This is a genomic window from Streptomyces dengpaensis (assembly GCF_002946835.1).
GTDB classification, from domain to species: domain Bacteria; phylum Actinomycetota; class Actinomycetes; order Streptomycetales; family Streptomycetaceae; genus Streptomyces; species Streptomyces dengpaensis.
Genome location: NZ_CP026652.1, coordinates 1,083,234 through 1,140,904, shown reverse-complemented (window position 1 = coordinate 1,140,904; position 57,671 = coordinate 1,083,234). Strand labels below are relative to the sequence as shown.

Here is a 57,671-nt window from a genome sequence, read left to right as displayed (position 1 = left end):
AAGAAGATCGCCGGACTCGGCAACGGCACCATCGGCTACGCCGACTACAGCGCCCAGAACCAGGGCGGTTGGCACTTCACCGCCGAGCTGTACTCCCAGGGCGGCGACGTCGTCAGCGCCGACGGCAAGAAGGCGACGATCGACACCCCCGTGGGCCGGGCCGTCCTGCAGAACCTGCACGACATGCGCTGGACCGACAACTCCATGGGCAGCAAGCAACTCCTGGTCATCAACGACGTCCAGCAGATGATGGGCTCCGGCAAGCTCGGCATGTACCTCTCCGCCCCCGACAACATCCCGATCCTGGTCAAGGAGAAGGGCGGCAATTACAAGGACCTCGCCCTCGCACCCATGCCCGGCGGCCAGGGCACCCTCATCGGCGGCGACGGCTACATGTTCAACAAGAAGGCGAGTGCCGAGCAGATCCGGGCGGGCCTGAAGTGGCTCGACCACATGTTCCTCACCCCCGGCGACGGCTTCCTCGGCGACTACGTCCGTGCGAAGAAGGCCGACGCACCGGTGGGCCTGCCCGAGCCACGGCTGTTCACCGGCGCCGCCGACGTCAAGGACCAGCAGGTCAAGGAGGCCAACGCCAACGTGCCCGTCGAGAACTACCAGTCCTTTCTCGACGGCAACCAGAACCTCGAGATGAAGATCGAGCCGCCGCACGCCCAGCAGATCTACTCCGTCCTCGACGGGACCGTCTCCGCCGTCCTCACCAAGAAGGACGCCGACATCGACCAGCTCCTGAAGGATGCCTCCGGCAAGATCGACAGCGTTCTGGCCCGGGGCTGACCCCATGACGAAGACCACCGCGCGACCCGTCGAGGCGATCGCGGTACGCCCGGTGCAGGCGCCGCCCCCGGCAGGGGACCGGAGGCGGCGCCGCCTCGCCGACCAGGCCCGCGCCTACGCCTTCCTCCTCGGCGGCCTCGTCTGCTTCGCCCTGTTCTCCTGGTACCCGGCGATCCGCGCCGTCGTGATCGCCTTCCAGAAGTACACGCCCGGCTCGGATCCCGAGTGGGTCGGCGCCGCCAACTTCACCCGCGTCTTCGACGACCCGGAGTTCACGGCGGCCTGGCGCAACACCCTCACCTTCACCCTGCTCGCCCTGCTCATCGGCTTCGCGATCCCCTTCGTGCTGGCGCTCGTCCTCAACGAACTCCGGCACGCGAAGGCCTTCTTCCGCATCGTGGTCTACCTGCCAGTGATGATCCCGCCGGTGGTCACCGCCCTGCTGTGGAAGTGGTTCTACGACCCCGGCGCCGGCCTCGCCAACGAGGCACTGCGCCTCCTGCACCTGCCCACCTCGAACTGGTCCAACGGCGCCGACACCGCACTCGTCTCCCTGGTCATCGTGGCGACCTGGGCCAACATGGGCGGTACCGTCCTGATCTACCTGGCCGCCCTCCAGTCCATCCCCGGCGAGCTGTACGAGGCGGCCGAACTGGACGGCGCGAATCTGCTGCAACGCATCCGCCATGTGACGATCCCGCAGACCAGGTTCGTCATCCTCATGCTGATGCTCCTTCAGGTCATCGCGACGATGCAGGTCTTCACCGAACCGTTCGTGATCACGGGCGGCGGCCCGGAGAACGCCACGGTCACCGTCCTCTACCTCATCTACAAGTACGCCTTCCTCTACAACGACTTCGGCGGCGCCTGCGCGCTCAGCGTGATGCTGCTGGTGTTCCTCGGCATCTTCTCCGCCGTCTATCTGCGGCTCACCCGTACCGAAGGGGAGGACACCGCATGAGTTTCCTGAGTCAACCTCTATGCCGCCAGAGGCTCGTCGGCGGGTGCGTTGATCTTGTCGTTGGCTTGGTGGATGGCGGGGTCGTAGCAGGTTCCGTCGCGCCAGCAGGCCCACATCACGCGCAGCCAGGCACGGGCCAGGATGCGGATGGCGTGGGGGTGTCGCTTCTTGCGGGCTCTGGCGTCGTTGTAGATCTTGGCGGCCCAAGCGCTGCCGTGGCGGCTGTTGTCGACGAAGGTGGTCAGCGCGACGCGGGCCCTGCGGTTGGTCGCGAAGCGGAAGGCGACCGTGCGGGACTTGCCCGAGGCGCGGGTGACGGGGACGACGCCGGCCTCGGCGATGAGCTGTTCGCAGCTCTGGGCGCGTTCCAGGATCGGGCCGATCTCCCCGATGACCTGGCCGAGGCTGACCTTGCCGATGCGCGGCATGGTGGCGAACAATGGCGCGTAGGGATGCGTCCCGGTGGCCTCGGTGATGGCCTTGTCCAGCGTGCGGATGGTCGCGCGTATGCCCTGCACGAGCTGGATTTGGACGCGGACGAGTTGTTCGGCGACGGCATCGCTCAGGCGGGACGCGGCCTTCGGGGCCGAGCGCAGGCGTTCGATGAGGACACTGCCGGGCTTCTTGCCGGAGTAGCCGCGGCGTTTGCACCACGCTTCGAGGCGTCCAGCGGTGAGCTTGGCCGCTTTGGTGGGGGTGGGGTAACGCTCCAGGAAAGCCATGGCGATGTCGCTGTCGAGGTCGGCGAAGACGGCCTTGCCGCCGGGCCAGTGCTCGTCCAGCAGCGAGGCGAGCTGGTTGACAGCGGCGACCTTGGCTTCGATGTGGTCGGCCCGCTGCCGGGTGAGTGCCTGCAGGTCCAAGGTAGCCTGCTCAGTGGGCTCCAGCCGGGGCAGGAGATGCCCGTCGGTGCGCAGGTAGTCGGCGAGTTTCATGCTGTCGCCGGCGTCCGTCTTGGCCTTGGAGGCACCCCAGCGTGCCCGCATCGCGTTGAAGGCGTTGGGGTGGACCGGCACGACGGGGTGGCCGGCGGCGAGCAGTCTGTCGACGGCCAGGCCGCGGCTGGTCTCGATGGCCACGGGCAGATCCGCCGGGGCTCCGTGCTTGCGCAGCCGGGCCAGGGTCTTGGTGAACCCTTCTTCGGTATGGGCGAGTTCCCACCGATCGATGCGCTTGCCGGTGGCGTCCATGACCGTCACGTCATGGGTCTCAGTCGCCCAGTCCCATCCGATGAACACGTGCGTCGTACTCCAAGGCGGTTCGAGGAGCACCTGCCCGGTGGTGAGGTCGTCTGCCGGGAGCTCATTAATCGGCCCTCAGCGGGGCGTGTCCCTGAAGCCGATCAGACGGCCTCGGCCCGGCAGGGCTGGCGGAACTCATGCTGGCCGTCGAACGGCTCGCACACTTGGCCATGCACCCACCGGGACCGAGAGGTCACAACCCTACTCGTGAGGGCTGCAGAAGGGATGGTCCTCTAATGAGCACCCGGACCCTCGTCTCCCCGGCCGCGCTCGCCCGCCCGCGCGGCAAGGCGGTGTACTGGACCGTCTTCACCTCCGTCGTACTCCTCTTCGCACTCGCCTTCCTCTTCCCCGTCTACTGGATGGTGACCGGCGCCGTGAAGTCGCCGGACGAAGTGGCGCGGACCCCACCCACCCTCGTCCCGGAGGGGTGGCACCTCAGCGGCTACACCGACGCCTGGGACCTGATGCAACTGCCGACGCACCTGTGGAACACGGTGGTCCAGGCGGCCGGCGCCTGGCTGTTCCAGCTGGTCCTGTGCACGGCCGCCGCCTACGCGCTGTCCCGGCTGAGGCCGGTCTTCGGCACGGTGATCCTCGGCGGCATCCTCGCCACGCTCATGGTCCCGGCCCAGGCGCTCGTCGTACCGAAGTACCTGACCGTGGCGGACCTGGGCCTGCTCAATGACCCCCTCGCCATCTGGCTCCCGGCGGCCGCCAACGCCTTCAACCTGTATCTACTGAAACGGTTCTTCGACCAGATCCCGCGTGATGTGCTGGAGGCCGCCGAGATCGACGGCGCCGGAAAGCTGCGCATCCTCTGGTCGATCGTCCTGCCGATGTCACGGCCGGTGCTCGGGGTCGTGTCGATCTTCGCGCTGGTCGCGGTCTGGCAGGACTTCCTCTGGCCGCTGATGGTCTTCTCCGACACCGGCAAACAGCCGATCAGCGTGGCACTCGTCCAGCTGTCGCAGAACATCCAGCTGACCGTGCTCATCGCCGCGATGGTGATCGCCAGCATCCCCATGGTCGCGATGTTCCTGATCTTCCAGCGGCACATCATCGCCGGGATCAGCGCGGGCAGCACGAAGGGCTGACACCGCCCCTCTCCGACACAGAAAGGCAGGCACCGTGGGACAGCCCACCCATGCCCTCACGCAGCACGACTGGTGGCGCTCCGCCGTCATCTACCAGGTGTACGTCCGCAGCTTCGCGGACGGCGACGGCGACGGCACCGGCGACCTCGCGGGGGTCCGCGCCAGACTCCCGTACCTCGCCGAACTCGGCGTGGATGCCCTGTGGTTCAGCCCCTGGTACCTGTCGCCGATGAAGGACGGCGGCTACGACGTCGCCGACTACCGCGCCATCGACCCCGCCTTCGGGACGCTCGCCGAGGCGGAGAAACTCATCGCCGAGGCACGGGAGCTGGGCATCCGCACCCTCGTCGACATCGTGCCGAACCACGTCTCCGACCAGCACCCCTGGTTCCGGGCCGCCCTCGCCGGAGGCCCCGAGCGCGAGCTCTTCCACTTCCGTTCCGGACGCGGCGCGCACGGCGAACTCCCGCCCAACGACTGGCCGTCCCAGTTCCTGGGCTCCGCCGAGCCCGTCTGGACCCGGCTTCCCGACGGCGACTGGTACCTCCATCTGTTCACGCCGGAACAGCCCGACCTCAACTGGGCGCATCCGGCCGTCCGCCAGGAGCACGAGGACGTCCTGCGCTTCTGGTTCGAGCGGGGCGTCGCGGGCGTCCGGATCGACTCGGCCGCGCTGCTCGCCAAGGACCCCGCCCTGCCCGACTTCGTCGATGGCCGCGGCCCGCACCCGTACGTCGACCGCGACGAACTCCACGACATCTACCGCTCCTGGCGCGCGGTCGCCGACGCCTACGACGGCATCTTCGTCGGCGAGGTCTGGCTCCCCGACACCGAGCGCTTCGCCCGCTATCTGCGCCCCGACGAACTGCACACCGCCTTCAACTTCTCCTTCCTGTCCTGCCCTTGGGACGCGGCACGGCTGCGTACGTCGATCGACGAGACCCTCGCCGAGCACGCGCCGGTCGGCGCGCCCGCCACCTGGGTGCTCTGCAACCACGACGTGACCCGCACGGTCACCCGCTACGGCCGCGCGGACACCGGATTCGACTTCGCGGCCAAGGCCTTCGGCACCCCTACCGATCTCGCCCTTGGTACCCGCCGGGCCCGGGCCGCCGCCCTGCTGTCGCTGGCCCTGCCCGGCGCCGTCTACCTCTACCAAGGAGAGGAACTCGGCCTGCCCGAGGCCGACATCCCCCTCGACCGCATCGAGGACCCGATGCACTTCCGCTCCGGCGGCACCGACCCGGGCCGCGACGGCTGCCGGGTGCCGCTGCCGTGGGCGGCCGGGGCGCCGTACGCGGGCTTCGGCTCCCGGGACGAACCCTGGCTGCCACAGCCCGCCGACTGGCCCGCCTACGCGGCCGACCGCCAGTCCGAGGACCCCGGCTCGATGCTCCGCCTCTACCGTGCGGCGCTCCGCATCCGCCGCACCACACCGGGCTTCGGCGACGGCCCGCTCAGCTGGCTGCCCGCCCCCGACGGCGTCCTCGCCTTCACGCGCACGGACGGCCTCACCTGCGCCGTCAACCTTTCCGAACGCCCGGTCGACCTCCCGGAACACACCCAACTCCTGCTCAGCAGTGGCCCCTTGGACGACAAGGGCCTGCTCCCGCAGGACACGGCGGTCTGGCTGCACGCCTGAGACCGCCGCGCTCCACCGAGCTATCCCGTACGGCCGGCGGTGTCGCCGGCCCCCCACACGAAGGGATCAGCACATGCACAGCACCAGTCTCAGACCGGTCCGGCGCATTCCGGCCATCGGCGTGGCCGTCGCCCTGGCGGCCGGCACGCTCGTGGCACTCGCCCCCACCGCCCAAGCGGCCGCGGCCGCCGGCGCCGACCTGCCCTTCACCTCGGTGGAAGCCGAGTCCGCCACCTCGACGGGCACGAAGATCGGCCCCGACTACACCCAGGGCACCCTCGCCTCGGAGGCCTCCGGGCGCCAGGCCGTACGCCTCACCTCCGGCCAGCGCGTCGCGTTCACCGTGCCGAGCGCGGCCAACGCGGTGAACGTCTCGTACAGCGTCCCCGACGGCCAGTCGGGCACGCTCGACGTGTATGTCAACGGCACCAAGCTCGCCAAGACCCTCGCCGTCACCTCCAAGTACTCGTACGTGGACACCGGCTGGATCGCGGGCTCCAAGACCCACCATCTCTTCGACAACGCCCGGCTGTTGCTCGGCCAGAACGTCCAGGCGGGCGACAAGGTCGCCTTCCAGTCGACGGGAACCCAGGTCACCGTCGACGTCGCCGATTTCGAACAGGTCGCCGATCCCGTCGGCCAGCCCGCGGGATCGGTGTCCGTCACGTCCAAGGGCGCCGACCCCAGCGGCCAGGGCGACTCCACGCAGGCCTTCCGGGACGCCATCTCCTCGGCCCAGGGCGGAGTCGTCTGGATCCCGCCGGGCGAGTACAAGCTGACGTCCTCCCTCAGCGGCGTCCAGAACGTCACGCTCCAGGGCGCCGGCAGCTGGCACTCCGTGGTGCGCACCTCGCGCTTCATCGACCAGTCCAGCTCCTCGGGCAACGTCCGCATCAGGGACTTCGCGGTCATCGGCGAGGTCACCGAGCGCGTCGACTCCAATCCCGACAACTTCGTCAACGGATCGCTGGGGCCGAACTCCAGCGTCTCCGGCATGTGGCTCCAGCACCTCAAGGTCGGCCTCTGGCTGACGGGCAACAACGACAACCTTATCGTCGAGAACAACCGCTTCCTCGACATGACCGCCGACGGCCTCAACCTCAACGGCAACGCGCGCGGAGTCCGCGTCCGCAACAACTTCCTGCGCAACCAGGGCGACGACGCGCTCGCCATGTGGTCGCTCTACGCGCCCGACACCGACAGCAGCTTCGAGAACAACACCATCACCCAGCCGAACCTCGCCAACGGCATCGCCATCTACGGCGGCACCGACATCGCCGTCAAGAACAACCTGGTCGCCGACACCAACGCCCTCGGCAGCGGTATCGCCATCTCCAACCAGAAGTTCCTCGACCCCTTCCACCCACTCGCCGGAACCATCACCGTCTCCGGGAACACCCTCGTCCGCGCGGGTGCGATGAACCCCAACTGGAACCATCCGATGGGTGCGCTGCGCGTCGACTCGTACGACAGCGCCATCGAGGCGAACGTCAGCATCACCGGCACGACCATCACCGACAGCCCGTACAGCGCCTTCGAGTTCGTGTCGGGCAGCGGGCGCGGCTACGCGACGAAGAACATCACCGTCGACGGCGCCACCGTCGACGAGGCCGGCACCGTCGTCGTCCAGGCCGAATCGCAGGGCGCGGCCACGTTCCGCAACGTCCGGGCGACCGGGGTCGGTGCCGCGGGCATCTACAACTGCCCGTACCCGACAGGCTCCGGCGTGTTCACGCTGACCAACGGCGGCGGCAACTCCGGCTGGGACAGCGTCTGGGCCGACTGCTCCACCTGGCCGCAGCCCGGCTCCGGGATCCCGGACCCTGATCCGAACCGCAACCTCGCCCAGGGCCGCCCGGCGACCGCCACCGGTTCGCAGGACGTCTACACGCCCGGCAAGGCGGTCGACGGCGACGCGAACACCTACTGGGAGTCCGCCAACAATGCCTTCCCGCAGGCCTTGACCGTCGACCTCGGGTCGACCCTGGCCGCCCGCCGCCTCGTCCTGAAGCTGCCGCCCGCCTCCGTCTGGCAGGCGCGCACGCAGACCCTGTCCGTCCTGGGCAGCACCGACGGCTCGTCGTACTCGACGGTCGTCGCGTCGAGGGACTACCGCTTCGACCCGGCGACCGGGAACACGGTGACCGTGTCCCTGCCCAGCGGAACGAACCTGCGCTACCTGCGGCTGCAGGTCACCGCCAACACCGGCTGGCCCGCGGCCCAGTTCAGCGAGGTGGAGGCGTATCTGACTTCGTGACCGGTGTCCCGCGCTTCGCCGCCTGGACCTGCTCGTACACATGGGTCCGCAACTCGGCGAAGCGCGGGGCCACCCGTGTGTGCAACTGGTCGCGCTCGTCAGGGAGATCGACCTTCAACTGTTCCTGGACGACAGTCGGGGAGGCGGAGAGGATCAGCACCCGCTCGCCGAGGTAGACGGCCTCGTCGATGTCGTGGGTCACGAACAGGATCGTGAACCCGCGCCGGCGCCACAGCCCGCGCACCAGGTCCTCCAGATCGGCACGGGTCTGCGTGTCGACCGCCGCGAACGGCTCGTACATCAGCAGCACCTCGGGCTCGTACGCCAGCGCGCGGGCAATGGCGACACGCTGCTGCATGCCGCCCGAGAGCTGCCACGGGTACGCCTTCGCGGCATCCGTCAGCCCGACCGACTCCAGCGCGTCGGCGACCAGTTCCTGTCGCCGCGTTTTGCTCAACGGATTCTGTTTGAGGGGGAGTTCGACGTTGTCGCGCACCCGCATCCAGGGGAACAGGCTCTGCCCGTACTCCTGGAACACAAACGCCATCCCGGGCGGTGGCCCGCTCACCGGGCGCCCGGCCAGGCGGACTTCACCCGCCGTCGGGGTGAGCAGCCCGCCCACGCACTTCAGCAGGGTCGTCTTGCCGCAGCCCGACGGGCCGACCAGACAGACGAGTTCGCCGGCCTCGACGGTGAAGGTGAGGTCGCGGACCGCCTCCACCCGCCGCCCCGACCCCTCGTAGACCTTCTGCAGCCCGGATACGGCAAGAAACGCGTGCATGGACCGCCCTTTCACGAGGTTCACGGCAGCCGCTCGACACCGACTCAAGCGCCCCGGAGGCGAACCGAGCCTTGAAAGGGAGGCGGCGCGCAGACCGTGGTACCAGCCGAGCACCCGCCGCTCGACCAGCTGGAAGACGACGGAGAGCAGGAAGCCGAGCAGACCGAGCAGCAGGGTGCCGGTCCACATGTCGGGGATCGCGAAGCCGCGCTGGAACTGGAACTCTTGGACGACAGGCCGCGTTGCCCCTCCTCCAGTGCGATGGCGATCATTCGGCGCCTTCGGCGTCTGACCGAGGGCCGGGCACCGAAGGCCGGGACTTCAACGGCCTCACCCGCTGGCATGACCGGATGAGGCCGCCGATGCCCTCAGGTCATGGCGCCGAACGCGCCCGCGAAGTACACCAGTGGCCGGGCTTCCACCTGGTGCTCGAAGTGTCGGGCGTCGCCGACGAAAATGGTGTGGTCCCCTCCGGGGAATGCCGCCGACACATCGCACACGACGGAGGCGATGGCGTCCTTGAGCACCGGAACACCGTGCTCCTCGCTGACACTCACGCCTGCGAACTTGTCCTTCTTGGAGGTCGCGAAGTTCTTGGCGAGCGCTTGACCGCCTTCCCCGAGGATGTTGACGGCGAATCGTCCGTGCTCGGCGATCGCGCCACGGGTGAAGAGGCGGTTGCTGATGCAGACGATCAGCTGCAGGGGGTCCATCGAAAGGGACGTGACGGCACTGGCCGTCATGCCGATCGGGGCGTCCCCCGACCGGGTAGTGATGACGCTGACCCCCGAGGCGAGTCGGCTCATCGTGGCCCGGAAGGCGTGCTTCATGTCAAGGGTTTCGGGCATCTCAAGGCTCTCGGACATCGGTAGACCTCCCTGAAGATTGATCTGAGCCCTGTGTTGTGGGTGAGTTGGAGCGTGCTCCAGCGCCCGTTAACGACGGGGAAACTGACGTGATCCATGCAGCGAAGCGGGTGTTGCGTGTGTTCCGGGTGGTGGCGGCGGGTCAATGCCGCAGCCGGTCCACCAGGTCCCTGATCTCTCTCGAGGGCTCTACGCTCCGGTCGGCCGGAAGTCTTGCCATGGGAAACCGCTTTTCACCACAGGCAACGCTCACCGGCGAGGGCTCAGCCCTGGTCGGGGGCGAGAACGAAGGTGTGCCGGAGCAAGGTGTAGGGCTGGTCCGTGCGGTCGCTGTACGGTCCGGTTCCGGCTTCGTGGGAGGCGAAATCGACCACGAGCGAGTCCTTGACGCCGAAGACCGGGTCCTGCTCCAGGTACAGGTCGTCGGACGGAAACAGCATCGTCGTCACCCGCTGGAAGCCGGGCGCGTCGATGACCACGTGGACATGAGCGGGGCGCATCAAGGACCGGTCCGCGACCCGCATGAGCTCGCCCACCGTTCCGTCCCCCGGAATCGGGTAGCTCGCCGGGCGGATGGAACGAAAGGCGAAGCCACCCTCGCCGTCACTCCGCAGCAGGGCGCGCATCGCGGTCTCCTGCAGGCCCGGGACATCGACGTCGTAGTGGCCGTCGGCGTCGCTGTGCCACACGTCGACAGCCGCGTCGGCGACCGGCTCGCGCTTGTGATCGGTCACCAGACCCTCGAAGAAGAGCGGGGTACCCGTGAGGCCCCCGGAGATGTCGGCGGCGTGGGAGTGCTCCGGCCGGTCCTCGCGGAAGTAGGGGCCGATGACGCTGTTCTCGGTGGCCACCGACTCGCGCTGGTGGTTCAGCGCGTCCACCAGCATGGTGACGCCCAGGACATCGGAGAGCAGGATGAACTCCTGCCGCGTCGGGGTGCACAGGTGACCGGTGCGGGTGAGGAAGTCGATGCCGGTGGCCCACTCTTCTTCGGTCAGTCCTACTTCGCGGACGAAGGCATGGGCGTGACGGACGAGCGCCTCGAGGATCTCGGCGGTACGGGGGTCCTTGGCGCCGTCCAAGGTGGCGATCACCGCATTGGTGATGGTTTCACTGTTGGGGTCACGCATGAGGGGCTCCCTGGTGATGAAGCTGTTGTGGTGGAAAGTGCGCAGGAGAGGATCAGGCTGCGGGGCGTTCGCCGCCCCATGCCCGGGTCAGCAGCGCCCTGGCCGATGAGCGGTCCACCGGGCGCGGATTCCAGTAGGCGTTCTGGACGATCAGGTCGGCTGCCTGGTCGATCCTCGCTTCCGGCATGCCCAGGTCCCTCAAGGCGCGGGGGGCGCCGAGTTCTCCGACGAAGTCGAAGAGAGCGGCCGCTGTACCGCCCTCGGAGCCGGGAAGCGTGCGTGCGATGCGCTCGACGGCATCGGGCGCGGCTGCCGCGTTGAAGGCGAGGACATGCGGAAGCACCACCGTGTGCGTCTCGGCATGCGGCAGATTGAACGTGCCACCCAGCACATGACACACCTTGTGATGCAGCGCCATCCCGACTGACCCGAGGCAGGTACCGGCCAGCCAAGCGCCGTACAGTGCCCCGGCGCGTGCCTCCGGGTCGTCCGGGCGCCGTATCACCGCCGGCAGGCAACGGATCAGTGCGTCGACCGCCTCACCGGCCATGAGGTTCGCGATGGGGTCGTGGTCCTGTCCGTAGAGCGCCTCCACCGCGTGCGCCAGGGCGTTGACGCCGCTGACCGCAGCCACGGCGGGAGGAAGCGTCAGCGTCAGGTCGACGTCGTACACCACGGTCCTGGGGAGGACCTCGGGCAGTCGTCGCGTGGTCTTGCGGGCGCCTTCGGTCTCCCCCAGGATCGGAGTCATCTCCGATCCCGCGTACGTCGTGGGCAGCGCCAGCTGCGGAAGTCCGGTCCTGGCCGCGATGGCCTTGCCGAGACCGATCGTGGATCCTCCTCCGACGGTGAGCACACCATCGGCCTTGACCGACTGGACGTACGCCACCGCCTTCTCCGTGACCTCGACCGGTGTGTGCATGGTCGCCTCGGCGAAGTGCCCGACCGTCGCTGCGCCCAGGAGGTCACCCATCTCGGCAGCCTGCCCCGCCTGGTTCGGGGTGGACAGCACCACCATGCGCTCGCAGCCCATGAGCACGACCTCGTCGGGGATACGGCTGCGTGTCCCCCTGCCGAACACCACCTTGGTGACTTGTCCCCGATGAACGAACGCTTGCATCAGAATTCCTCACTCTGACACCGACTCATGCATTCCGGACAAACATTTCCGCTTCGCCAACTGTGAGCAGATCAACGGCGCCGTCGGCCAGCCCGCGACGGCCTGATCCAGGGCCAATGCCCCAGGCCGACCACGCCCTTGCCCACCGTCAGGCACTCACACTCCCAACTACGTGACAACGCCCGTTGAGGGCATCCAGACCGCGTTCATGGACGGCCTCCTGAATCGCCGGCGGGCGAAGCACGCTGCCGATGTGCCCGGCCCGCGGGATCTTGCGGGCCGAGCACATCGGTGGCGGTCATGCGTCCTGGGTCTTGATGTAGTCGGGCTGATCCTTGTCGTCCAGCGAGAAGCCCTGATTGGCATCGGCCGCCCGAGCGCGCGCAGGCTCGCCGGCGACGGAAGTCACCGAGGCGAACAACTCCTTCCGCTCGGCGACGGCGCGTGCGGTCATCTCGTCGGAGGTGCCGAGACCGATTGCCTCGCGGGCCAGTTCAGTGATGGAGCCGCCGGGGTCGGTCGAGATGCGCTGCATCGTCAGCAGCTTGATGAGGAACAACGGCGTGCCCTGGAACCTCTCGAACGACCTGAAGCGTCCGGCCCAGTCGCTGAGGAACCGGTCCTGGACGAACTTGAAGAGCCGCACCTTGTCGTGCGCGCTCAACGTCGTGCCGTGGAACATCTCCAGAAGCCTGGTGCCGATCTCGGGAACCTCGAAATCCTTGTCGCTCGGCGACAACACCGCTGAGCGGCCGCACATCTCCACGATCTTCTCCGTCAGCCGGCCCACGTTCTCGAGGTAGTGCGCGCGGCCGAAGTCGTAGAAGATGTTGTTCGGCTTGCACAGCCCCCTGGGAGTCACGAACGCGGTCGTCTCCGAAGCGATGGTGAAGGCGCGCAGCGTCTCGTGGAAGCGGACGAGGTCGGCGATGTCGGATCCCACGACCGGGTGCTGAAGCGTTCCCGTTGTCTGTGCGATGAGGACCGCCAGTCCGGTCATGAGCTCCGCGTTGACGATCATGTGGTGCAGGGTGTCGGCGTGCTCGAAATCGAACGTACGCTGCGCATACAGCCTGGAGTGATCGACGTCGCCCAGGTGGTAGATGTGCTCCCACGGGATGAGGACGTCATCGAAGTACGTCATGGAGTCGAGCTCGTCGCCGAGGCTTGACAGAGGCCGCTCGAAGGCGGACTCGGCGGGTGTGGCGTTGGAACGGCGTCCCACGTGCGTGATCTTCGGGTGGTTCACGGGGACGCTCGCCCAGATGATGTGCTCCGGTTCTGTCCCGGGCTTCACTATGTTGCCGAGCAGTATCGTGTCGGCAAATATGACCGCGGTGGAGACTCCCTTCCAGCCTTCGACCACGATGCCTTCGTCATTGCGCTCCTTGACGCGGAGCATCGGGTTGCGTGCGGCCGCCTCGGGGTCCGAGCGGTCGCGCTGCACGTCGTTGAGCAGGGGGACCGTCCAGAGGTCCGCGTCGCGGTTGGCCTCGAAGTCCGTGATGATGTTGCGGGCGAGGTCGACGGTCGCGGGCGTGTCCTTGGACAGCTCAGCCCAAGGGGCGGTGTCGTCCACGAGGGCGTACCAGTTGCCGTTGTTGCTCTGGGGGAGGCGGCCGAACGCGCCGCCGCCAAAGCTGCGGATCACCTGGTTGGCGTAGTCGCGCCGTCGTTCGAGGTCGTGCTGGTTTCGCGGATACAACCAGCCGATCGGGCGTCGCGTGCCGTCCTCGTCGACGAAGGTCAGGGAGGCCTCGTTTTCGGGCTCGTGATGCATGTCGTAGAAGCGCGCGGCCTGCGCGGCGTATCCACGGGTCAGAGGATGCTTGGTCACATCCTCGATGCGCTCACCATCGATGAAGACGTTACGCCCGTCACGCAGAGATTCCAGGTACTCGGCACCGGTTCTCATGGTCATGCCTCCAGTTCTCCAGGGATGCGGCTCATCGTCGCGGTTAAGGCGTTAACCAAACCGCGAACAGGGTGTTAGCTTGGTGTTTAACCGTCGATCTTGCATGAGGGTTCGTCAGCTCGCTGACGGACCTTTTCTGCTTGTTGGGAGCGGAGATTTCAGCTTGTGGGCAGGTTGATGGCCCTGCTGTCGCGTCGGGTGGGCGCCGGGTTCCACGGCTCCGGTCGGGGTGGTGCTGCTCGTAAGGGCGGGAAGCTGCTGGTCAGCCGGGGTTCGGAAGCGCTGCGAGGCCCGTCAGGCCATCGCTGATCACTGTTGTCCAGGGCCAGTGCTTCGCGAGGCGGAGGATGCGGCGCCGGCCGGTGGTGACGAGTTGGGCGGCGGCGGAGAACAGCCGCAGCCTCAGGCGCTTGGGTTCCCTCAGCTGGGCGGGGCCGGTCAGGGACAGCATCGGCATCCAGGCCAGCAGGTCGAGGGCGATCTGGACGATCTCCAGCCAGACCTGGTTCTGCGCGGTGTCGTGGAGAGGCAGGTTGGTAAGGCCGGTTGAGCGGGCGGTGCGGATACGGTCCTCGGCGCGGGCCAGCTCGCGACCACGATCATCTGCCCGCCGGCGTTCGGGGCATCGGGCCCGGCCAACCGGCAGCAGCGCCGCGAATTGGTCCCAGAGGGGTTCGGTCAGCCAGGATGGCAGGGCAGGCACAGGTCTCCCGGTGATCACAGAGCGTCGCAACTCCATGATCAACAGGCCCTGTGCCTGTTCTACTTCCGAGGTATCCCATCGCGCCTATCTGCACGAGCCCTTATCGGCGCAGTTGGGTGACAAGTCGGCGAACCTCGTTGGACGGCGCGACGTCGAGCTCCCTCATCCGTGCGACGTACCGCTGATAAAGCGCCAACACTGCGTCATCGCTGCCGCTGGCATACTCAAGCTGGATCGCGAGCTGCCAGGCCTGCTCGCGGTAGGGATCCTCGCGGAGCACATAGTCGACCAGACCCTTCGCCTCACGAAGACGGTTCAATCGATAGGCCAACTTGGCTGCGTCGACTCTGGCCGACAGCAAGATCTCGGTCAGAGCCACGCGACGCTCCGCGGCCCATGTGTCTGACACCGTAGCCAGAAAAGCGCCCCTCTCTGCACTGCTGAGGGCGTGCAAGAGCGTCTGGAGTCGAACCTCTCCGTGTTGCCTTCCGGCTTGCGCGATAATGTCAACAGCTCGCTGGGCCGAGCCCATCGCCAGCTCCGGGCCAACCAAACTGAAGACATCCCCATCCTGCGACGGCCCAAGGTCTGCGGGGAGCGCCTGGCGAAGCCGGAAGAGGGCCTGGCGCAGGTAGCTTCGGCCGGCAGCATCGTTGCGGCCGTCGAAGAGCGCGCCGAGAAGCTCATCGCGTGTAGCCCTCCGGTCAGGGCTTACGAGCAGATAGCTGAGCAGCTCAACACTCTTCGTCAGGCGGGGCTGGACCACATTCCCGTCGACCGTGAGAATCGGCTCTCCGAACTCCTCGAGGACGAGACGTGGCGCACTCACATTCACGCGCACGGGGTGCCGGCCCGAGAGCACGGCGAGGACCTCGTGATAGCTCGACATGCGACTGGGCTTGGTGTCCGCCGCCCTGATCGCAACCGATGGCATGTCCGCCAACGCTGTCAGCAGCAAGTGATGAGTCCCGTGGGTCGAGGCAGAGACGATGGCCAGCTCTGCCGTGGCGTCGGACTCATCCTCGAGGCCGAGCCGCCATTGCGCCTCGGCCAGGTACACCGCAGCCGTCGGGAGATCGAGCTGACGGTCTCCTCTCTGCATACTCAGCAGGCATGCCGAGAGATGCTCCTGCGCCTCAGCATCTCTGCCTTGCAGCAGCATGGAAAGACCCGTCCAAAGCTGCCACGTCTCGCGCGTCAGGGCATAGTCCAAGGCGCCGTTGGCAGCCGCCGCCGCTAGCACGCGGTCGGCACGTTGCCTGTTGCCTTCGAGGCGCAGCCACAGCTTGGCTTCAGCGAGAAGGCTCATGTTCCAGTACACCTTCGAGCCTGTTGACGCAATGAGGTCCCGCCCCCGCTTAAGCAAGGACCAGGCTTCTTCTCCGCGGCCAAGGTCCAGCATGAGATCGACGGCGTCGACGCCCTGCAACCAAACCGGCTGCGACGAACCGCGACGAGGCTCGTACATAGCCATCGCGGCTTCCAAGCGCCCTGTGGCGCGCAATGCAGCAACGACCCAGGGACCCCCGAGGATAGTGCGCCACGGGTCGAACGTGCCTGGGTCGTCGAGTCCGTCAAGGCGACCGCGGATGAAGGCCAGGCGCATCAGCAAACCGTCGAGTGGGCCGGAGGGCATCGTTGAGAATTCCGGGAAGGGTGGCGGCTCCTCGCCGGTTGCGCCCGCGATCAACGTGTCGGCGATGCGCCGGTTCCGACCAGGTGGCAGCTGGTCGCCGACGGATCGGGCCTCGTCGATCCGTCCGGAGTGCCAAAGGGACCAACAAGCCAGGACGCGGGCCTCCTCCGAGTTGGGAGCCCCCAGCTCTGGAAGCCAGTCATAGCCGTGCCGATCGATGAACTCAACTCCGCGACCCCATTGCTCCAGTGCAAAGGCAACGTGCAAGACGACGGATCCGATCTCCGGAGTCGGGGTCCGGACCGACGCACCCAGTGCATCGAGCCAACGTGCCGCCAGGGCGAAGTCCATCCGCGCAACCAGGCTTGGGAGGGCGGCGGCGGCCAACCGCCCAGCCGCCTCCACATCGCCGAGCCGAAGCAGCTCATCGACGGCTTCCTCGTGCGCGCCGTTGGCGATCAGGACTTCTGTGTGTCTGCGACGCACCTCGCCGATCGTCTTGGCGTCCTCCCGTTCGAGAGCCACCTGTAGGAAGTCGCGGAACATGGGGTGGGGCGTCATGCGCGAACCATCGGCGGACCACGTGACCGGAAGATATCGGCCCCGCAGGTCGGCCATGATGTGCGCTGCATTCTCCTGGCCCAGTGCCCGGGCTCCGTCGACCGATATCTCGCCCAACGGGCTCGTATGAAGCAGTAACGTTCGTTCGGCCAGGGAAAGCGAGTTGAATATGTTTGCGGCGACGTAGGAGTGTAGTGAGTCAGGATCCATCTCGCGAGACCGGGCGTGGCGCCACCCCTTGAACAAGACGCCGGTTACCCATCCCTCCGTCGCGGCTACGGCCTGCGCGGGGTCCACGTCGACGTCACCGACTGTTCGAAGTGCCGCGCTCGCCTCCTGGACGTCGAAGGCAAGGTCGGTCTCGACCAGCTCGCCGACCCGGTCGCGCTCGCTGGTCGAGCCCAAGTCGAGCTGGACGTCGACGCGCGAGATCAGTACGAGGTTCGCGTCGGACGGCAGGTAGCGGGCGAAGGAGGACAGCACCGCGGTGCAGCTCTCGTCGGAAGCGATTCGCTCCACGTTGTCGCAGACCACAATGAGCCGACTGCCCTGCAGGCTTTCGGCAAGCAGTCCAGCTGCCTCACCGATCTGAAGGCTGCTGCTCAGAGCATCCGAGGCGACATCCGCTGCACTGGAGACTATGTCCTCGACAGCCGCCTCGATATAGACGAGCAGCCGCCCCGCCGCCTGCTCCGTCCCGTCGAGCGACACCCAGGCAACAGGCCTCTCGAGGTCGCGAAGAGCCTGAACGACCGCGGTTGTCTTGCCAGCACCGGCGGTCGCAAAGACTTTCACCACCGTGTGGCGGTCGAGGAGCTCGTGTATGCGTTGGCTGAGCCTCTGGCGGTAGACAACCTCTTTCGCAGGCTCGGGGATTGCGAGTTTCCGTCTGATGATCGTGCGGTGGTGACGACCTGGTGTCTTCGGCCTGCTCGATCGACCGGGTTCGGATTCAATCATCGGAGCAACTTCGAGGATGTCCGGCGGAGCAGACTCCTGTCCCAGCACCCCAGGCCAAGCGTTCCGACATCGCCCAACCTCCGCGCTCCTTAGTGCTCCTCCTGGAGTCTAGGTGAACCGGCCCGGGTTCGGTAGAGACCCCGGACTGTCCCGCGTTGGGTGGAGTCGAGTCATGGCACGACCCTCTCCTACCCGCTTGAGCTGCGTCGCCGTGCGGTGCGCATGGTTGCCAGGGAAGCGTCGAGCGCCTGACGCACGGTCATCTCAGCTCCCTGAGCCGGCCCGTTCTCCGAGACGTGCTCGGCCGGCTGCATGCGCTGGACCGCAGGCGCTGCAGGCTCGGGAGCCGGCGCCCCCACGCAAGCACAGGTCAGAAAGGTGCGCTAGCTGTACCACTGGTTCCTGGCGAAAGCGGTCATGTGAGGCATGGATGCGGCTCCCGTCTCTCGTGGTGGTGGCATCGTCGGCGAGGTCACCAAGGGGCCGCAATGCCGCGCGCACGGGTGCGACGCCGGAACACCCGGCATTGCGGCCCCTCTTGAGGGCGTAGCCGTCACCGGTGGATTACGACGGGCAGCCGGAGTCGGCGATCACGAAGTAGCCGGGGGAGGTCTCCTCGAGGGTGTGTGTGACGAAGACGTTGTACAGGCCCATGGACTGGTTGGAGCCGTTGGCGTAGACGTAGCCCATGCTCTGGTGGGCACGGCCGGCGGCCACGTGGTTGTAGTTGTTGTCGGTGTAGCACTGGTGGGTGGCGCCGGTGGTGGCCGCCTGCACGGCGGCGGAGGACGCGCCGGCCTGGCCGGAGCCGTCCACGGCGGCGACCGTGTAGCTGTAGGTCGTGCCGGGGGCGAGTCCGGTGTCGGTGAAGGAGGCCGCGGACGGCGTGCCGGCCTGGCTGCCGCCGCGGTAGACACGGTAGGAGGCCGCGCCGTCGACCGCGTTCCAGGTCAGGGACACCGAGGAGTCGGTGGTGGCGGTGACGGTGAGCCCGGACGGCGCGGGCAGGGTGCCGCCTCCGTCGGGCGCGGCCAGCCCCCAGGACCGACCGATCCAGTACGAGGCGCAGATGTTCGCGTCCGGGATGTACTGGCTCGCGGTGCCGCACTGCGTGACCCCGCTGCCCGGGTCGACCGGCTGGCCGTGGCCCATGCCCGTGATGCTGTACGACTCGACGACGGCACGGCCGGAAGCGTTTCTGTAGACCTTGTGCGGATAGCCCTGGACGGTGTCGCTGAGGTCCGCGACCGCGTCGGTGCCGTGGACATGGGTCCACTGCTCGACGATCTCGGTCATGTTCATCGGAGCGACGGTGGAGTCACTGGAGCCGTGCCACACCGACACGGTCGGATACGACCCCGCGTACGAGGGGTACGCGGCGCGGACTTTGTCGCCCCACTGCTGCGCGCCCAGATTGGAGCCGGGGTTCATACAGCTGAAGGCCTCCGCGACGCTGCGGGCGCAGTCGAACGGGAGGCCGGCGAGCACCGATGCCCCGGCGAAGACGTCCGGGTAGGAGGCCGCCATGACCGAGGTCATCGCTCCACCGGCGGAGAGGCCGGTGACGTACACACGCGAGGCGTCGGTGCCGTGGTCGGCGGCCATCCTGTCGACCATCTGCTTGACGGACAGCGCCTCGCCCTGGCCGCGCGAGAAGTCGGAGGACTGGAACCAGTTGAAGCAGGAGTTGGCGTTGTTGGCGGCCTTCTGCTGAGGCAGCACCAGAGCGAAGCCCCAGGTGTCGGCCCACTTCGTCCAGCCGGTCTCGTTGTCGAAGGCGGCCGCGGACTGGGTGCAGCCGTGCAGGGCGACCACGAGCGGGCGGCCGGCAGGCAGCCCGTCGGGAACGTAGCGGAACATCTGCAGGTTGCCGGGGTTGGAGCCGAACCCGGTCACCTCGGTCAGGCTCGCGGCCTGCGCGGCCGGTGCGGGGAGGAGCCCCAGGACGAGGGCGATCAGGGACAGGACGAGCGACGCCGCTGACATGCGACGCGAGCGTGGTCTACGAGCGGGACGCGTCAGTGGAACGCTGGAAGAGGGGGAATTCATGGTGCCGCCTTGGTGATTGCGCGGGATGGAAGGCCGGGCGCGAAAGGGAGGGGAGAACCGGGTTCCCCGAACCACAACCTCACCTCAGGGAACAGGAGTTGACCAGATCGCCCGAGCCGGGCCGGGGAACGGTTCCGCTCGCCGGGGGCGCGTCACGGTGCTCCACCCAGGCCGTCATCGCGGTGAACGCGGCGCGATAGCAGGGCAGGATGGGCCGCAGCCGGTCCGGGTGGGAGTTGTAGAGGCTGTCGACGTGGGTGCCGCCCTCGACCGTGTAGTAGCGGTGCAGGCCGGCTCGGCCCTGATCGGCGATCATGTCCGCGTACACATCGGACTGGACGCCGATGGGCAGGAGCGTGTCCATGTCGCCGTGCAGGGTGATCATCGGCTTCGCTATGCGGCCCGTGAGGGAGATCCGCTGGACGGCGTCGTGGACCGCGCGGGGCCGGGCGGCGTAGTCGTACATGGCGTCGGAGGAGCAGGGGGCGAGGATCTCCTCGAGGGTCGAGCCCGCCGAGGCGCCGGGACAGGCCGGGTCGTAGGCAGGGTCGAACTCCGCGCGGTAGATCTTCTGGGTCAGCCCCCAGTAGGCCTTCTCGTGGTACGGCCACAGGAACTCGGAGCCGCGGGTGAACCCGGCCGCGTACATGTCCTCGTCGCTCGCCCGCCCCTGCTGACGGGCGATGGCGGTCGGCAGGAGGGTGAACAGGTTCGGCCCCTGGGGCCGCCAGAGGGTGCCTTCCCAGTCGACGCCGCCGTCGTAGAGTTCCGGGTGGTGTTCCAGCTGCCAGCGCGTGAGGTAGCCGCTGTTGGAGATGCCGGTCATGTACGTGCGGCGGGGGGCCTTGCCGTATCTCTGCGCCACCACCGCCTTGGCGGCGCGGGTGAGCTGTGTGGTGCGCCGGTGCCACTCGGCCTGGGCGTCGCCCGGGCGTCTGCCGTCGGTGTAGAAATCCGGGCTGCTGTTGCCCTTGTCGGTGGAGGCGAAGGCGTAGCCCTGGGCCAGCACCCAGTCGGAGACGAGGGTGTCCATCGAGTACTGCTTGCGCACGCCGGGGGCTCCGGTGACGACCAGCTTGCCGTTCCACTTCTCGGGCAGCCGGATGACGAACTGGGCGTCGTGGTTCCAGCCGTGTGTGGCGTTCAGGTGCGAGGTGTCCGGAAAATAGCCGTCGATCTGTGTGCCGGGCACGCCCGAGGGGTTGTGCGTGCCCTGTGCGGTGAGGCCGGCCTGGTCGGTGGTGTCGGTGTACTGCGTGCCGGCCAGCGCGCTGGTCGTCAGGTCGTCGTGGCAGGAGACCCGCTGCAACTCGGCGCCGGGCACACTGATGTGGCCGTGTGTGGCGCACTGTCCGGTGGGGTGGCCGACGGCTCCCGCAGGGGCGCCGGCGGTGGCCGCCGCTGCCGTCAGGACCGCCGTGGTGAGGAAGGCGAATCGTTGTCTCAGGCGCATGGTTCGAGGGCCTCCGGTTCCGAGGGTGCGGGTGCGGGTACGGGGGGAGTCCGCAGCGCGTGCTCGGGCGCCGCGGACGTGCTGGTGGAGCAGTCGACGTGCCCGTGCTCAGCCGTGCCGGCGCGTCAGGAGTCGAACCGGGCGCGCAGCGCTTTCTTGTCGAACTTGCCGACCCCCGTCCGCGGGATGGCCTCCATGACCTCGATGCGGTCGGGAAGCTGCCAGCGCGCGAAGCCGCTGCGCTCCAGGTGGTCGCGTATACGGTCGAGCGTGACCGTGCTGCCCGGTCGGGTGGCGACACAGATCAGCGGGCGTTCCTGCCACCTGTCGTCGGGGACGGCGATGACCGCGGCCTCGGCGACCTCGGGCAGTGCCATGACGGCCGACTCCATGTCCACGGAGGAAATCCATTCGCCCCCGGACTTGATGAGGTCCTTGGCGCGGTCGGCGATGACGACGTAGCCGTGCGGGGAGCCGATGGCGATGTCACCCGTGCGGAACCAGCCGTCCTCGGTGAAGCCGGCCGCTCCCTCGTCCCCGAGGTAGGAGTTGGCGACCCAGGGTCCGCGGACCAGCAGGTCGCCCATCGACTCGCCGTCCCAGGCGACGGAGTTGCCCTCCTCGTCGCGGATGTCCATCTGCACGCCGGGCAGCGGCAGCCCTGCCCGGGTGCGTACGGCGTCGGTGATCCGCTGCTCGTCCCAGTCGCGCATCCGCTCCTTGGGCCAGGCCAGCGAGGCCAGCGGGGACGTCTCGGTCATGCCCCAGACCTGGATCAGGGGGATGCCGAAGTCGCGGCGGTAGCGTTCGATCAGCGAGCGCGGCGGGCGGGCGCCTCCGCACAGCAGATGCCGCAGCTCCGGCAGCCCGCCCCGGGCCTCGATCTCATCGGCGACCGACATCCAGATCGTCGGCACCCCGGCGGCGACCGTGACCCGCTCGGCGGCCATCAACTCGACCAGCGCGGCCGGATCCAGGGGACCGCTGGAGAAGACCTGCTTGGCGCCGTACGGGGTGGCGGTGTAGGGCATGCCCCAGGCATTGGCGTGGAACATCGGTACGACCGGCAGGACGCAGTCGCCGGGGCCGATCGCCATGGCCGCCTGGGAGGAGGCGGCAATGGCGTGCAGCACGGTGGAACGGTGCGTATAGACCACACCTTTGGGGCGGCCGGTGGTGCCGGAGGTGTAGCACAGGCCGAGCGGAGCGATCTCGTCGATGTCGCGCGGCGGGTACGCGGACGGCCGGCCGGCGATCAGCTCCTCGTAGGCCGACACACCCGGCAGCGTGGTCTCGGGGACGGTGTCGCCGAGCACGACGAGGTGCCGGACGCCCTCCAGCCCGCCTCGTGCGTGCACCTTCTCCAGCAGCGGCAGCAGGTCGGGGTCCACCAGGATGGCGCGGTCGTCGGCGTGCCTGATGACGTACGTCAGGTCCTCGGGTGACAACCGCAGGTTGAGGGTGTGCAGGACGCGTCCGGTGCAGGGCACGCCCCAGTACGCCTCCAGGTGCCGGTAGCTGTTCCAGGCCAGGGTCGCCACCCGTTCGCCCGGCTCCAGGCCCAGGGCGTCCAGAGCGTGCATCAGCTGCTGGGCCCGGCGGGCGAAGTCGGCGTAGGTGTAGCGGTGCACATGGCCGTCAGGGAACCGCGTGGCCACCTCGGTGTCAGGAAAGTAACGCGGGGCGTGGCCGAACAGCAGCCACGTGTTGAGCGGGGTCTCCATCATTGCCATGGCGCACATCGTCACCGGACGGCAGCGGCCCGGCCACGGAGGAAACCCACGGTCCGGGGGTGCCCGGAGTGGAGCAGATTCCCACCCCGCCGCAGTGGCAGCCGCCGAGAGCCGGGAAGAATCCCACAATCGCCGGGGGCGTGGTCTGGAGTTTGTCTCCGTAGCCGCCGGGGGTGGCCGAATTTAACGTCTGCGTCACATCGGCATCCGCCGACGTACCCCCGCGCAGCCGAGGTCGTCATGAGACAGTCGCGCGCCCTTCTGGTCACACACGGCCTGGCCAAGGAGTTCCAGGGCTTCCGCGCCGTGAACGAGGTGGACCTGAGCGTCGTCGAAGGCACCGTACACGCCCTGGTGGGCCCCAACGGGGCGGGCAAGACCACACTGTTCAACCTGCTCACCGGATTCCTCAGACCGTCGGGCGGGCGCATCACCTTCGCCGGGCACGATGTCACCGGACAGCCGCCCGAGCGCATCGCCCGCCTCGGCGTGGCCCGCTCCTTCCAGGTCACCAGCCTCTTCCCGCAGATGACGGCCCGTGAGCACGTGGAGCTGGCGCTGCAGTCCGGCACCGGTCTGGGACGCCGCCTGTGGCGCAGCGACAAGCTGATGCGCCGCTTCTCCGGCCGTGCCGCCGAACTCCTCGACGAGGTCGGCCTGGTCCGGCTGGCCGAGCGGCCCGCCGGAAGCCTGCCGTACGGGCAGAAACGCGCTCTGGAGCTGGCCATCGCGCTGGCGCTGGATCCGCAGCTGCTCCTGCTGGACGAGCCGACGTCAGGGATGGGCCTGGAGGACGTCGACCGGACCACGGCGCTGATCGCCCGTATCCGCGCCGGCCGCACCGTGGTGATGGTCGAGCACAACATGAGCGTCGTCGGCTCACTCGCCGACACCGTCACCGTCCTGCAGCGCGGCGAAGTGCTCGCCGAGGGCCCGTACGACCAGGTGAAGTCCGATCCGCAGGTCATCGAGGCGTACTTGGGAGCCGACGTTGCTTGAGATCGAGGGCGTCAGCGCCCGCTACGGCGAGGCGAAGGTCCTGCACGACGTGTCCCTGCGGGTCGGCGAGGGGGAGGTGGTCACCCTCGTGGGGCGCAACGGCGCGGGCAAGACCACGCTGCTGCGCTGCGTCATGGGCCTGCACCGGTCGATGTCGGGCCGGGTGCGGTTCGCGGACCGCGACATCACCACGACACCCCCGCACCGGCGGGCCCGCCTCGGCCTGGGTTTCGTCCCCGACGACCGCGGCATCTACGCGGCCCTGTCGGTGGAGGAGAACCTCACTCTTCCACCGGTCAAGGGCAGCCCCCCGTGGCCGCTGGAACGGATCTACGACACGTTCCCGGTGCTGGGGGCCCGTCGCCGTTTCCCCGGTGGCAAGCTCTCCGGCGGCGAGCAGCAGATGCTCGCGCTCGCCCGTGTGCTACGGGCCGGTGCGCGCCTCCTGCTGTGCGACGAGCCGACCGAAGGGCTCGCCCCGGTCGTCGTCCAGCGCATCGGCGAGATCCTGCGCGAGGCGAAGGAACACGGTGTGGCCGTGCTGCTCGTGGAGCAGAACCTGCGGTTCGCCACCACGGTCGCCGACCGCCACTACCTCGTCGCACAGGGCCGGATCGTCGAATCGCTGGACAACACCGGCGTACGGGAACGCGAGGGCGAACTCCTCGCCCACCTCGGCCTGTGATGCACCGTCACCTCTGAACCACCCTCCGCTCACCCGCACGTACCGATCAGGAGGCACCACACATGAAGCGCACATTGTCGACGGGCGTGGCCGCAGTCGCGGTGGGGGCCCTGCTCGCGGGCTGCGGGGGCGGCGGCCCGAGCTCGGGCAGCGGGAAGGTGAGCGACGACAAGATCGTGCTCGGGGTGCTCACCGATCTCTCCGGCATCTACGCCGACATCGCCGGGCCGGGCTCGGTCGAGGCCGTGCAGATGGCCGTCGACGACTTCAAGAAGAAGTACGGCGACAAGGCCGTCACCGAGAACATCGAGGTCATCAAGGCGGACCACCAGAACAAGCCGGAGGTCGCCAACACCCAGGCCCGGGAGATGTACGACCGCAAGAGGGCCGATGCCCTCTTCGACGTACCGACCTCGTCTGCGGCGCTCGCGGTGGCGACCGTCGCCCAGCAGTCCAAGCGGCTGTACTTCAACACGGCCGCGGCCACCACCGAACTCGCGGGCAAGAGCTGCAACCCCTACACCTATGAATGGGCGTACGACGCCTACATGCTCGCGCAGGGCACCGGAGCCAAGGTGACCGAACAGGGCGGCAAGAACTGGTACATGATCTACCCGGACTACGCCTTCGGGCAGGACATGCAGGCCAAGTTCACCACCGCCGTCCAGGGCGCGGGCGGCACGGTCGTCGCCAAGGACCCCACCCCCTTCCCGAGCGACAACTACTCCACGTTCCTGCTCAAGGCACCCGGCCTCAAGCCGAAACCGGACGTGCTCGGCGCCCTGCAGGCGGGCGGCGACCTGGCCAACGTGGTCAAGCAGTACGAGCAGTTCAAGCTCAAGGACAAGGGCATCGAGCTCGCCATCGGCCTGCTGTTCGACAGCGACATCAAGGCCGTCGGCGCGGACAAGCTGGCCGGGACGATGTTCACCACCGCCTGGTACTGGAACCTCGACGACGACTCACGTGCCTGGGCCGACCGGTTCAAGGAACGCACCGGGCAACGGCCGACGTTCGACCACGCGGCCGACTACTCGGCGGCCACCCACTACCTGGAGGCCGTGCAGAAGGCGGGCACCGACAAGGCCGAAGACGTCTCCAAGAAGCTGGACGGGATGAAGTTCAACGACTTCTTCGCCCGCAACGCCACCCTGCGCGCCGAGGACCACCGGGTCGTCCACGACGCCTACCTGGTCAAGGTCAAGGACCCGGCGAAGGCCACCGAGGACGGCGACTTCACCGAACTCGTCGACACCATCCCCGCCGACGAGGCGTTCGACAAGCCCTCGCCGGACTGCCGCATGAACTGACCACCCCGGTCAGGCTGCGCGCCCGTGACCGTGCGGGCGGGCAGCCATCCGACGACAGGACACCCATGACCTCGTTCCTGCAGCAGACCTTCAACGGCCTGGTCAGCGGCGGTTTCTACGCCCTGCTCGCGCTCGGCCTGGCCGTCATCTTCGGCATGCTCCGCGTGGTGAACTTCGCGCACGGCGCCGTCTACATGCTCGGCGCGTTCGGCGCGGTCGTCCTCGCCGACAGCGCCGGGCTCGGCTTCTGGTGGGCGCTGCTGCTCGTACCCCTCGCCCTCGCGGTCGCGGGCACCCTCCTTGAGCGGCTGCTCATCCGCCGCCTCGCGGCCCTGGACCCGCTGTACAACTTCCTGCTGACCTTCGGCATCGCCCTGGTCTGCCAGGATCTGCTGCGCATGAAGTACGGCTCGCACTCCCAGCCGTACGAGGACGCGCCGTTCACCGGCTCCGTCGACCTCGGCCTGTTCGACTTTCCCCGCTACCAGGTCTTCGTCCTCGCGGTGTCCGTGGCTGTCTGCCTGGCGGTGTGGCTGGTGCTGACCCGCACCCGCGTCGGCACCATCGTGCGGGCCGCCACCGAACGTCCGGAGCTGACGCGGGCGTTCGGTATCGACACCGGGCGCTGGGTGACCCCCGTCTTCGGTTTCGGGGTCGGCCTCGCCGCGCTGGCCGGAGTGCTGGCTGCCCCCATGCGGGCGGTCAACTCCTCCATGGGCGGCGACCTCATCATCACCGTGTTCGCGGTCGTCGTCATCGGTGGCCTCGGCTCCGTCTTCGGCTCGGTGCTCGCCGGATTCGTCATCGGCATGCTCCAGGCCCTCGGCAATCTGTACGTCCCCGTCCTGTCCCAGACCTCCGTCTTCCTGCTGATGGCCGTCGTTCTGCTGATCCGCCCCGCCGGGCTGTTCGGCAAGGAGGAACACGCATGATCTTCGCCCTCCTCGGCAAGCTGCGCCGCTACCCCGCCCCCCTTCGGTGGGGCCTGCTCGCGGCCGGGCTCCTCGCTGCCCTCGGCCTGCCCTGGGCGCTGTATCCGCCGGTCGCCGCCGACATCCTGTGCTGGGGGCTGTTCGCCGTCGCCTTCGATCTGCTGCTCGGGCACGCCGGCCTGCTGTCCTTCGGACACGCCGCCTTCTGGGGTACCTCGGCGTACGCCACCGGACTGATCGCCATCCACAGCGGACTGCCGTTCTACGTCCCCGTGCTGGGCGGTGCCGCCGCCGCCGCGCTTCTCGCCGCCCCCATCGGCTGGCTCGCGGTGCGGCGCAGCGGCATCTACTTCGCCATGGTCACCCTGGCCTTCGCGCAGATGGTGTACTTCATCGCCAACCAGTGGGGCGATGTCACCGGCGGCGAGAACGGACTGCAGGGCATCCCGAGGGAGTTGCCCGGAATCGACTTGTCGGACTCCTTCGTCTTCTACTACGCCATGCTTCCCGTGGTACTCCTCGGCCTGGCGGCGGCCTGGCGGATCGTGCGCTCGCCGTTCGGCCGGGTCGTGGCCGCCGTGCGGGAGAACCCCGATCGTGTGCGGGCACTGGGCTACTCCGCTGACCGGTACAAGCTCGTGGTCTTCGTCGTCTCGGCGTTCCTGTCCGGCCTCGCGGGCGGCCTCTACGCCGTCAACCACGGCTTCGCCTCGCTGCAGGAGGTCTACTGGACCACCTCCGGCAAGGTCGTCGTGATGACCGTCCTGGGCGGTATCGGCACCCTGTGGGGCAGCCTGATCGGCGCCGCCGCCGTCGTCCGCCTCGAGGACTGGCTGTCCACGGCCGGCTTCGAGGAGACCGGACTGGTCACGGGCGGAGTGTTCATCGTCGCCGTGCTGGTCTTCCGGCGCGGGGTGTGGGGCACCATCGCGCATGTCGCGGGGGTACGCGGAGGTGGGGAGCGCGCGGAGCACGAGCCGCATGTCCAGGAGCCCGACGGTACGCCGCAGCGCGTGCCATCGTAGGGGCCCACCACGCCCTCACGGGCCGCGTGCCGTGCAGCACAGGCGCGCGGCCCGCCCGCGCGAGCCGCCCAAGGGGGAACCATGACCAGCGACCTGTCGCCGATACGCGTGGGTGTCGACAAGGCCCGCACACTGCTGCGCCTGCTGCGCGACAGCGCCGCACCCGAGGAGTACCAGGCGCTCCTCGACGGCTGTCCCGCCGACGAGCTGCCGTACCTGCGTTCGCTGGTCGACGACGCGCTCCACGTCAGGGGCCAGCTCGAGGAGCGCCGCCGCCGCGAGGACGAACTCGCCGCGCTGTACGAGACCGCGGGAGACCTCTCCTCGCTGCGCGACCTGGAGGCGGTACTCCAGGCGATCGTCCGCCGGGGCAAGGTGCTGCTGGACGCCGACGCGGCCTACCTGATGCTGAACGACATCCAGCGCGGCGACAACTACATGCGGGTCACCGACGGCATCCGGACCGAGGCGTTCAAACACTGCCGGCTGGCGATGGGGGCAGGCCTCGGCGGCCTGGTGGCCAAGACCGCCGTCCCCTACAACACCGCCGATTACCTGCACGACCAGCGCTTCGAGCACACCGTCGACGACATCGTGCGCCCCGAGGGGCTGATCGCCATCCAGGGGGTGCCGCTCGAGCTCGGCGAGAAGGTCATCGGCGTACTGTTCGCGGCCAACCGGAGCGCCCGCCCCTTCTCCGAGCACGAGGTGGCCCTGCTCGTGTCCCTGGCCAACCACGCCGCCATCGCCATCGAGAACGCCACGCTGTTCCAGGAAGTCCAGCGCGCCGTCGACAACCTCACCGAGGCCAACGCCGTCATCAAGGCGCACAGCACGTCCGTGGAGCAGGCCGCCTCCCTGCACGAGCGCCTGACCAGCATCGTTTTGCACGGCGGCGGTATGGCGGACGTCGCACAGAACCTCGCGGAAGTCCTCGGCGGCAGCATTCTCGTCCTCGACCCCGACGGCCGCGTCATGGCCGCCGTGGGCGGGGATCCGCTGGTGGACCAGGCGCGCACGGGCGGCACCCTCCCGGAGGGGTCGCCGACCGCTCGCGCCGTGCACGAGGCCTGCGTGCTGAGCGCCGAGTCCCGCCGCACGCGCCGCCTCCCCCGGTCGGGGACCGGAGCCCCGACCTGCGCCACGCCGATCACGGCCGGGACCGAAGTGCTCGGCTCCCTGGCCCTGGTGAGGGAACGCATCGACGCCCACGATCTGCGCTCCCTGGAGCGCGCGGCACTGGTCACGGCGCTCATGCTGCTCAGCGAGCGCAGCGTCGCCGAGGCCGAGCACCGCCTGCGCGGTGAAATCCTCGAAGACCTGCTCGGCGCCCCGCACAGGGATCTCGAAGGACTGCGGCGCCGCGCCGCGCTGATGGGTCTCGACCTCGGCCGGCCCCACACCGTCCTCGCGGCTCGCTGTCGCGGTGGCGGGCACCGCCGGTCCATCGCCGACGCGGCCGCCGCGTTCGCCGGCCACGCCAAGGGACTGGCGGGCGAGTACCGCGGCGACGTCGTCGTCCTGCTTCCCGGAGACCATGCCCCCGCGGAGACCGCGCGTTCGCTGGCCGATCACCTGTCGCGCACCGTGGGCGACGCGGTGACCGTCGGCGGTACGCCGGCGGCCCCGGGCGTCGACGCCATCATCGAGGCCCACCGCGACGCGGCCCAGTGCCTCGACGTCCTGCTCGCCCTCGACCGGGACGGGCAGGGCGCCGCACCTGACGAACTGGGCATCTACGGGCTGCTGTTCAGTCAGGCCGGCCGCGCGGAGCTGCAGCAGTTCGTCCGCCGCGTCATCGGCCCCGTCCTGGACTACGACGAGCGCCGCGGAGGTGAGCTCGTCCGCACCCTGCTGACCTACTTCGCCTGCGACGCGAGTCTCACCCGCACCGCCGCCGACCTGTTCGTCCATGTCAACACGCTCTACCACCGCATCGACCGGGTCACCGCGCTGCTGGGGCCCCAGTGGCGCCACGGCGATCACGCGCTCCAGGTCCACCTCGCACTCAAGCTGCACAGCGTCCTGTCGGCCTCGTGACCGACCGGCAACACCGGTCCACCAGCGGGTCCTTTGCCGAGGGTCAGACCCGGCTCATGGCTCCGTCGTCTCTGCTGTCAGAGGGGGCGTCTCCGTCTCAGAGGGAGGTCAGATGGCCCGAGTCGGGCTGCTGCGGCACCAACGAGGGTTTGTACGCCGCCGACTCGGGCTCCAGGGCCAGTACCGCGGCGACCGGGTGGTCGTCGTCCGGCAGGGGAGGAGGTACGGGCTCAGGCGCCGCCCGTGACAGCGTCACCACGCCCCACCCCGCGACCGCCGCCCCGGCGAGCGCCAGCAGTACGCCCGCGACGCCGCCCTGCAGGCGTTCGCCGAGCAGGGACAGGCCGATCACGCCGGCGGCCACCGGATTGGCGAGCGTCACGACGGCGAGCGGAGCGCCGAGGCCGCCCTGGTACGCGGTCTGCGCCAGGAACAGTCCGCCCACCGCGAAGACCGCCACGAGCAGCGCTACCACGACGACTTGGGCGCTCAGCAGCGAGCCGGAGCGATCCGTCGCGGCCACCGTCACCGTCTGTGTGAGCGCGGAGGCGACACCCGAGGCGAACCCGGAGGCGGTCGCGTGCCGCAGCCCCGGCCGCGCGCCCCGCCGCGACAGCGTGCCGATCAGCACGGCGGTCGTCCCGGCGACGGCCAGCGCCTGCGGCACACTCAGCACGTCGTCGGGCGCCGGCCCGGACGCCGTGACCAGCAGCGCGGCGAGGCCGATCAGCGTCAGCGCCGTACCGCGCCACTCGACCGGGCTGACCCGCCGTCCGGCCACCCGCGCGCCCAACGGCACGGCGGCGACCAGGGTGAGCGCGCCGAGCGGCTGCACCAGCGTGAGCGTGCCGTACTTGAGCGCGGCGACATGCAGCAAGGCGCCGGACGCGTTCAGCACCACCGACCACCACCAGGCCCCGTCGGTCAGCAGCCGCAGCGCGCCCGAGCCGACGGACCGGGCGGCGAGCCGTTCCTGGGCGACGGCCGCGACGGCGTACGCGACGGCCGAGAACAGCGACAGGACGACGGCGGCGAGCGTGGCGCTCATCGTCCCGCCCTCACGAGCTCGGGCACGTCCTGTACGGGGGCAGCGGCGCGCTCAGGCTCCCTGGCGCGGCCCGCGGTCGTCACCGTGCGGTGCGGCGAGTGGATCACCGCGAGCGCGCTGCCGAGCAGCGCGGTGGCCACGACCGAGTCGAGCCAGTAGTGGTTCGCCGTGCCGACGATCACCAGCAGGGTGAGCAGCGGATGCAGCAGCCACAGCCGGCGCCACCGGGACGTCGTCGCCGCGATCAGGCCGATCGCCACCATCAGCGCCCAGCCGAAGTGCAGCGAGGGCATCGCCGCGAACTGGTTCGCCATCTCGTCGGTCGCCGGGTGCGCGCCGTACACGGTCGGCCCGTACACCTGGCCGGTGTCCACGAGACCCGCCGCGTCGAGCAGGCGCGGAGGTGCGAGCGGGAAGGCGAGGTGCCCCACCAGGGCGGCGGCGGTGACCACGGCGAGGACGCGGCGCGCCCAGACGTAGTGGGCCGGGCGCCGCAGATACAGCCAGATCAGGAAGGCCGCGGTGGCCGGGAAGTGAACGGTCGCGTAGTAGGTGTTCGCGAGGCGCACCAGGGTGTCGCCGTGCAGCAGCGCCGTCTGCACGGTGCCCTCGCCCGGCAGGTGCACGGACCGCTCCAGGTTCCACACGCGGTCGGCGTTGCGGAAGGCCTCGGCGGTGTGGCCGGTGGCCAGCTGCCGGCCGGCCTTGTAGACGACGAAGAGCCCTACGACGAGCAGCAGCTCACGCAGGAGCGGCGGGCGTACGGCGGCGCTGCGCGGAGCCGCCCGGTGTGCGGCCGTGGCGGCGCCGTACGGAGCCGCCCGAGGTATGGCCGCGTCGGGCGGCTCCGAGTCGGACGCGGACTCGGATTCGGATTCTGCAGGCTCGGTTCGGGAATGCATCCCCCGGCCCCCTTGCTGACGTCTTTCGTGGGTGGTGCGCGTTGAGCCCAGGACAGCCTCCACCCGATTCGACAAAAGGGTGGATCCTGTCCAAGGGTCATCGATACGACAATGTACCGATACGCGAGTGTACCGATACGCGAGGGTACCGATACGGATCCGTACCGGTACAGTGGCGTATCGATTAGACTCGGGGAAGCGAACCACCGACACGGGTCGGCACCGACCCGACAGCGAGCGAGGAGTAGCGCATGACGTCGCAGGCCGCGGACGCACCGGAGACGGTCGTCGCCTCGCGCCGCTCCAAGATCACGCCGGAGCGTGAGCAGGAGTTCTACGACGCCGCGCTCGAGCAGATCCGCGAATGCGGCTACGAGGCGCTCACCATGGAGGGCGTGGCCGCGAGCACCCGCTGCAGCAAGTCCACGCTGTACCGTCAGTGGAAGACAAAGCCCCGGTTGGTGGCGGCCGCGCTGCGCGCCAACAGCTGTCCGCGGTTCGCCGGGATCGACACCGGCTCGCTCGCCGGGGACCTGCGCGCGGTGGCGAAGGCCGCGGGCGAGTGGTCGGGGCACGACAACACCCAACTGCTCCAGAGCCTCGGCCATGCCCTGCTGGAGGACGAGCAGCTCCAGCACGCGCTGCGCGGCGCGCTGGTCGAGCCGGAGGCCGCGGCGATCAAGGAGATGATCCAGCGCGGGATCGACCGGGGCGAGGTCGCCGCCGGTAACCCGGCGCTGGAATTCGTCCCCGCCCAGCTGCTCGGCGTCCTGCGCATCCGCCCGGTCCTGGAGGGCCGGTCCGCGGATGCGGAATATCTCACAGAGTTCGTGGAGGCGGCCGTGCTGCCGGCCCTCGGCCTGACATAAGACTCAGGCCGCCGTCCGAGGGATGACCGGATGTCGGCCTGTCACGCGCCGCACCGTGGGGACGGGGGCGGCGCGCCCCCCGGCCGGGTGGGGCTCCTCTTGAGCGGAGGGGCGCCCTACCCGGCCGATGCATGTCTATGGACCACATGCGTGCGCCAGGGCTGCGTATGTGTGGGCGGGCTATACGTTCTGCCCGTTGTCGCCGGCGCCCGACGCCACCTTGATGCCCTCGGTAATCGTGTCGATCACCGACAGCTTGGGCGCCTTGGAGCTGACGTCGACGCCGAAGCGGACGACGACGAGCGACTTCGAGTCGGCGGGGGAGGGGAAGACGAGCGACTCGACATAGCCGTCGTCGCCCTTGCTCGTGACGACCTTCCAGCGGACCAGATAACCCTTCTCGCCGGCCACCGTGACCGCCTTCGAGGCGAGCTCCTCGTGCGAGGTGATCTTTCCGTAGCCCTTGCCGTACGACTCAGCGGCGTTCTTGGAGATGTCCTCCTTGGCGGCCGCCTCCGCCGTGGTCGACTTCAGGCCCTGCGCCTGCGCGGGAGCCGAGTACGCCCCGCCCCGCTGGCAGTTCTGCGAGGTGTCACCGGGGCATTTGTAGGTGTCCTTGGTGAAGATCCCGGCGCTGCCCGCACCGCTCTGGCCGGTCCAGCCGTCGGGCACCGGAATGCTGATGCCGTTGTACACGTCCGTGGCGTAGCCGTCCTCCGCCTGCGGCCGCCCCGACTGACCGGGGGCCGGAGGGCCTTCCGTGCCGCCCTGTCCGCCCCCGGGTCCGCCCTGGCCGCCGGGGCTCTGGGAGGCTGCGTCGTTGCCCTTGTCGCCGTCGCTGTCGGTCAGCGCGTACACCCCGCCCCCGATGCCCGCGAGCACCGCGATCGCCGCGGCGACGGCGATCGCGGTGCGCAGCCCGCGCCGCGGCGAACCCGGAGGAACGGCCGGATACGGTCCGCCGGCCGGCGGATACGGTCCCGCGACCGGCGGATACGCCGGCGGACCCCATGTGGCGGCCGGCCCCACGGGGCGCGTCTGGTCCGTCCATGCCTTACCGTCCCACCAGCGTTCGGTGGCGGGAGCGTCACTTGTCTGCCCCGGGTCGGGATACCAGCCGGGAGGAGTCGCCTGCGTCATGGTGCCCACCGTATGAGTCCCGCGTGAAAGCCGGATGAGAGGGTTCCCCGGGTCCGATGAAGTGAGAGCCGGGGGATCAGATCCCGGTCCGCTCAAGCGCGAGCCGGGGGATCCCTTCGGCGCGCCGCGCCAGGGGGGAGGAGGCCAATCGATGAATGGCCCACTGAGCCCGCCAGCAAGGCGCTGCGGAGAGCCCGGCAGAGCGCTCCTCGCAGGACCCTCGTGACGGGCTCAGTAGCGCACATGTTGCGCATCACGGGTTGTTGACGCTCAACAACGCTCACCAGGGCTGGTGGGCGGCCCGACGCGTCGCTTTCGGAACCTCGCTGTCACTCGTCTCGGCAACAGCCTGTCCGGACCCGCCTCCACCGTGGCTGCCGGACGGCTAGGCTCGTTGCCAGTACGTCGTTCGGGCGACGCTGGGGAGGTAGCGGGATGACGCAGGCACGGCCCGGAGCGGTTGCCCCGGCTTCCCTGTGGGAGCGCGACGAGGAAGTCGCCACGCTCGAAGGGGCGATCGCCGCGCTGTGCGCCGACTCCGCGTCTTCCGGAAGCCTGCTGATGTTCAGCGGCGAGGCGGGCCTCGGCAAGACCGCCCTCCTGGCCGAGGCCCGCCGGATGGCGGAGAGCAGCGGCTGCGCGGTGTGGTCGGCACGCGGCGGCGAGACCATCACGTCCGTCCCCTTCAATGTCGTACGGCAGTTGCTGCAGCCCGCCCTTGTCTCGATGCTGCCCGAGGAGGCGCGCGAATACCTGGGCGACTGGTACGACATCGCCGGACCCGCCCTCGGCATAGCGGAACCGGGCGAGCGTCAGCCCGACCCGCAGGGCGTGTGCGACGGTCTGGTCGCGGCGGTGCGGCGGCTCGCCAAGCGCGAGTGGCCGCTCGTGCTGCTCATCGACGACGCCCACTGGGCGGACCAGGAGACCCTGCGCTGGCTCGCCGCGTTCGCCGAGCGCCTCGACGATCTGTCCGTCCTCGTCGTGGTCGCGCGTCGCTCCGACCCGCTCACCGGCGACAGCGCCCGCCATCTCGACGCCGTCGCCGCCGCGGCCGGCCCGGTCGCCACACTGAACGCGCTGACACCCGCCGCGGCCGCCGGGCTCACCCGCGCCACGCTCGGGGAGCACGCCGACGCGCCGTTCTGCCGCGAGGTGTGGGCGGTCACCGGCGGCAATCCGTACGAGACCGTCGAACTGCTCGCCAAGGTGCAGGACAGCGACCTGGAACCGGTCGAGGCATCGGCCGCCGAACTGCGCGCGCTGAACCGCGCCGCCCGCGGCCGCGGACTCGTCGCCCGCCTCGAAGGACTCGGCATCGACGCCACCCGGTTCGCCTGGGCGGCCGCGATCCTCGGCACCGGGATCTCCCTCGACCTCGCCGCCCAACTCGCCGGAATGCAGGCCGACGAGGCCCACCGCTGTGCCGACCTCCTCGGCGCCGCCCGCATCATGACCAGGACCGAGCCCACGAACGGCCAAGCACCCGACGGTGACCTGGAGTTCGTCCACCCGCTCATCGCCACCGCCGTCTACCGCTCGATCCCCGACGCCCTGCGCACCGCGATGCACGGCCAGGCCGCGTGGGCGGTCACCGAGTCCGGGCGCGGCGCGGCCGCGGCGTCCCGCCATCTCCTCGAAGTCCACCCGGACGACGACCCCGAACTCGTCGAGCAGATGCGCGAGGCCGCCCGCGAACATCTTGCCGTCGGCGCCCCCGACGCGGCCAGGCGCTGCCTGGAGCGCGCACTCGCCGAGCCCCCGCTTCCCGACATCCACGCCCGCGTGCTCTACGAACTGGGCTGCGCCACGCTCCTGACCGCGCCCGCCACCACGATCGGCCATCTGCGCGCCGCGCTCGACCGGCCCGGCCTCGAGGACGACATGCGCGTGGACGCCGTCTTCCGGCTGTCCCAGGCGCTGCTCCACAACGACCAGCTGGACGAGGCCGTCCGCACGGTCGATGCGGAGGTCGCCCGGCTCGCACCGGGACCCGCCCGGATGCGGCTGCAGGCCGTGCACTACATGTGGGAGGGCGTCCACGCGGGCGAGGAGCGCTCCGGACACTCCCGCGGTCTCGCCGACCTCGTCAGGACGTGTACCGGGCGGGACAACTCCGAGCGCGCGCTGCTCATACTGCGCGGCTTCGACGCGATGACGCGCGGCGAGAACGCCGAGGAGGTCGTGGAACTCTGCGACCGCGCCCTCGTCAACGGCCGCCTCGCCCCCGGACTCGGCTGGACCGACACCGAGTGGGGCGTCGAGCTCCTGCTGATGCTCGGCAGCGCGTACGCCTACGCCGACCGGCTCGACCGGGCCGAGAGCCTGTTCAGCGAGGCCCTGCACGCCTATGTGAAGGCCGGCTGGAGCGGCGGCCACCTCTCCCTGGCCAACGCCTACCTCGGCCTCGCGCACCGCAGGAGGGGCCGGCTCGCCGACGCGGAGACGTACCAGCGCAAAGCGCTGCGCCTCGCCGAACGGGTCGGGCGCGGACTGCCCCTGTACTGGTCCGCGACCTGCGGACTCATCGACACGCTGCTCGCCCGCGGCCATGTCGGGGAGGCCACGGAGATCGCCGAACGCTACGACTTCCACTCGCCGTACCCCTCCACGATCGTCCTCCCGGACTGCCGTTCGGTACGCGGCCGTCTGCTGCTCGCCGCCGGTCGCGCGGAGGACGGCATCAACGAACTGGAGGCAGCCGAGAAGGCCGCCACCGCGCGCGGTCACTACAACACGGTGCTCGCCCCCTGGGCGGTCGACCTTGCCCGGGCCCTCGCCGCGGAGGACCCGGCACGCGCCGGCGCCCTGGCCGCCGACGCCCGCCGCCAGGCCGAGCGCTTCGGCACCGACACGGCCATCGGCGAGGCGCTCCGCTGTGCGGCAGCCCTGGAAACGGGCCGGCGCGCGGTACACCTGGCTGCGCAGGCCGTCACGTACCTGGAAGCCTCGCCCTGCCAGTACGAACACGCGGCGGCCCGCGTCGAGTACGGCATCCTCGCCCGCTCGGTGCCGGAGCTCAAGAAGGGCCTGACGCTGGCGCGTTCGTGCGGTGCGGACGGCCTGGCGGCCCGGACGGAGCAGGCGCTGCGGGACCTCTAGCCACGTGGGGCGCCCCTTGCGGGACGGCGCCCCACGGTGGGCGTCCCTCGCGGGCGCGGGCGTACGACCGGGATGCGCGAGCACGACGTAGCCGGAGCGGACCGGCTTTGCCCCACGCGCCTGCCGGTCCCCCTGACCGTCAGGCTCCCTCAGCGCCCTCCGCGTCCACCTCGGCCAGCATCCGCTGGGCCACGGCGAGGGCCGAATTGGCCGCCGGGACACCGCAGTACACGGCCGTCTGCAGCAGGACCGCGCCGATCTCCTCGGGCGTGAGCCCGTTGCGCCGTGCCGCGCGGACGTGCAGGGCCAGCTCGTCGTAGTGGCCGTGCGCCACCAGTGCGGTGAGTGTGATCATGCTGCGCTCGCGGCGCGTCAGCGTGGGATCCGTCCAGATCTCGCCCCACGCGTAGCGGGAGATGAAGTCCTGGACACGGGCGGTGAAGGGGACCTGCCGTGCCTGCGCGCGGTCCACGTGCGCGTCGCCGAGGACCGCGCGGCGTACCTCCATGCCCCGCGAGGCGTATCCGCCGAAGTGCCCGCGCAGCGCGGCGAGTACGGCTTCCGGGCGCTCCGCGGGCGCCAGATGCGAGGCGCCCGCGATCTCGGTGAGCGAGGCGCCGGGTACCGCGTCGGCGATCTCCCGCAGATGCGCGGGCGGCGTCGCCGGGTCCTCGCGCCCCGCGATCAGCAGGGTCGGCACGGTGATCGACGGCAGCCGGTCCCGGAGGTCGAAGGCGGCGAGCGCGTCGCAGCAGGCGGCGTACGCCTCGGGGTCCGCGTTCCGGTGGTCCTCGACCAGCCGCGGCACGGTGTAACCGGGCGTGAACCAGCGGGAGTTCGCGGTCTCGGCCAGGGCGGCGAGCCCTTCGCGGCGTACGGTCTCCGCGCGCTCCTCCCAGGGCTTGGAGCCGTTGAAGTGGGCAGAGGAGCAGATGACGGCGAGGGACGACACCCGCTCTGGGTGGTACGCGGCCAGGTGCAGCCCGACCGCGCCGCCGAGCGAGACGCCCGCGTACGCGAACCGGTCGATGCCGAGCGCGTCGGCGAGGGCGAGGACCAGCCCGGCTAGGTCGGCGACCGTCGCGCCGGGACCGATCAGGTCCGCGGCCGAACCGCCGTGACCCGGCAGGTTCCAGCGGACCACCCGGTGGGTGACGGACAGCTCGGGCGCGATCTTGTCCCACAGGGCGCTCGATGTGCCGAGCGAGGGACCGAGGAGCAGCGGGGGAGCGGTGGCGGGACCCTCGGTGCGGTGGTCGGTCAGTCGGTGGGTCGACGACGGTTCGCCGGTCAGCGACGGCGTGTCGGTCGACGACGGTTCGTGGGTCAACGTCGCTCCAGGGCACGGTCGGTCAGGGCTCCCGCGGAGCCCGTGTAGCGAGTGGGGTCGGTGAGGTCCGCGAGGTCGAGATCTTTGAGGTCGGGCTCCTCGTCGAGTACGTTCACGAGAGGCCGCCCCTCGGTGACGGCGCGCCGCGCGGCCCGCGACAGCAGCTCCTTCGCGCGGGCCCGCCCGAGGACCGGAGCCAGCTCGACGGCCAGCCGCTCCGAGACGATCAACCCATGGGTGAGACCGAGGTGTTCCCGCATGCTGTGCGCGTTCACCCGGAGCCCCGCGGCCAGCTCGAAGGCGCTCCCCGCGGCGCTGCCGACCAGCCGTAGCAGATCGCGCAACGGCTCCCACTCGGCATGCCACGCCCCGGCCGGCCGCTCGTCCTCGGCGGCCATCGAGCCGTACAGCGTGGCGGCGAGCCCCGGTGCTCGCCGCGCCGACGCTGCGATCATCGTGGCCGCCACGGGGTTGGCCTTGTGCGGCATCGCGGACGACCCGCCACCGGCCCCCTCCGCGACTTCCGCGATCTCCGTACGGGAGAGGGTGAGGACGTCGGCCGCCATCTTGCCGAGGGCTCCGGCCGTGAAGGCCAGCGCTCCGGCCAGATCGGCGATCGGTGTGCGCAGGGTGTGCCAGGGCAACGCCGGTTCGGCGAGCCCGAGTTCACGTGCGTACGCGGCCACAAGGGCCTGAGTGTGCTCGGTACCGAAGGCGGTGAAGGCGGCCAAGGTCCCGGCCGCTCCGCCCAGTTGGGCGGGCAGCCGCACGGCGGTGAGCCGGTCCCGCGCGTCCAGCACCAGCGACCGCCACCCGGCCGCCTTCAGCCCGAAGGTGGTCGGCACCGCATGCTGGGTGAGCGTCCGCCCGGGCATCACCGTGTCACGGTGGTCGGCGGCCAGCCGCGCCAGCTCCCGCGCCGTGTGCTCCAGGTCCTCCACGATCTTGTCGAGCGTGCGACGGGCGACCAGCATCATGGCCGTGTCCATGATGTCCTGACTCGTCGCACCCCGATGGACGTACGGCCCGTACTCCTCGCCGACCGCCGCCGTCAGCCGGGCGACCAGCGGAATCACCGGATTGCCGCCGTCGCGGGCCAGCAGCGCGATCGCCCCGGCGTCGAGGTCGGCGGCGGAGACGGCGGCCACCGCCGCCGCGGCCTCGGCCGGAACCGGCCCGAGCTCTGCCTGGGCCCGCGTCAGCGCCGCCTCGGCGTCGAGGAGTGCCTGCAGAAACGCCCCGTCCGAGGTGGCGGCCGACGCGGGGGAGCCCACCCACCCGGGGGCGAGCAGGCCGTCGGAATCGACTGGGGGCACCTCGCGTCCGATGGGTGGGAGTGTCAAGCGAACTCCAGGAAGACCGTTTCGCCTTCGCCCTGAAGGCGGATGCCGAAACGGTACGTGCGGTGGGCGCCCTCGGCCGCGATCAGCGTGGCGCGCCGGTCGGCCGGCAGTGAGTCGAGCAGCGGGTCGGCGCCGTCGGCGAGGTAGGCGCGGGTGAAGAGGTGGTGCACCAGACCGCGCGCGAACACACACACGCTGATGTACGGCAGTCCGGCGTTGCCCGGCGGCAGCGTGTGCAGCGCGTAGTGGCCGTCGGCGTCCGTGGCGACCCGCCCGAAGCCCGTGAAGTCGATGCCGTTGCGGCCCAGGAAGCCGCCCGTCGACGGGTCGCGGCGCATCGAGCCGGGGGCGCCCTTCAGGGACCCGTCGGGTGCCGCCTGCCAGAAGTCCAGGAGGGCGTCGGGGACCGGGCTGCCGGCGCCGTCGAACACGTACCCGTGCAGGGTGATCGTGTCGGGGTGGCCCTGGGGTGCCATCTGCCCGCCGCCGGGGAAGGGGAGCGCGTGGCCGTAGAAGGGGCCGATCGTGTGGGACGGGGTGGGGAGCAGTCGCTCGGTCATGCGGGGCGGCCTTCCTCGATCCAGGTGGCGGAGGGACCGTCGAGGACGATGTCCCATGCGTACCCGAGGGAGAACTCGGGCTGCGAGAGGTCGTGCTGGTAGGCGGCGACCAGACGGTTGCGGGCCGCCTCGTCCGTCACGGACCGCAGGATCGGGTCGTACGGGAACAGCGGGTCGCCCGGGAAGTACATCTGCGTCACGAGCCGCTGCGTGAACGCCGTACCGAAGACCGAGAAGTGGATGTGTGCGGGCCGCCACGCGTTGGTGTGGTTGCCCCACGGGTACGGTCCCGGCTTGATGGTGGTGAACGTGTACCGACCCTGATCGTCCGTCAGGGTACGGCCCACACCAGTGAAGTTGGGATCGAGCGGCGCCGGGTGCTGTTCGCGCAGATGGGCATAGCGGCCGGCGGCGCTGGCCTGCCAGATCTCGATGAGCTGGCCGCGCACGGGACGGCCGTCGCGGTCGAGCAGCCGTCCCGAGACGGTCATGCGCTCGCCGATCGGCTCGCCCCGGTGCTGCCGCGTCAGGTCGTTGTCGATCTCGGTGATGTCGGTGACGCCGAAGACCGGACCCGACAGCTCGACCGTCTCCGGGTCGCCGCCGTTCACGGCGACCAGCGGCTGCTTGGGGTGGCGCAGCGCGGAGCTGCGGTACGGCGCGTAGTCGCGCACCGGATGGTGGAGGACCGGGGCGCCGCCGGCGACCGCCTTGTCGTACGCGTCCTGATGATCCCTGATCTCGATGTCAATGTCCGACTGAGTGAGAGCCATGGTCGACTTCCTATCGTTCGAGGACGAGGGCGAGGCCCTGGCCCACACCGATGCAGAGGGTGGCGACACCAACTCCGGAGCCCTCGCGGGCGAGTTGGTGGGCGACGGTTCCGGCGAGCCGGGCGCCGGACGCGCCGAGGGGGTGGCCGAGCGCGATGGCTCCGCCCTGCGGGTTGAGGATCGCGGGGTCGAACTCGGGCCATTCGGCGACGCAGCCGAGTACCTGGGCGGCGAAGGCCTCGTTCAGTTCTAGTGTTGACAGTGCGTCAAATCCCTTGCCTGCCTTGGCGAGTGCCCGGTTCACGGCCTCGACGGGGGCGAGGCCGAAGTAGTGCGGGTCGATGGCGGAGACGCCGGTCGCGCTGATCCGGGCGAGGGCCTCGCGGCCGGTGGCCTTGAGGCCCTCCTCGTCGACCAGGAGCAGGGCGGCCGCGCCGTCGTTGAGCGGGGAGGCGTTGCCCGCGGTGACCGTGCCTCCCTCGGTGCGGAAGGACGGCCTGAGCTTCGCCATCGCGGCGAGGGAGGCGTCGGGCCGTGACGACCACCTTGTCCATCCGTGAAGCCCCATCTCTCCCGAGCGCCCAGCACTCAAATTAGTCAGGGCACTGATTATTTCTCCGAGGTTTCCAACACGCTGCCACCCGATTCTGTGCCCGTCAAGACCCGTACCTTCTACGCACGTGAGAACCTCGGCGCACGGCGAGACAGGTCCCGACCTGCCCAGGTATCGTTCAGTACACCGACTAATATGAGCCTTGTATGCCGCGGTCGGTCGCGCATACGTGGAGCTGAGGAGCGCACATGGCCGCGGTGGACCTCTCCACCCACCCCGGGCACCTGGCCCGGCGACTGCAGCAGGCGCACTACCTGCTGTGGAACACGATGGTCTCGGAGGAGATCACCTCGCCGCAGTTCGCGGTCCTCAACGCGCTGGTCGCCGAGCCGGGCCTGGACCAGCGCACCGTGGGGGAGCGCGTGGGGCTCGACCGGTCCACCATCGCCGAGGTCATCAGCCGGCTCGGCCGCCGTGGACTGCTCGACAAGGTGCGCGATCCGCAGGACGGCCGCCGCTTCCTGCTGCGCCTCACGGACGACGGGAAGCGCACGCACCGCAAGCTGACCGTCCGCACCGCGCGCATGAACCAGGTCTTCCTCGCCCCGCTCTCCGCGGAGGAGCAGGCGACGTTCTTCGACCTCATCCGGCGCGTCTCGGACGCGGCGGAGGGGCTCCGCAATCCGGCGGAACCCCTCATCACCCAGAGCTAAGCGACCCCGGGGAAGTTCAGGCACGCACCCACGCCGCCCGGCACGCACTCTCGCCGCACCGGCCAAAGGCCCAAGTAGCTCCGCTACGAGGACCTTCGCCCGGCACGCCGAGAGCACGCACCGAACGACGCGGGAACGCACCCGCACTTCCCCGGCGCCGCTTAGGCATTGGCCGACAGGCGCGCATTCGACGGCAGGGCCTGGTCAGGCCCGTTCGGTAGGCCCCGGGTCCGGCCCGCCGGTCACGCCTCCTCAGGCCTTCGCGAAGACCACCCACACCTGGCCCGGCGCGAAGTTCATCGGCGTGCCGTCCGACGTGGTGAACTCCGTGCCGTCCGCCGCGTTGGGACGCGCCCAGTTCACGTCGAAGACGCGGCCGTCGCGCAGCACCTCCGCCTTCCCCGAGCCCACCGTCTCCGTGTACGGCGTGTTGTTGCCCAGGGAGTCGTGGAACTGGGACGGGCGCACCTTCACGTACTGCACGACGACCGTCGCCGGAGCCACCGTCTTGCCCTCGGTCGTCACGGTGGGCGTTCCGTCCATGGCCACCAGCCAGCGCTGCCGGCTCTCGGACCAGGTGAAGGTGAAGCGGGCGGACGGGTAGCGCACGGTGCGTGATGTCTCCGGACTGCCGCCCGCGGGCGCCGTACCGAAATGGAACCCCGTGGTCAGGGCGTCGCTGCCCGGCGCGGATCCCACCAGCTGCTCGGGACGCAGATACAGATTGTGCGGCGCGGGCTTGTCCGTCCCCCGGTAGTACCCGTTGGACGCCTCTCCCGGCGGCTGGGCGTCCAGCGGGGCCTTCTCGATCAGCGGCAGCAGCTTGTGCTGGGCGCCCGAGTAGGCGAGCGTCGGCTCGTCGAACTGGCGCAGCAGCTCAAGATCCGACTCGCGGGCGCTGCGCACGGGCCCGATGGCCTTCGGGAACTTGCTGGCGTAGATCGCCATCAGCCGGCTGAGGCCGCCCTCGACCTGCTCCGTGTAGACGACGTCGGCTGCGTCCAGGCCCGTCTGGGGGCGGGCCGCCCGTACATTGTCGATCTTCACGGCGAGCACCGAACCTGTGCTCGCGGTCTCCTTGTGGTCCTCGCCCGGCCCCTGGGCCGGGCCGCGCCCGTCGTCGACCGTGCGGCCGCGCGCACCGTCATCCGCCGTGCAGCCCGTCATCAGGGATCCCATGGCCGTGATGGCCAGCAGTGCCGCCGTCATCGCGCCGCGCCGCGTTCGCGCCATCTGTCGCATACCCACCGTTCGCCCCCGTCTCGCGTCCTTGATTGTGCGCTTATAGGCCCATCGGAGGCCATACCCGTTCGATTCTGATTGCGCGCGGTACTTGAGCCGATCGGCTCTGCTTGGGCGGCGCTCTTGACCCGATCGGCGCACTACGGCACATCGGAGGCGGAGTACAGGACGGCACATCGGCGGTGGAGTAAGTGGGTGATCGGCCGCGTGGCGTGCGTGGGCGAGAAGCTGAGGGCTGGTCGGCGGCGGTCAGTCCTGGGGGCCGAAGATCTCCGCGAGGTCGTAGCCCGCCGGCTCCTCCAACTGGGCGTATGTGCAGCTCTCGGCGGCGCGGTCGGGGCGCCAGCGGCGGAAGCGGGCCGTGTGCCGGAACCGCACGCCGTTCTCCATGTGGTCGTAGGCCACCTCGGCCACGCGTTCGGGCCGCAGCGGCACCCAGGAGAGGTCCTTCTTCGACGACCACCGGCTGGGCGCGCCCGGCAACCGTGCCGTCTCGTGCGCCGCCTCGTCCGCCCAGGCCGCCCACGGGTGCTCCTCGACCTCCTCCATCCGCAGCGGCTCCAGCTCCTCCACCAGCTCCGCGCGCCGCTTCATCGGGAACGCTGCGCTCACGCCCACGTGCTGGAGGGTGCCCCCGTCGTCGTACAGGCCGAGCAGCAGGGAGCCGACCACCGGCCCGCTCTTGTGGAAGCGGTAACCGGCGACGACGACGTCCGCCGTCCGCTCGTGCTTGATCTTGTACATGGCGCGCTCGTCCTGCAGATAGGGCAGCGTGAGCGGTTTGGCGATCACTCCGTCGAGGCCCGCGCCCTCGTAGTGCTCGAACCAGCGCTGCGCCACCTCGCGGTCCGTGGTCGCCGGCGCCACATGCACCGGTGCCGTCACGCCCGACAGCGCCATGACCAGCAGGGCGCGCCGGTCGCCCAGCGGGACGTCGAGCAGCGACTCGTCGGCGAGCGCCAGCAGATCGAAGGCCACGAAGGAGGCGGGGGTCTTCTCGGCCAGCATCCGCACCCGCGACTGAGCGGGGTGGATCCGTTCCGTGAGCGCGTCGAAGTCGAGCCGCCCCTCCCGGGCGATCACGATCTCGCCGTCCATCACACAACGCTCCGGCAGCCGCTCCCGCAACGCCTCGACCAGCTCGGGAAAGTACCTGGTCAGCGTCTTCCCGGTGCGACTGCCGAGCTCGACCTCGGCGCCGTCGCGGAACACGATCGCCCGGAAACCGTCCCACTTCGCCTCGTAGTGCATGTCCGGCGGGATCTTCGCCACGGACTTGGCGAGCATCGGCTTCACGGGCGGCATCACCGGCAGATCCATGCTTCGAATCTATGAGCCACGCGCGCCCGGCGCGAGGCGCGCGGCGGGCGCGATCCGGGCCTCACACATGCTCGACGTGCTCGCGCACCGCGATCCGGGCCAGCTTCGTCAGCATCATGCCGTTGCGGACCCCGACGATGTAGTCCACGGGGAGTCCGTGCATCCGGGTGCCGGGGCCCCGGAGGGGGTGCCAGTCGAGGGTGAAGAGGGTGTTCTCGCCCCAGGGGATCAAGTTCATGGCGATGCGGGCCGCGCCGAAAGGATCTGCCTTCGCTTCCAGTTCCAGACGGTGCCGCGGTTCGCAGATGCGGACGACGCACGTGTCGTCGAGGGTCACAGGACCGACTCCGACGCGGACTTGCAGGCGGGCGCCCACGGCCGGCCAGTTCGGGTCCGCGGCGAGCACCTGCTGGGTTCCTGTCACCCACTCCCCGTAGCGGTCGCCGTCGGACAGCAGGCTCCACACCTCGGACGGCGAGCTCAGGATCAGACGGCGGCTCCGGGACACGCTGATCACGCCCTTCCTCGGCTCGGCGGTTGGGCGCTGCCGCATCGGGCTGGTCGCGGTCCGGCTGCGCACGGTCTTGGCCCCCAGCCTTATGCCGACCGCCCGCCTGCGCACTCCGGCAAGTCCGGACGGGGTGGCCGGCATGCCCTGCGACGGGGTGGGCCCGCCTGACCTTCGGCCGACCGGGAAAGACGTGGTGGCCAGAGCCTGTTCGCCTTGGCCACCATGTCCTGGCTGCGGCCGGCGCATCTGCGCGTACGGCGAGCGCGGCTGGGCCGCCGTTGCCTGCCGAAGCGGGCCCTCGGGGTCAGAGGCTCGCCGGTTCGGCGTGAGGGGCGCCAGGTAGGGCTCCGATTCTGCTCGGTGACGCGGCCTCTCGCCCGGTGTGCAAGGCGTGCGCCCTGCGCCTACCGTGGCGAGCATGGGCGACGCGGTGGAACTCGAGGTAGCCGGGAGGACCGTACGTCTGTCCAGCCCGGGCAAGATCTTCTTCCCCGAGCGCGGTTTCACGAAGCTGGACCTCGCCCAGTACTACCTGGCCGTCGGCGACGGCATCCTGCGCGCCCTCCGTAACCGCCCCACCACCCTGGAGCGGTACCCGGACGGTGTGACGGGTGAGTCCTTCTTCCAGAAGCGGGCACCCAAGAACATGCCCGACTGGATCCCCACGGCCCACATCACGTTCCCCAGCGGCCGCAGCGCCGACGAGATGTGCCCCACCGAGCCCGCCGCCGTCCTGTGGGCCGCCCAGTTCGGCACGCTCACCTTCCACCCGTGGCCGGTCCGCCGCGACGACGTCGACCGCCCCGACGAACTCCGCATCGACCTCGACCCACAGCCCGGCACGGACTACGCCGACGCCGTACGCGCCGCCCACGAACTGCGCGCCGTCCTCCACGAGTACGGCGATCTGCGCGGCTGGCCCAAGACCTCCGGCGGTCGCGGCCTGCACGTCTTCGTGCCGATCCAGCCGCGCTGGACCTTCACACAGGTGCGCCGGGCCGCCATCGCCGTCGGGCGCGAACTGGAGCGCCGTATGCCCGACCAGGTCACCACCGCCTGGTGGAAGGAGGAGCGGGGCGAAAAGATCTTCGTGGACTACAACCAGGCCGCCAGGGACCGCACCATCGCCTCCGCCTACTCGGTACGCCCCCGCCCGCACGCCCCCGTCTCCGCACCCCTGCGCTGGGACGAGGTGGACGACGCCCAGCCCCAGGACTTCGACCTCGCGACCATGCCGGGACGCTTCGCCGAACTGGGCGATGTGCACGCCGACATGGACGACCACGCCTTCTCTTTGGAGGCCCTGCTGGAACTCGCCAGCCGCGACGAGCACGACCACGGCCTGGGCGATCTGCCGTACCCGCCCGAGTACCCGAAGATGCCGGGCGAACCGAAGCGGGTGCAGCCGAGCCGGGCCAAGCACGAGGAATAGCCCGGCGAACCGCGCGGGATCCGCCGTCCGGCGCACGAGGACCGGTCCCCGGGCGCGATGGGGACCGGAGGTCGGCGGCGTGCCCCATCGACGCCCGGTCGACCTCTTCGATCCCCGTGAGCAACACAGACCTCCCCGTCGTCAGTGGCGTACGGCTGCCACTGATCACAGCATGCCGCACGCCACTGACAACGGCTCAGACAGGACCGATGCCGTCCCTGTGGACCCTCACAACTCCTTGATCCGGATGTCCCGGTACGAGATCACATCCGTCGTGCCGTGCACCTGAAGCCCGAGGTAGCCGGAGGCGAACCGCCGTCCGTCCGTGCCCGGGTCGTCCGAGCGCGGCGGATAGAAGTCCTGGCCGCCGAGGTTGTCGAACTCGTTGATCAGCACGCCGTTGCGGTACACCGAGTAGTGCTGGTCGACGACGCGGATCTCGTAGTCGTTCCAGGTGCCCTTCTGGGTGACGCCGGCACCCGCGAGGCCCACGCGGTCGAAGCCGTAGACCGACCCCGTCTTGTACATGTCGCCGTCCGGCCGGTCGAGCACCTGCACCTCGTGGCCGTACTTGATGGCGACCCACTCGGGCCGTGACTCCTCCGGGTGGTCGTGGACCCCCGGGAACCGCACGAACACCCCGGAGTTGGCGTTACCGGTGCCCGGCGCGTCGTCACGCCACTGGAGCTTCAGCGAGAAGTCGCCGTACTTGCGCTGCGGGAACCACAGCATGCCGAGCCCGCCCTTGGACGTGCCGGACGTCATCGATCCGTCGGCGTTCCGCCCGAACGAGCCGCCGCCCACATGTTCCCACCGGTCGAAGGACGCCTGCGAGCCGTCGAAGATCGTGCGGTAGCCCTCCGTCTGGCCCGGCTTGCCGATGCGGGACTGCTTGGCGGCCTTGGTGATCCGGTTGTCCTCGCGCTGGTCGATGACGCCTTCCTTGAGGAGCTTGTCCAGGACGGTCGTGACGTGCTTGAGGAACAGCGCCTGGGAGGTCCACTCCCTCTCGTCCTCGATCAACTCATTGATGCGGCAACGGTTGTTGGTGACCCGGTTCGGTACGCCCGAGTCGACCGTGCCGACGATCACCGTCAACCGCTCGTCGTACTCAGGGCAGTTGGGCGCGGGAACGCCGCCGCCCGGCGCGACCGTGAAGCTCACCGTCCGTGGCTCGGACGTGTTGCCCGCCTTGTCGCTCGCCCGGTACGCCACGGTGTGCGCGCCGACGCGGTCCACCGACACCGGTGCGGTGTACGCCAGATAGGGCCCGCCGTCGAGCGAGTACTCGATCGCGGCGACTCCCGAACCGCCCTCGTCCATGGCGCTCACGGTCACCTTGGCGTTCCCGACGTACGCCCCGTCGGAGTTGAGCGTCCCGTCGACGGTCACGCCCGTCACGGGTGGCGTCGTGTCCTCGGCGGGCGGCGCGACCACCGTGAACGTGACACTCTTCTCGGCGGCCACGTTGCCCACCTTGTCGGTGGCGCGGTAGCGCACGGTGTGCTCGCCGAGTTGATGCACCATCACCGGTGCGGTGTACGGCATCCAGGCGCCGGAATCGACCGCGTACTCGATCGTGTTGACCCCCGAGCCGGTGTCGGAGGCGGAGACGGTGACCGTGGCCATGTCGAGATAGGCCCCCTCATCGTTCCGCATACCGCTCACCGTCGCCGAGGTCTCGGGCGGTGTCGTGTCGTCGGACGGCGGCGCGACCACCGTGAATGTGACGCTCTTCTCCGCCGCCACGTTGCCGGATTTGTCCGTGGCCCGGTAGCGAACCGTGTGGCTGCCGACCTGGTCGAACACGACGGGCGTGGTGTACGGCTGCCAGGCTCCCGTGGCGCCGACCGCGTACTCCGTCCGGTCGACGCCGGAACCGCCCGTGTCGGTCGCGCTGATCGTCACGCTCGCCGAACCGACGTACTGCCCCTGCCCGTTCTGCGTACCGCTCACGCTCGCCGACGTCTCGGGCGCCGTCGTGTCGTCGCCGCTGCCCTCGGTCACGACGAGGATGCCCTGCATCTGGCCGTGGCCGGGGATCGTGCAGTGGTAGAAGTAGCGGCCCGGGGTGAGCGTGACCTCGGCGGTGTGGCGGCCGCCCTGGTCGTCGTTCGGGTTGGCGAGGATGTTGAGCTCGACGTCGCTGTTGAACTCGGGGTCGGACGTCGCGAACGTCAGCGTGTGCGGCATACCGGTGGTGTTGCCGGTCGCCACGCTGTTCTCGAAGACGATCGTCGTCGGCCCCGCCACCGCCGTCGTCGGCACCGACGTGTACTTGGTGATGTCGTCGCCGGCCGTCCAGGTGAGCACCTGGGCGGCTGCCGCCCGTGCCGGGGCTTCGCTCTGTCCGGCCGCCGACGTCGCCGGAAGCCCGAGCAGCGTCAGCAGCACGGCGAGCAAAGCCGTCCAGACTCTTCGTTGGCGCATCACTGGGCCCCCCTTGCCAGCTGGTCGGCGGTCGGGGTCGCCCCGCCACCGGTGTAAGTGACCTTCCACAGCGCCGACTTGGAGTCCGAGGTGAAGAAGCCGCGCCCGTAGTCGAGGACGTACAGCGCGCCGTCCGGTCCGAACTTCCAGTCCATGAGGTTCTTGATGCCGTCGTTGCCGATGGGCACGATCTTCTTCAGTGACTCCGAGTGGATCGGCAGCCCGCCGTCTCCTTGCGTCTTCGGGTCGGTGAGCACGGCGTTGCGCGGCTGGTCGGCGTCGTAGAAGTCGCCGACGAACCACTTGCCGTCCCAGTACGAGGGCCACGCGTCACTCGGACTCGTCGCGTCGTACCGGTAGACCGGCCCGTTCATCGCCGCCTGGCCGCCGCCCTTGAGCCACGGCAGCAGATAGGTGGCCTCCTCCTGCTTGTACGAGGGGATGCCGTTCGCGTCGCGGGGATAGTCCGGAGCGCCGCCCTGGGGCGAGTACCAGATGTTGCTGCCGGTGACCGGCGGGAGGTTGACGAGACCGTCGTTGTTCGGGGACTCGTTCTTGGGGTGGTCGCAGTCGTACCAGCCGAGCGGCTTGGTCGGGTCGGGCAGATTGCGGTCGCGGTAGGGCTGGTTGTTGCCCATGCAGTACGGCCAGCCCCGGTTGCCCGCCTTGGTGATGACGGCGAAGGTGTCGTACTTGGCGGGGCCCCAGGTGGTCGACGGCGCGCCCGCGTCCGGGCCGACCCACCCGGCGTACAGGGTGTCGGTCTTCTTGTCGACGGCGATCCGCGCGGGATTCCTGACCCCCATCACATAGATCTCACCGCGCGTCTTGCCGCCGCCCTCGGCGGTCTCCTCGCCGGTGAAGAGATTGCCTTCCGGGAGCGTGTACGTGCCGTCGGGCTCCGGGTGGATGCGCAGGATCTTGCCGTTGAGGTTGTTGGTGTTGCCCGCGGTGCGGCGCGCGTCCGCGAACGACACGCCCTTGTAGTGGGGCACGGGGTTGTTGCCCGAGTAACCGTCGCTGAAGCGGCTGGAGTTGTTGTCACCCGTCGCGATGTACAGGTTGCCCTTCGAGTCCCAGGCCATCCCGCCGCCCGCGTGGCAGCAACTGTGGATCTGCACTGGCCACTTGAGCAGTACCTTCTCACTGCTCAGGTCCAGATTGCCGGTGGCGGAATCGAGCGTGAAGCGGGAGACGCGGCGCTCGGCCATCCGCGTGTCGCGGTTGATCTGCGAGTGCGGTGTGTAGTGCAGATACACCCAGCCGTTCTGTTCGAAGCGAGGGTCGATCTCGATGCCGAGCAGCCCCTCCTCGACCTTGATCAGCTCGTCGCCGCCGCCCTTGTTGCCGAAGACCGTCAACTCGCCCGCCAGGGTGACCTTCTTGGTCTTCGGGTCGTAGACGTGGATCTCGCCCTTGCCCTTGCCGACGTCCGGGTTGTTCCAGTCGGTGATCACCGGCCGGGAGGAGTCCGCGCCGCCGCGGCCTATGGAGAGCACGCGCCCGTCGGGTGCGGTGACCAGGCCGTGCGGCTCGCCGATCTGGTCGTTCAGGCCGGGCTGATTGGGCTGCGTCAGGCGCTCCGCCTTGTAGCTGGCGTTGATGGTCGCCTTGCAGTCGGCCTGCGCCAGGCGGGTCGTCCAGAGCAGGGCGCCGCGCAGATGCGTACGGAATTCGGTCTCGTCGTACGACGACACCGTGCCGCCCATACCGGTGTAGAAAGAGCGGCCGCCGTCGTAGTCGCGGCACCAACTCACCGGATGGTCCCAGCCGTTCTTGCTCTCGCCCGGCTGATACGTCGACTCGCGCACCCGCGCCACGGTGTGTACGTCGCCCGACGGGTTCTTCACCCAGTTGAGCCACTGGTCGGGGCGCTTCCACTGGACCGGGAGGTCCTTGGTGGCAGGGTGCTGCCGGTCACCGACCTCAACGGTCGCCCGCTGGATGTTCGTCGGGCTGGTGCTCGCCGGACGGGCGCCGATGAGTCCGGTGAACCAGTCCGAGTACGGCTCGGCGCGGGCCGCGTCATGGATGCCGACGAAACCGCCGCCCGCCTCCATGTAGGCCTCGAGCCCGGCCTCCTGCTCCGGATCGAGGACGTCCCCGCCACCCGTGAGGAACACGATGGCGTTGAACCGGCCCAGCTTGGTCTCGTTGGTGAAGACCGAGGCGTCGCCTGTCGCCTCGACCTTGAAGCGCTGGGCGGCGGAACCGGACAGGCCGATCTTCTCGACGGCCTCGATTCCGGCGTTCACGACCGGCGCTTCGGGCCCGTCCGCCGCGGAACCGTAGAAGATCAGCACCCGTACGTTGGCGCCGCCCGGCGGCGACTTGACGGACATCGTTGTCAGCGCCGGATCCGGAGCCGGGCGAGCGCTCGCGGACGGTGCCGAGAGCGCCCCGGCGATGACGGCTCCGGCGGCCAGAGCGGCGGCCCAGGAACGGGGTCGGCCTCTGTGTTTTGTCGCGCTCAACCCTCGTAAGACTGACGTCGTTTGATGCGATGTGAGCCGCATGTGGTCATCCACTCCTCGTCGGTCACAGCAACAGCGCCAAGGAAGCTAGACCTCTTTTTACGGCTCGCCAATAGCTACGACCGGGATGGAACGAACTTTGTCCTGAGTGTGGAGAAACGACGGGCGGGCAGCTACCGTCTCACAGGTTCATCTCCGCAAATTCCGTACCAGAGTGGGGAGTTCGGCATGGACAGGCGCGGCTTCAATCGGCGGATGCTGCTGGGTGGGGCGGCGGTCGCGACGGGCGCGACATCGTTGTCGATGGCCTCGCGGGCCGTGAGCGCCGACGGCCCGGCGCGGTCCGCGCCGGCCGGCGGCGAGGTCCGGCACATCAAGCTGTACGCCGAGAAGCTGGCCGACGGGCAGATGGGCTACGGCTTCGAGAAGGGCAAGGCGTCGGTCCCCGGCCCGCTGATCGAGCTCAACGAGGGCGACACGCTGCACATCGAGTTCGAGAACACGATGGACGTGGCGGCGAGCCTGCACGTCCACGGCCTCGACTACGAAATCTCCAGCGACGGAACGAAGTTGAACAAGAGCGACGTCGAGCCGGGCGGCACCCGCACGTACACCTGGCGCACGCACGCGCCCGGCCGCCGCAAGGACGGCACATGGCGCGCGGGGAGCGCGGGGTACTGGCACTACCACGACCATGTGGTCGGCACCGAACACGGAACGGGCGGTATTCGGAAGGGCCTTTACGGCCCAGTGATCGTCCGCCGCAAGGGTGACATCCTCCCCGACCGGACCTTCACCATCGTCTTCAACGACATGACGATCAATAACAAAACGGGTCACTCCGGCCCCAACTTCGAGGCCACGGTGGGTGACCGCGTCGAGATCGTGATGATCACGCACGGCGAGTACTACCACACGTTCCATATGCACGGTCACCGCTGGGCGGACAACCGTACGGGGCTGCTGACCGGGCCGGACGACCCGAGCCAGGTCATCGACAACAAGATCGTCGGGCCCGCGGACTCGTTCGGATTCCAGGTGATCGCCGGGGAGGGCGTCGGGGCCGGGGCGTGGATGTACCACTGTCACGTCCAGAGCCATTCCGACATGGGGATGGTGGGGTTGTTCCTGGTGAAGAAGACGGACGGGACGATTCCGGGTTACGAGCCCCATGAGCCCCATGAGCCGCATGAGGCTCACGAAGCGCATGAGCACTAGCGGGTGCTGATGTCGAGCACGGTCCACTCCGTGAAGGGGTCTTCCTGGACGTAGATGCGGGGGCCGCGGCAGACGAGGCGGCGGGGACCGAGGCCGGTGCCGTCGGGGCGGACGAGTCGTCGCTCCGCGACGGCGGTGACCCCCGTATCTGTCAGCTCGCCGATGACGAGCCGGTCGTGGTCGTTCACGTAGCCGCCGAAGAACGTCACGCGACCGTCATGGACCGCCAGTCCGTTGGCACCCCGGACCTGGTTGGCGTGGGGTCGCACACCCCGGTCCGGGCCGATCTCCAGCAGGGAGAAGTCCGTATAGGCGCAGGCCCACGCCGAGCGGCCGCTGACGTTGAGCGCGTAGCAGTCGCTGATCGTGCCGCCGCCGTCCTCCGGGTGGTACGCCCACAGAGGTTCGCCCGTGTGGCTCCAGCGTCGCAGCCCGGGCCAGCTGAGCTCGTCGTCGCCGTACACACCCTCGTCGAAGTAGCCCACCCACAGGTCGCCGGCCTCGTCGGCCAGCAGGTGCTCGATTCCGTCCCCCACGCGAAACGTCCAGGAGAGGCGTCCGAGGGCGTCGAAGACCTGCGCATGCTCCTCGTGCACGCCACTGCGCGTCTCCGCGACGACGAATCCGCCGTCCGGGAGGGCGTCGAACCGGGGGAACTTCCCTTGCACCGGGCTGAGATGGGTCTCCTGCGGTCGGCCGTCCCCGACCGTGACGACCACGGTGTCGTACGGCTCCTTGCCGCGGGATTCGGGCGGCCCGTCGGTCAGGAGCCAGTGCGCGCGCCCGAAGGCGTCGACCGTGCTGCGGACGATGTGCCGGTCCCGATAAGGGCGCGGGAGTCGGGCGAACGCGGCCAGTGGGGTCGCGGGGCGGTCAGGCGTCATGGGCCTTTCTCATGGTCATGCGGCGATCTTCATCCCGTACGGCTCGTCGGCGCAAGCCTTTTGTGAGATCCGAGGTTTCGGTGATCCGGGAGCGCTCTCACGGCGTGTGCGGGGGCGCGGTTATCCTGACCCGCAACCGCCGAGGAGGTGCCCACAGGTGACCGGGACAGCGTCGCGCCCCACGTTGGAGGCCGTGGCCGCGCGGGCCGGGGTCTCCCGTGCCACCGCGTCGCGTGTCGTGAACGGTGGTGACGGCGTGCGGGAGCCGCTCGTCGAGCGGGTGAGGCGGGCCGTCGAAGAACTCGGGTACGTGCCGAACCAGGCCGCGCGCAGCCTCGTCACGCGGCGCCATGACGCGGTGGCGGTCGTGATCGCCGAACCGGAGACCAGGGTCTTCGCGGACCCCTTCTTCGCACTCCAACTCCGCGGCATCAGCAAGGAATTGACGGCACACGACTCGCAACTCGTGCTGCTGCTCACGGAGGGCCGCGACGACCACGCACGCGTCGGCCGCTATCTCGCCGGCGGCCACGTCGACGGCGCGCTCGTCTTCTCCCTGCACCTCCACGACCCGTTGCCCGGACTGATCCAGGGCGCGGGCGTGCCGACCGTGTTCGGCGGACGCCCGGGCTGGGCCGACGGCACCCGCGACGCCGCACCCACGGTGTACGTCGACTGCGACAACCGGGGCGGCGCCCGCGAGGCCGTACGTCACCTCGCCGGACTCGGCCGTACGCGCATCGCGCACATCACCGGCGCCCTCGACCAGACGTCCGCGGCCGACCGGCTCGACGGGTTCCGGGACGTCATGGCCGACGTCGATCCGGCGCTCATCGCCGAGGGCGACTTCACGCCCGCGGGCGGCGAGCACGCGATGCGGGAGCTGCTTGAGCGCCGCCCCGACGTGGACGCGGTGTTCGCCGCGAACGATCTGTCGGCCTCGGGCGCCCTGCGCGTCCTGCGTGAGCGCGGACGGCGGGTGCCCGACGACGTCGCCGTGATCGGCTTCGACGACATGCTGCCGGTCGCCGAGCAGACGGACCCACCGCTGACGACGGTCCGTCAGGACATCGAGGAAATCGGCCGGTTGATGGCCCGACTGCTGCTGCGCGGCCTCGACCGTGGGGCTGTGCGCGGCCTCGGCCACGGGGCCGCGCGTGATCTCGACCGCCGGGCCGGTGAAGACCATCTCGGAGACGCACCGTCCAGTGTGGTGCTGCCGACGACACTCGTACGACGGGCCTCCGCCTGAGAAATGGGCTCGGTAGGGGCCCGCACATCGGGGCCCCTACCGGACCAGGCGGGGTTCAGCCCTGCTGCGGCACGCTCTTGATCACCGCGAAGCGTGCCCCATACGGGTCGGCGAGCTTCGCCATGCGGCCGACGCCCTCCAGGTCCGTCGCGGGCATGCGGACGGTGCCGCCCAGCTCCTGGGTCTTGGCGACCGCGGCGTCCGTGTCGGTGACCTCGAAGTACGGCAGCCAGTACGCGCCGGACTCCGCCTCGGTCGGGTCGTCGGCCAGCGGGACGACGCCGCCGAACATGGCCTCCTCCTCGGTCCCCGCTGGGTTGATACAGGTGTAGGTGCCGCCGGGGAACGGCATCGCCGAGGTGTTCCAGCCGAAGACCGAGCCGTAGAACGCGGCGGCCTCGGGGACGTCCGGAGTGTAGAGCTCGACCCAGCACAGCGAGCCGGGGTCCCCGGCCACGTCCAGGCCCTTGTTGCGGCCCGGCTGCCAGATGCCGAAGGGCACGCCCGCGTCGTCGGCGAGGATCGCCATGTGGCCCTCGCCCATCACGTCCATGGGCTGCATGAGCACGGAGCCCTTGGCCAGCTCCGCCGCCTTGGCCGTGGCCTCCGCGTCGGGGCTCTGGAAGTACACCGTCCAGGAGGGCGGTCCCTGCTCCGGAGTGGTCTGCATACCGGCGGCGACGGTCTTACCGTCGAGCTGGAAGAAGCCGTAGCCTCCGGCGTCCGGGCCCGCCGACTGGAACTGCCAGCCGAAGAGGCCTCCGTAGAAAGCGATGGCGCCGTCGATGTCGGAGGTGCCGACATCGACCCAGTTCGGGGCGCCGGTGACAAAGCGGGTGGTGAGCATCATTGCCTTCCCTCTGAAGGGTCCCGTTTGAAGGACCGTTGCCTGCACTCGACGAGTCTTCCACCCACCACTGACAATCGCCGTCGGAGCGCGGCGGCGGGCCGGCGCGTCGAGCACGAACAGCTTGGGTGACCAGGCGCTTTCCTTGTTGTCACGCTCCCAGCGCGGTTCTCACGCGCCCTGCGCGCCGCCGTGCGCTTGGGTGCGCGGCGGGGGCACCATCAGGGGGCGCTTGAGCAGGTCGCCGTGCGGGGCTCGCCCGGACCATGGAACGCGTCATTGATCCCGCGTTGATCGAACGTTTTTCGGCGCCAGGCACGATCTTGCCCATGTACTTGGAAACGATCACTGCGTCCGACATGGCCTGGCAGGAGCAGGCACTCTGCGCGCAGACGGGGGCCGACTTCTTCTTTCCCGAGCCGGGCAGCTCGGTGCGGGAGGCGAAGCGCATCTGCGCCATGTGCGCGATGCGCTCCGCGTGCTTGGAGTACGCGCTGAACAACGACGAACGCTTCGGGGTCTGGGGCGGCCTCTCCGAGAAGGAGCGCCTCGGCCTCAGGCGAAGGGCCCAGAACTGAACCGGTACCCCTCAGTCGTACGCGTCAGCCGTACGGCACGGTGTGGTCGAGCAGGCGTGCGGTTAAGATCCCGGTGGCGCAGCCGGGCGTAGAGCAGAGGCAGACTCGCCGCCCTCTCAAGGCGGATACGCCGGTTCGAATCCGGTCGTCCGGGCTGCGTCGCGGGTCGTCCGGTCCACGGTCACCGGGATCCGGGTCCTGTAGAGCAGAGGCAGACTCGTCGCCTTGCCAAGGCGGATACGCCGGTTCGAATCCGGCCGGGACCACGACAGCACGGACGCGGGGCGGGGACACATGGGTGACGGTCGGGGGATCACGGAGGACGAGCTGGCCGCTTTCCACCGTACGGTCGGGAAGCTGCGGGCTCTGCTCGTTGACGACCCGGTACGGCTGCGGGCCGAACAGGTCGCCGCGTCCTTCGCGCGCGACGGACGACTGCGCAGGCGGAAGGCGCGCGGTGCCGAACTGTCCGCCGCCGACGCCGCCACGATGGGCGCGACCGCGACCGGCGCGCTCGACCGGCGGGAGGACGCGCCGCTGGCCCGCCCCGCCGAGGCCGGTGCGGGGGGCGTCTTCGTCAGGCCCCGCACCTGCTACATCTGCAAGACGCCCTATCGACAGGTCGACTCCTTCTACCACCGGCTGTGCCCGGAGTGCGCCGCCGACAACACCGCCCGGCGTACGCTCGGCACCGACCTGAGCGGGCGCCGTGCGCTGCTCACCGGGGGCCGGGTCAAGATCGGCTTCCAGCTCGCCCTGATGATGCTGCGCGACGGCGTCGAACTCCTGGTCACCAGCCGCTTTCCGCACGACACCATGCGCCGCTTCCGGGCCGAACCGGAGAGCGAGAAGTGGCTGGACCGGCTGACGGTGCTCGCCGTCGACCTGCGCGATCCACGTCAGGTGCTCGGCCTGTGCGAGCAGTTGCGGCAGGAGGGCGAGCCCCTCGACATCCTCGTGAACAACGCCGCGCAGACGGTGCGACGGCCCCCGGAGTCGTATGCGCTGCTGGCCGACGCGGAGTACGCGGAACTGCCCGAAGGAGCCCGCCAGGCACCTGGGTTCACACCGATGCGCGCCCTGGAGGGAGGCCCTTCGGCGCTGCCCGTGGTGCTGCGCGAGGCCGACGAGGCCGGGCTGCTGCCCGACCCCTCCCCGGACAACTCCTGGTCGGCGCGGCTCGGTGAACTGGATCCGGCCGAGGTCCTGGAGACGCAGCTGGTCAACGCGCTCGCCCCGGCGCTGCTCTGCGACCGGCT

The 57,671-nt window shown here is 69.7% G+C and carries 43 protein-coding genes, 2 tRNA genes and 3 pseudogenes (2 of these 48 cut by a window edge); 21 read left to right on the top strand and 27 right to left on the bottom strand.

Going from position 1 to position 57,671, the window contains the following annotated elements:
• On the top strand, positions 1-795 hold the 3' portion of the coding sequence (locus C4B68_RS05295) for an ABC transporter substrate-binding protein (protein ID WP_099502689.1). It extends 558 nt beyond the left edge of the window; 795 of the gene's 1,353 nt are visible here — the last part of the coding sequence; its start codon lies beyond the left edge, outside the window; it ends in the stop codon at positions 793-795.
• Between the two features lie 4 nt (positions 796-799).
• The gene (locus tag C4B68_RS05290) at positions 800-1,756 is read left to right on the top strand and encodes a carbohydrate ABC transporter permease (protein ID WP_104879959.1); all 957 of its coding nucleotides are present in this window, start codon (positions 800-802) and stop codon (positions 1,754-1,756) included.
• Positions 1,757-1,773: 17 nt separating this feature from the next.
• On the opposite strand, the gene C4B68_RS05285 is transcribed toward C4B68_RS05290, so the two are convergent.
• Positions 1,774-2,994: an IS110 family RNA-guided transposase gene (locus tag C4B68_RS05285; RefSeq protein ID WP_104880064.1), complete on the bottom strand. Its 1,221-nt coding sequence runs from the start codon at positions 2,992-2,994 to the stop codon at positions 1,774-1,776.
• A gap of 239 nt (positions 2,995-3,233) precedes the next feature.
• On the opposite strand from C4B68_RS05285, the gene C4B68_RS05280 reads away from it, so the two are divergent.
• The 3 genes from C4B68_RS05280 to C4B68_RS05270 all read left to right on the top strand — a co-directional run bounded on the left by C4B68_RS05280 (position 3,234) and on the right by C4B68_RS05270 (position 7,993).
• On the top strand, positions 3,234-4,094 hold the full coding sequence (locus C4B68_RS05280) for a carbohydrate ABC transporter permease (RefSeq protein ID WP_104879958.1): 861 nt from the start codon (positions 3,234-3,236) through the stop codon (positions 4,092-4,094).
• Positions 4,095-4,128: 34 nt separating this feature from the next.
• On the top strand, positions 4,129-5,736 hold the full coding sequence (locus C4B68_RS05275) for a glycoside hydrolase family 13 protein (protein WP_099502359.1): 1,608 nt from the start codon (positions 4,129-4,131) through the stop codon (positions 5,734-5,736).
• A 73-nt stretch (positions 5,737-5,809) separates the two neighbouring features.
• Positions 5,810-7,993: a discoidin domain-containing protein gene (locus tag C4B68_RS05270; RefSeq protein WP_099502360.1), complete on the top strand. Its 2,184-nt coding sequence runs from the start codon at positions 5,810-5,812 to the stop codon at positions 7,991-7,993.
• On the opposite strand, the gene C4B68_RS05265 is transcribed toward C4B68_RS05270, so the two are convergent.
• The 11 genes and pseudogenes from C4B68_RS05265 to C4B68_RS05220 form a co-directional block, all read right to left on the bottom strand.
• Positions 7,962-8,774 carry an ABC transporter ATP-binding protein gene (locus tag C4B68_RS05265; protein WP_099502497.1) on the bottom strand — a complete coding sequence of 271 codons (813 nt, stop codon included), beginning with the start codon at positions 8,772-8,774 and terminating at the stop codon, positions 7,962-7,964. The genes C4B68_RS05270 and C4B68_RS05265 overlap by 32 nt on opposite strands.
• A 368-nt stretch (positions 8,775-9,142) precedes the next feature.
• A complete protein-coding gene (locus tag C4B68_RS05260; RefSeq protein WP_240634182.1) occupies positions 9,143-9,640 on the bottom strand; it encodes a flavin reductase family protein in 498 nt (165 codons plus the stop codon).
• Between the two features lie 263 nt (positions 9,641-9,903).
• Entirely contained in the window at positions 9,904-10,770 is an 867-nt protein-coding gene (locus C4B68_RS05255; protein ID WP_099502361.1) for a dioxygenase family protein, read from the bottom strand.
• A gap of 52 nt (positions 10,771-10,822) precedes the next feature.
• A complete protein-coding gene (locus C4B68_RS05250) occupies positions 10,823-11,890 on the bottom strand; it encodes a maleylacetate reductase (protein ID WP_099502362.1) in 1,068 nt (355 codons plus the stop codon).
• Positions 11,891-12,188: 298 nt separating this feature from the next.
• Entirely contained in the window at positions 12,189-13,811 is a 1,623-nt protein-coding gene (locus tag C4B68_RS05245; RefSeq protein WP_099502363.1) for a 4-hydroxyphenylacetate 3-hydroxylase N-terminal domain-containing protein, read from the bottom strand.
• Between the two features lie 256 nt (positions 13,812-14,067).
• Positions 14,068-14,403, bottom strand: a pseudogene (locus tag C4B68_RS05240) (transposase); the annotation flags it as partial.
• A pseudogene (locus C4B68_RS44625) lies at positions 14,401-14,508 on the bottom strand (IS5/IS1182 family transposase); the annotation flags it as partial. The pseudogenes C4B68_RS44625 and C4B68_RS05240, both read right to left, overlap by 3 nt.
• 100 nt (positions 14,509-14,608) lie before the next feature.
• A complete protein-coding gene (locus C4B68_RS05235) occupies positions 14,609-17,665 on the bottom strand; it encodes an AfsR/SARP family transcriptional regulator (protein WP_104879957.1) in 3,057 nt (1,018 codons plus the stop codon).
• A 564-nt stretch (positions 17,666-18,229) separates the two neighbouring features.
• Positions 18,230-19,651, bottom strand: a complete 1,422-nt coding sequence (locus C4B68_RS05230; protein ID WP_099502364.1) for an extracellular catalytic domain type 1 short-chain-length polyhydroxyalkanoate depolymerase — start codon at positions 19,649-19,651, stop codon at positions 18,230-18,232.
• Positions 19,652-19,793: 142 nt separating this feature from the next.
• Complete coding sequence (locus tag C4B68_RS05225) at positions 19,794-21,167, bottom strand: tannase/feruloyl esterase family alpha/beta hydrolase (RefSeq protein ID WP_099502365.1); 1,374 nt, start codon at positions 21,165-21,167, stop codon at positions 19,794-19,796.
• 125 nt (positions 21,168-21,292) lie between these two features.
• Positions 21,293-22,900: a long-chain fatty acid--CoA ligase gene (locus C4B68_RS05220; RefSeq protein ID WP_099502366.1), complete on the bottom strand. Its 1,608-nt coding sequence runs from the start codon at positions 22,898-22,900 to the stop codon at positions 21,293-21,295.
• 240 nt (positions 22,901-23,140) lie between these two features.
• Here C4B68_RS05220 and C4B68_RS05215 point away from each other — a divergent pair, with 240 nt between their 5' ends.
• The 6 genes from C4B68_RS05215 (at position 23,141) to C4B68_RS05190 (ending at position 29,891) form a co-directional block, all read left to right on the top strand.
• Positions 23,141-23,899 (top strand): ABC transporter ATP-binding protein, encoded by a 759-nt coding sequence (locus tag C4B68_RS05215; RefSeq protein ID WP_099502367.1) that lies wholly within the window; start codon positions 23,141-23,143, stop codon positions 23,897-23,899.
• The gene (locus C4B68_RS05210; RefSeq protein WP_099502368.1) at positions 23,892-24,584 is read left to right on the top strand and encodes an ABC transporter ATP-binding protein; all 693 of its coding nucleotides are present in this window, start codon (positions 23,892-23,894) and stop codon (positions 24,582-24,584) included. The genes C4B68_RS05215 and C4B68_RS05210 overlap by 8 nt, the downstream gene beginning before the upstream one ends.
• A gap of 62 nt (positions 24,585-24,646) precedes the next feature.
• Entirely contained in the window at positions 24,647-25,894 is a 1,248-nt protein-coding gene (locus C4B68_RS05205; protein WP_099502369.1) for an ABC transporter substrate-binding protein, read from the top strand.
• A gap of 65 nt (positions 25,895-25,959) precedes the next feature.
• On the top strand, positions 25,960-26,826 hold the full coding sequence (locus tag C4B68_RS05200; RefSeq protein ID WP_099502370.1) for a branched-chain amino acid ABC transporter permease: 867 nt from the start codon (positions 25,960-25,962) through the stop codon (positions 26,824-26,826).
• Positions 26,823-27,851, top strand: a complete 1,029-nt coding sequence (locus C4B68_RS05195) for a branched-chain amino acid ABC transporter permease (RefSeq protein ID WP_099502371.1) — start codon at positions 26,823-26,825, stop codon at positions 27,849-27,851. The genes C4B68_RS05200 and C4B68_RS05195 overlap by 4 nt, the downstream gene beginning before the upstream one ends.
• Positions 27,852-27,932: 81 nt before the next feature.
• Complete coding sequence (locus C4B68_RS05190) at positions 27,933-29,891, top strand: helix-turn-helix domain-containing protein (protein WP_099502372.1); 1,959 nt, start codon at positions 27,933-27,935, stop codon at positions 29,889-29,891.
• Between the two features lie 97 nt (positions 29,892-29,988).
• On the opposite strand, the gene C4B68_RS05185 is transcribed toward C4B68_RS05190, so the two are convergent.
• The gene (locus tag C4B68_RS05185) at positions 29,989-30,939 is read right to left on the bottom strand and encodes a DMT family transporter (RefSeq protein ID WP_099502373.1); all 951 of its coding nucleotides are present in this window, start codon (positions 30,937-30,939) and stop codon (positions 29,989-29,991) included.
• Positions 30,936-31,841, bottom strand: a complete 906-nt coding sequence (locus C4B68_RS05180) for a phosphatase PAP2 family protein (RefSeq protein WP_099502374.1) — start codon at positions 31,839-31,841, stop codon at positions 30,936-30,938. The genes C4B68_RS05185 and C4B68_RS05180 overlap by 4 nt, the downstream gene beginning before the upstream one ends.
• 251 nt (positions 31,842-32,092) lie before the next feature.
• On the opposite strand from C4B68_RS05180, the gene C4B68_RS05175 reads away from it, so the two are divergent.
• Positions 32,093-32,710 carry a TetR/AcrR family transcriptional regulator gene (locus C4B68_RS05175; RefSeq protein ID WP_099502375.1) on the top strand — a complete coding sequence of 206 codons (618 nt, stop codon included), beginning with the start codon at positions 32,093-32,095 and terminating at the stop codon, positions 32,708-32,710.
• Positions 32,711-32,890: 180 nt separating this feature from the next.
• On the opposite strand, the gene C4B68_RS05170 is transcribed toward C4B68_RS05175, so the two are convergent.
• Positions 32,891-33,850, bottom strand: a complete 960-nt coding sequence (locus tag C4B68_RS05170) for a DUF2510 domain-containing protein (protein WP_099502499.1) — start codon at positions 33,848-33,850, stop codon at positions 32,891-32,893.
• Positions 33,851-34,285: 435 nt separating this feature from the next.
• On the opposite strand from C4B68_RS05170, the gene C4B68_RS05165 reads away from it, so the two are divergent.
• Positions 34,286-36,952, top strand: a complete 2,667-nt coding sequence (locus C4B68_RS05165) for an ATP-binding protein (RefSeq protein WP_099502376.1) — start codon at positions 34,286-34,288, stop codon at positions 36,950-36,952.
• A 139-nt stretch (positions 36,953-37,091) separates the two neighbouring features.
• Here C4B68_RS05165 and pcaDC read toward each other — a convergent pair whose 3' ends face one another.
• From pcaDC to C4B68_RS05140, 5 genes and pseudogenes are all read right to left on the bottom strand, one after another.
• Entirely contained in the window at positions 37,092-38,216 is a 1,125-nt protein-coding gene (gene pcaDC / locus C4B68_RS05160) for a bifunctional 3-oxoadipate enol-lactonase/4-carboxymuconolactone decarboxylase PcaDC (protein ID WP_099502500.1), read from the bottom strand.
• A 62-nt stretch (positions 38,217-38,278) separates the two neighbouring features.
• Positions 38,279-39,625 carry a 3-carboxy-cis,cis-muconate cycloisomerase gene (gene pcaB / locus C4B68_RS05155; protein ID WP_373682231.1) on the bottom strand — a complete coding sequence of 449 codons (1,347 nt, stop codon included), beginning with the start codon at positions 39,623-39,625 and terminating at the stop codon, positions 38,279-38,281.
• Positions 39,622-40,185, bottom strand: coding sequence for a protocatechuate 3,4-dioxygenase subunit alpha (pcaG, locus tag C4B68_RS05150; protein ID WP_099502378.1), 564 nt, complete (start codon positions 40,183-40,185; stop codon positions 39,622-39,624). The genes pcaB and pcaG overlap by 4 nt, the downstream gene beginning before the upstream one ends.
• On the bottom strand, positions 40,182-40,958 hold the full coding sequence (gene pcaH / locus C4B68_RS05145) for a protocatechuate 3,4-dioxygenase subunit beta (RefSeq protein ID WP_099502379.1): 777 nt from the start codon (positions 40,956-40,958) through the stop codon (positions 40,182-40,184). Before pcaH ends, pcaG begins: the two co-directional genes overlap by 4 nt.
• Positions 40,959-40,968: 10 nt before the next feature.
• Positions 40,969-41,493, bottom strand: a pseudogene (locus C4B68_RS05140) (thiolase family protein); the annotation flags it as partial.
• A gap of 266 nt (positions 41,494-41,759) precedes the next feature.
• Here C4B68_RS05140 and C4B68_RS05135 point away from each other — a divergent pair.
• A complete protein-coding gene (locus C4B68_RS05135) occupies positions 41,760-42,224 on the top strand; it encodes a MarR family winged helix-turn-helix transcriptional regulator (RefSeq protein WP_099502380.1) in 465 nt (154 codons plus the stop codon).
• Positions 42,225-42,476: 252 nt separating this feature from the next.
• Here C4B68_RS05135 and C4B68_RS05130 read toward each other — a convergent pair whose 3' ends face one another.
• The 3 genes from C4B68_RS05130 to C4B68_RS05120 form a co-directional block, all read right to left on the bottom strand.
• Positions 42,477-43,466: a DUF3048 domain-containing protein gene (locus C4B68_RS05130; RefSeq protein ID WP_099502381.1), complete on the bottom strand. Its 990-nt coding sequence runs from the start codon at positions 43,464-43,466 to the stop codon at positions 42,477-42,479.
• 249 nt (positions 43,467-43,715) lie between these two features.
• A complete protein-coding gene (locus C4B68_RS05125; RefSeq protein ID WP_099502382.1) occupies positions 43,716-44,786 on the bottom strand; it encodes an ATP-dependent DNA ligase in 1,071 nt (356 codons plus the stop codon).
• A gap of 61 nt (positions 44,787-44,847) precedes the next feature.
• A complete protein-coding gene (locus C4B68_RS05120) occupies positions 44,848-45,294 on the bottom strand; it encodes an SRPBCC family protein (protein WP_099502501.1) in 447 nt (148 codons plus the stop codon).
• A gap of 421 nt (positions 45,295-45,715) precedes the next feature.
• Here C4B68_RS05120 and ligD point away from each other — a divergent pair, with 421 nt between their 5' ends.
• On the top strand, positions 45,716-46,729 hold the full coding sequence (ligD, locus tag C4B68_RS05115) for a non-homologous end-joining DNA ligase (RefSeq protein WP_099502383.1): 1,014 nt from the start codon (positions 45,716-45,718) through the stop codon (positions 46,727-46,729).
• 228 nt (positions 46,730-46,957) lie between these two features.
• Here ligD and C4B68_RS05110 read toward each other — a convergent pair whose 3' ends face one another.
• Positions 46,958-49,159: an OmpL47-type beta-barrel domain-containing protein gene (locus tag C4B68_RS05110; RefSeq protein WP_099502384.1), complete on the bottom strand. Its 2,202-nt coding sequence runs from the start codon at positions 49,157-49,159 to the stop codon at positions 46,958-46,960.
• Positions 49,159-51,585: a ThuA domain-containing protein gene (locus C4B68_RS05105; protein ID WP_099502502.1), complete on the bottom strand. Its 2,427-nt coding sequence runs from the start codon at positions 51,583-51,585 to the stop codon at positions 49,159-49,161. Before C4B68_RS05105 ends, C4B68_RS05110 begins: the two co-directional genes overlap by 1 nt.
• Positions 51,586-51,861: 276 nt before the next feature.
• Here C4B68_RS05105 and C4B68_RS05100 point away from each other — a divergent pair, with 276 nt between their 5' ends.
• The gene (locus tag C4B68_RS05100) at positions 51,862-52,851 is read left to right on the top strand and encodes a multicopper oxidase domain-containing protein (protein WP_099502385.1); all 990 of its coding nucleotides are present in this window, start codon (positions 51,862-51,864) and stop codon (positions 52,849-52,851) included.
• Here C4B68_RS05100 and C4B68_RS05095 read toward each other — a convergent pair.
• A complete protein-coding gene (locus C4B68_RS05095) occupies positions 52,848-53,735 on the bottom strand; it encodes a hypothetical protein (protein ID WP_099502386.1) in 888 nt (295 codons plus the stop codon). The two genes, C4B68_RS05100 and C4B68_RS05095, sit on opposite strands and share 4 nt — an antisense overlap.
• A 157-nt stretch (positions 53,736-53,892) precedes the next feature.
• Between C4B68_RS05095 and C4B68_RS05090 the strand changes: the two genes are divergently transcribed.
• Positions 53,893-54,987 (top strand): LacI family DNA-binding transcriptional regulator, encoded by a 1,095-nt coding sequence (locus tag C4B68_RS05090; RefSeq protein ID WP_099502387.1) that lies wholly within the window; start codon positions 53,893-53,895, stop codon positions 54,985-54,987.
• 55 nt (positions 54,988-55,042) lie between these two features.
• Here the strand turns inward: C4B68_RS05090 and C4B68_RS05085 are convergent, their stop codons facing one another.
• Positions 55,043-55,834, bottom strand: a complete 792-nt coding sequence (locus tag C4B68_RS05085; protein WP_099502503.1) for a VOC family protein — start codon at positions 55,832-55,834, stop codon at positions 55,043-55,045.
• A 329-nt stretch (positions 55,835-56,163) separates the two neighbouring features.
• Here C4B68_RS05085 and C4B68_RS05080 point away from each other — a divergent pair, with 329 nt between their 5' ends.
• From C4B68_RS05080 to C4B68_RS05065, 4 genes are all read left to right on the top strand, one after another.
• Positions 56,164-56,412: a WhiB family transcriptional regulator gene (locus tag C4B68_RS05080; protein ID WP_180289274.1), complete on the top strand. Its 249-nt coding sequence runs from the start codon at positions 56,164-56,166 to the stop codon at positions 56,410-56,412.
• A gap of 82 nt (positions 56,413-56,494) precedes the next feature.
• Positions 56,495-56,566: transfer RNA gene (locus C4B68_RS05075), tRNA-Glu, on the top strand.
• Positions 56,567-56,606: 40 nt separating this feature from the next.
• Positions 56,607-56,678, top strand: a tRNA-Gly gene (locus tag C4B68_RS05070).
• Positions 56,679-56,706: 28 nt separating this feature from the next.
• A protein-coding gene (locus tag C4B68_RS05065; RefSeq protein WP_099502388.1) for an SDR family NAD(P)-dependent oxidoreductase crosses the window boundary here: on the top strand, positions 56,707-57,671 show its 5' portion. It continues 379 nt past the right edge of the window; 965 of the gene's 1,344 nt are visible here — the first part of the coding sequence; the start codon lies at positions 56,707-56,709; its stop codon lies off the right edge, out of view.

What these genes read in the sequence shown, in the direction of transcription:
- C4B68_RS05290 (WP_104879959.1), top strand. Translation starts at nt 800, where the DNA reads ATGACGAAGACCACCGCGCGACCCGTCGAGGCGATCGCGGTACGCCCG.
- C4B68_RS05280 (WP_104879958.1), top strand. Translation starts at nt 3,234, where the DNA reads ATGAGCACCCGGACCCTCGTCTCCCCGGCCGCGCTCGCCCGCCCGCGC.
- C4B68_RS05270 (WP_099502360.1), top strand. Translation starts at nt 5,810, where the DNA reads ATGCACAGCACCAGTCTCAGACCGGTCCGGCGCATTCCGGCCATCGGC.
- C4B68_RS05265 (WP_099502497.1), bottom strand. Translation starts at nt 8,774, where the DNA reads ATGCACGCGTTTCTTGCCGTATCCGGGCTGCAGAAGGTCTACGAGGGG.
- C4B68_RS05260 (WP_240634182.1), bottom strand. Translation starts at nt 9,640, where the DNA reads ATGTCCGAGAGCCTTGAGATGCCCGAAACCCTTGACATGAAGCACGCC.
- C4B68_RS05255 (WP_099502361.1), bottom strand. Translation starts at nt 10,770, where the DNA reads ATGCGTGACCCCAACAGTGAAACCATCACCAATGCGGTGATCGCCACC.
- C4B68_RS05250 (WP_099502362.1), bottom strand. Translation starts at nt 11,890, where the DNA reads ATGCAAGCGTTCGTTCATCGGGGACAAGTCACCAAGGTGGTGTTCGGC.
- C4B68_RS05245 (WP_099502363.1), bottom strand. Translation starts at nt 13,811, where the DNA reads ATGACCATGAGAACCGGTGCCGAGTACCTGGAATCTCTGCGTGACGGG.
- C4B68_RS05235 (WP_104879957.1), bottom strand. Translation starts at nt 17,665, where the DNA reads ATGATTGAATCCGAACCCGGTCGATCGAGCAGGCCGAAGACACCAGGT.
- C4B68_RS05230 (WP_099502364.1), bottom strand. Translation starts at nt 19,651, where the DNA reads ATGTCAGCGGCGTCGCTCGTCCTGTCCCTGATCGCCCTCGTCCTGGGG.
- C4B68_RS05225 (WP_099502365.1), bottom strand. Translation starts at nt 21,167, where the DNA reads ATGCGCCTGAGACAACGATTCGCCTTCCTCACCACGGCGGTCCTGACG.
- C4B68_RS05220 (WP_099502366.1), bottom strand. Translation starts at nt 22,900, where the DNA reads ATGGCAATGATGGAGACCCCGCTCAACACGTGGCTGCTGTTCGGCCAC.
- C4B68_RS05215 (WP_099502367.1), top strand. Translation starts at nt 23,141, where the DNA reads ATGAGACAGTCGCGCGCCCTTCTGGTCACACACGGCCTGGCCAAGGAG.
- C4B68_RS05205 (WP_099502369.1), top strand. Translation starts at nt 24,647, where the DNA reads ATGAAGCGCACATTGTCGACGGGCGTGGCCGCAGTCGCGGTGGGGGCC.
- C4B68_RS05200 (WP_099502370.1), top strand. Translation starts at nt 25,960, where the DNA reads ATGACCTCGTTCCTGCAGCAGACCTTCAACGGCCTGGTCAGCGGCGGT.
- C4B68_RS05195 (WP_099502371.1), top strand. Translation starts at nt 26,823, where the DNA reads ATGATCTTCGCCCTCCTCGGCAAGCTGCGCCGCTACCCCGCCCCCCTT.
- C4B68_RS05190 (WP_099502372.1), top strand. Translation starts at nt 27,933, where the DNA reads ATGACCAGCGACCTGTCGCCGATACGCGTGGGTGTCGACAAGGCCCGC.
- C4B68_RS05185 (WP_099502373.1), bottom strand. Translation starts at nt 30,939, where the DNA reads ATGAGCGCCACGCTCGCCGCCGTCGTCCTGTCGCTGTTCTCGGCCGTC.
- C4B68_RS05180 (WP_099502374.1), bottom strand. Translation starts at nt 31,841, where the DNA reads ATGCATTCCCGAACCGAGCCTGCAGAATCCGAATCCGAGTCCGCGTCC.
- C4B68_RS05175 (WP_099502375.1), top strand. Translation starts at nt 32,093, where the DNA reads ATGACGTCGCAGGCCGCGGACGCACCGGAGACGGTCGTCGCCTCGCGC.
- C4B68_RS05170 (WP_099502499.1), bottom strand. Translation starts at nt 33,850, where the DNA reads ATGACGCAGGCGACTCCTCCCGGCTGGTATCCCGACCCGGGGCAGACA.
- C4B68_RS05165 (WP_099502376.1), top strand. Translation starts at nt 34,286, where the DNA reads ATGACGCAGGCACGGCCCGGAGCGGTTGCCCCGGCTTCCCTGTGGGAG.
- pcaG (WP_099502378.1), bottom strand. Translation starts at nt 40,185, where the DNA reads ATGACCGAGCGACTGCTCCCCACCCCGTCCCACACGATCGGCCCCTTC.
- pcaH (WP_099502379.1), bottom strand. Translation starts at nt 40,958, where the DNA reads ATGGCTCTCACTCAGTCGGACATTGACATCGAGATCAGGGATCATCAG.
- C4B68_RS05135 (WP_099502380.1), top strand. Translation starts at nt 41,760, where the DNA reads ATGGCCGCGGTGGACCTCTCCACCCACCCCGGGCACCTGGCCCGGCGA.
- C4B68_RS05130 (WP_099502381.1), bottom strand. Translation starts at nt 43,466, where the DNA reads ATGCGACAGATGGCGCGAACGCGGCGCGGCGCGATGACGGCGGCACTG.
- C4B68_RS05125 (WP_099502382.1), bottom strand. Translation starts at nt 44,786, where the DNA reads ATGGATCTGCCGGTGATGCCGCCCGTGAAGCCGATGCTCGCCAAGTCC.
- ligD (WP_099502383.1), top strand. Translation starts at nt 45,716, where the DNA reads ATGGGCGACGCGGTGGAACTCGAGGTAGCCGGGAGGACCGTACGTCTG.
- C4B68_RS05110 (WP_099502384.1), bottom strand. Translation starts at nt 49,159, where the DNA reads ATGCGCCAACGAAGAGTCTGGACGGCTTTGCTCGCCGTGCTGCTGACG.
- C4B68_RS05100 (WP_099502385.1), top strand. Translation starts at nt 51,862, where the DNA reads ATGGACAGGCGCGGCTTCAATCGGCGGATGCTGCTGGGTGGGGCGGCG.
- C4B68_RS05095 (WP_099502386.1), bottom strand. Translation starts at nt 53,735, where the DNA reads ATGACGCCTGACCGCCCCGCGACCCCACTGGCCGCGTTCGCCCGACTC.
- C4B68_RS05085 (WP_099502503.1), bottom strand. Translation starts at nt 55,834, where the DNA reads ATGCTCACCACCCGCTTTGTCACCGGCGCCCCGAACTGGGTCGATGTC.
- C4B68_RS05080 (WP_180289274.1), top strand. Translation starts at nt 56,164, where the DNA reads ATGTACTTGGAAACGATCACTGCGTCCGACATGGCCTGGCAGGAGCAG.